The sequence below is a fragment of the Bradyrhizobium sp. INPA03-11B genome (genome assembly GCF_040446015.1).
Lineage (GTDB): Bacteria > Pseudomonadota > Alphaproteobacteria > Rhizobiales > Xanthobacteraceae > Bradyrhizobium > Bradyrhizobium macuxiense_A.
Genome location: NZ_JASGSR010000012.1, coordinates 1 through 57,085, shown reverse-complemented (window position 1 = coordinate 57,085; position 57,085 = coordinate 1). Strand labels below are relative to the sequence as shown.

Annotated in this window: 51 protein-coding genes; 17 read left to right on the top strand and 34 right to left on the bottom strand. The window is 65.1% G+C overall.

Annotated elements, in window-relative coordinates:
* Positions 1 to 55: 55 nt before the first annotated feature.
* Positions 56 to 802, bottom strand: coding sequence for an SDR family NAD(P)-dependent oxidoreductase (locus QMZ05_RS07305; protein ID WP_353700178.1), 747 nt, complete (start codon positions 800 to 802; stop codon positions 56 to 58).
* A gap of 99 nt (positions 803 to 901) precedes the next feature.
* Here QMZ05_RS07305 and QMZ05_RS07300 point away from each other — a divergent pair, with 99 nt between their 5' ends.
* From QMZ05_RS07300 to QMZ05_RS07275, 6 genes are all read left to right on the top strand, one after another.
* Positions 902 to 1,534, top strand: a complete 633-nt coding sequence (locus tag QMZ05_RS07300) for a TetR/AcrR family transcriptional regulator (protein ID WP_353700177.1) — start codon at positions 902 to 904, stop codon at positions 1,532 to 1,534.
* 232 nt (positions 1,535 to 1,766) lie between these two features.
* Positions 1,767 to 1,973, top strand: coding sequence for a ferredoxin (locus tag QMZ05_RS07295; RefSeq protein ID WP_038387982.1), 207 nt, complete (start codon positions 1,767 to 1,769; stop codon positions 1,971 to 1,973).
* Between the two features lie 73 nt (positions 1,974 to 2,046).
* Positions 2,047 to 3,273, top strand: a complete 1,227-nt coding sequence (locus QMZ05_RS07290; protein WP_353700176.1) for a cytochrome P450 — start codon at positions 2,047 to 2,049, stop codon at positions 3,271 to 3,273.
* 84 nt (positions 3,274 to 3,357) lie between these two features.
* A complete protein-coding gene (locus QMZ05_RS07285) occupies positions 3,358 to 4,680 on the top strand; it encodes an MFS transporter (protein WP_353700175.1) in 1,323 nt (440 codons plus the stop codon).
* A 13-nt stretch (positions 4,681 to 4,693) separates the two neighbouring features.
* Positions 4,694 to 5,356, top strand: a complete 663-nt coding sequence (locus tag QMZ05_RS07280; protein WP_353700174.1) for a sulfite oxidase-like oxidoreductase — start codon at positions 4,694 to 4,696, stop codon at positions 5,354 to 5,356.
* A 28-nt stretch (positions 5,357 to 5,384) separates the two neighbouring features.
* Positions 5,385 to 6,605, top strand: a complete 1,221-nt coding sequence (locus QMZ05_RS07275; RefSeq protein ID WP_353700173.1) for a bifunctional alpha/beta hydrolase/OsmC family protein — start codon at positions 5,385 to 5,387, stop codon at positions 6,603 to 6,605.
* Between the two features lie 349 nt (positions 6,606 to 6,954).
* Here the strand turns inward: QMZ05_RS07275 and QMZ05_RS07270 are convergent, their stop codons facing one another.
* On the bottom strand, positions 6,955 to 8,406 hold the full coding sequence (locus QMZ05_RS07270; RefSeq protein WP_353700172.1) for a PLP-dependent aminotransferase family protein: 1,452 nt from the start codon (positions 8,404 to 8,406) through the stop codon (positions 6,955 to 6,957).
* Positions 8,407 to 8,495: 89 nt separating this feature from the next.
* Between QMZ05_RS07270 and QMZ05_RS07265 the strand changes: the two genes are divergently transcribed.
* The gene (locus tag QMZ05_RS07265) at positions 8,496 to 9,395 is read left to right on the top strand and encodes a DMT family transporter (protein ID WP_353700171.1); all 900 of its coding nucleotides are present in this window, start codon (positions 8,496 to 8,498) and stop codon (positions 9,393 to 9,395) included.
* Between the two features lie 287 nt (positions 9,396 to 9,682).
* Positions 9,683 to 13,036 carry an AAA family ATPase gene (locus QMZ05_RS07260; RefSeq protein ID WP_353700170.1) on the top strand — a complete coding sequence of 1,118 codons (3,354 nt, stop codon included), beginning with the start codon at positions 9,683 to 9,685 and terminating at the stop codon, positions 13,034 to 13,036.
* A gap of 242 nt (positions 13,037 to 13,278) precedes the next feature.
* Here the strand turns inward: QMZ05_RS07260 and QMZ05_RS07255 are convergent, their stop codons facing one another.
* The 17 genes from QMZ05_RS07255 to QMZ05_RS07175 all read right to left on the bottom strand — a co-directional run bounded on the left by QMZ05_RS07255 (position 13,279) and on the right by QMZ05_RS07175 (position 29,314).
* Positions 13,279 to 14,334, bottom strand: coding sequence for a YeeE/YedE family protein (locus tag QMZ05_RS07255; RefSeq protein WP_353700169.1), 1,056 nt, complete (start codon positions 14,332 to 14,334; stop codon positions 13,279 to 13,281).
* Between the two features lie 117 nt (positions 14,335 to 14,451).
* Positions 14,452 to 15,465 (bottom strand): zinc-binding alcohol dehydrogenase family protein, encoded by a 1,014-nt coding sequence (locus QMZ05_RS07250; RefSeq protein WP_353700168.1) that lies wholly within the window; start codon positions 15,463 to 15,465, stop codon positions 14,452 to 14,454.
* 123 nt (positions 15,466 to 15,588) lie between these two features.
* Positions 15,589 to 17,019, bottom strand: coding sequence for an indoleacetamide hydrolase (gene iaaH / locus QMZ05_RS07245; protein WP_353700167.1), 1,431 nt, complete (start codon positions 17,017 to 17,019; stop codon positions 15,589 to 15,591).
* A gap of 36 nt (positions 17,020 to 17,055) precedes the next feature.
* Positions 17,056 to 18,387 carry a phenylacetate--CoA ligase PaaK gene (paaK, locus tag QMZ05_RS07240; protein WP_353700166.1) on the bottom strand — a complete coding sequence of 444 codons (1,332 nt, stop codon included), beginning with the start codon at positions 18,385 to 18,387 and terminating at the stop codon, positions 17,056 to 17,058.
* A gap of 18 nt (positions 18,388 to 18,405) precedes the next feature.
* Positions 18,406 to 18,876 carry a hydroxyphenylacetyl-CoA thioesterase PaaI gene (gene paaI, locus QMZ05_RS07235; protein WP_353700165.1) on the bottom strand — a complete coding sequence of 157 codons (471 nt, stop codon included), beginning with the start codon at positions 18,874 to 18,876 and terminating at the stop codon, positions 18,406 to 18,408.
* Between the two features lie 89 nt (positions 18,877 to 18,965).
* A complete protein-coding gene (gene paaE / locus QMZ05_RS07230) occupies positions 18,966 to 20,048 on the bottom strand; it encodes a 1,2-phenylacetyl-CoA epoxidase subunit PaaE (protein ID WP_353700164.1) in 1,083 nt (360 codons plus the stop codon).
* Between the two features lie 124 nt (positions 20,049 to 20,172).
* On the bottom strand, positions 20,173 to 20,676 hold the full coding sequence (gene paaD, locus QMZ05_RS07225) for a 1,2-phenylacetyl-CoA epoxidase subunit PaaD (protein WP_353700163.1): 504 nt from the start codon (positions 20,674 to 20,676) through the stop codon (positions 20,173 to 20,175).
* A complete protein-coding gene (gene paaC, locus QMZ05_RS07220) occupies positions 20,670 to 21,446 on the bottom strand; it encodes a 1,2-phenylacetyl-CoA epoxidase subunit PaaC (protein WP_353700162.1) in 777 nt (258 codons plus the stop codon). The genes paaD and paaC overlap by 7 nt, the downstream gene beginning before the upstream one ends.
* Before the next feature lie 126 nt (positions 21,447 to 21,572).
* Entirely contained in the window at positions 21,573 to 21,860 is a 288-nt protein-coding gene (gene paaB, locus QMZ05_RS07215; protein WP_353700161.1) for a 1,2-phenylacetyl-CoA epoxidase subunit PaaB, read from the bottom strand.
* A gap of 12 nt (positions 21,861 to 21,872) precedes the next feature.
* Positions 21,873 to 22,865 (bottom strand): 1,2-phenylacetyl-CoA epoxidase subunit PaaA, encoded by a 993-nt coding sequence (gene paaA / locus QMZ05_RS07210; RefSeq protein ID WP_076862499.1) that lies wholly within the window; start codon positions 22,863 to 22,865, stop codon positions 21,873 to 21,875.
* 76 nt (positions 22,866 to 22,941) lie between these two features.
* Entirely contained in the window at positions 22,942 to 23,811 is an 870-nt protein-coding gene (gene paaX, locus QMZ05_RS07205) for a phenylacetic acid degradation operon negative regulatory protein PaaX (RefSeq protein ID WP_353700160.1), read from the bottom strand.
* Between the two features lie 209 nt (positions 23,812 to 24,020).
* On the bottom strand, positions 24,021 to 24,791 hold the full coding sequence (locus QMZ05_RS07200; RefSeq protein ID WP_353700159.1) for an alpha/beta hydrolase: 771 nt from the start codon (positions 24,789 to 24,791) through the stop codon (positions 24,021 to 24,023).
* Between the two features lie 203 nt (positions 24,792 to 24,994).
* A complete protein-coding gene (locus tag QMZ05_RS07195; RefSeq protein ID WP_353700158.1) occupies positions 24,995 to 26,278 on the bottom strand; it encodes a DUF445 family protein in 1,284 nt (427 codons plus the stop codon).
* Positions 26,279 to 26,600: 322 nt separating this feature from the next.
* Positions 26,601 to 27,077, bottom strand: a complete 477-nt coding sequence (locus tag QMZ05_RS07190; RefSeq protein ID WP_074130326.1) for a phasin — start codon at positions 27,075 to 27,077, stop codon at positions 26,601 to 26,603.
* Between the two features lie 181 nt (positions 27,078 to 27,258).
* Complete coding sequence (locus QMZ05_RS07185; protein ID WP_074130324.1) at positions 27,259 to 27,855, bottom strand: GNAT family N-acetyltransferase; 597 nt, start codon at positions 27,853 to 27,855, stop codon at positions 27,259 to 27,261.
* A complete protein-coding gene (locus tag QMZ05_RS07180; protein ID WP_353700157.1) occupies positions 27,852 to 28,934 on the bottom strand; it encodes an alpha/beta fold hydrolase in 1,083 nt (360 codons plus the stop codon). The genes QMZ05_RS07185 and QMZ05_RS07180 overlap by 4 nt, the downstream gene beginning before the upstream one ends.
* Positions 28,931 to 29,314: a hypothetical protein gene (locus tag QMZ05_RS07175; protein WP_353700156.1), complete on the bottom strand. Its 384-nt coding sequence runs from the start codon at positions 29,312 to 29,314 to the stop codon at positions 28,931 to 28,933. Before QMZ05_RS07175 ends, QMZ05_RS07180 begins: the two co-directional genes overlap by 4 nt.
* A gap of 181 nt (positions 29,315 to 29,495) precedes the next feature.
* Between QMZ05_RS07175 and QMZ05_RS07170 the strand changes: the two genes are divergently transcribed.
* Together QMZ05_RS07170 and QMZ05_RS07165 are read left to right on the top strand one after the other, a co-directional pair.
* Positions 29,496 to 30,416 carry an alpha/beta hydrolase gene (locus tag QMZ05_RS07170; protein ID WP_353700155.1) on the top strand — a complete coding sequence of 307 codons (921 nt, stop codon included), beginning with the start codon at positions 29,496 to 29,498 and terminating at the stop codon, positions 30,414 to 30,416.
* Between the two features lie 174 nt (positions 30,417 to 30,590).
* Positions 30,591 to 30,986, top strand: a complete 396-nt coding sequence (locus tag QMZ05_RS07165) for a nuclear transport factor 2 family protein (protein ID WP_353700218.1) — start codon at positions 30,591 to 30,593, stop codon at positions 30,984 to 30,986.
* Positions 30,987 to 31,197: 211 nt separating this feature from the next.
* Here QMZ05_RS07165 and QMZ05_RS07160 read toward each other — a convergent pair whose 3' ends face one another.
* From QMZ05_RS07160 to QMZ05_RS07090, 15 genes are all read right to left on the bottom strand, one after another.
* Positions 31,198 to 32,301, bottom strand: coding sequence for a branched-chain amino acid ABC transporter permease (locus QMZ05_RS07160; protein ID WP_353700154.1), 1,104 nt, complete (start codon positions 32,299 to 32,301; stop codon positions 31,198 to 31,200).
* Positions 32,298 to 33,164 (bottom strand): branched-chain amino acid ABC transporter permease, encoded by an 867-nt coding sequence (locus tag QMZ05_RS07155; RefSeq protein ID WP_353700153.1) that lies wholly within the window; start codon positions 33,162 to 33,164, stop codon positions 32,298 to 32,300. The genes QMZ05_RS07160 and QMZ05_RS07155 overlap by 4 nt, the downstream gene beginning before the upstream one ends.
* 7 nt (positions 33,165 to 33,171) lie before the next feature.
* A complete protein-coding gene (locus QMZ05_RS07150; protein WP_353700152.1) occupies positions 33,172 to 33,876 on the bottom strand; it encodes an ABC transporter ATP-binding protein in 705 nt (234 codons plus the stop codon).
* Entirely contained in the window at positions 33,873 to 34,586 is a 714-nt protein-coding gene (locus tag QMZ05_RS07145) for an ABC transporter ATP-binding protein (protein WP_353700151.1), read from the bottom strand. Before QMZ05_RS07145 ends, QMZ05_RS07150 begins: the two co-directional genes overlap by 4 nt.
* A gap of 80 nt (positions 34,587 to 34,666) precedes the next feature.
* A complete protein-coding gene (locus QMZ05_RS07140) occupies positions 34,667 to 35,968 on the bottom strand; it encodes an ABC transporter substrate-binding protein (RefSeq protein WP_353700217.1) in 1,302 nt (433 codons plus the stop codon).
* A 105-nt stretch (positions 35,969 to 36,073) separates the two neighbouring features.
* On the bottom strand, positions 36,074 to 37,858 hold the full coding sequence (locus tag QMZ05_RS07135; RefSeq protein WP_353700150.1) for an FAD-dependent monooxygenase: 1,785 nt from the start codon (positions 37,856 to 37,858) through the stop codon (positions 36,074 to 36,076).
* 35 nt (positions 37,859 to 37,893) lie between these two features.
* Entirely contained in the window at positions 37,894 to 38,796 is a 903-nt protein-coding gene (locus QMZ05_RS07130) for an intradiol ring-cleavage dioxygenase (RefSeq protein ID WP_353700149.1), read from the bottom strand.
* Positions 38,797 to 38,821: 25 nt separating this feature from the next.
* Entirely contained in the window at positions 38,822 to 39,946 is a 1,125-nt protein-coding gene (locus QMZ05_RS07125; RefSeq protein ID WP_353700148.1) for a maleylacetate reductase, read from the bottom strand.
* Positions 39,947 to 40,117: 171 nt separating this feature from the next.
* Positions 40,118 to 41,005, bottom strand: a complete 888-nt coding sequence (locus QMZ05_RS07120; RefSeq protein WP_353700147.1) for an AraC family transcriptional regulator — start codon at positions 41,003 to 41,005, stop codon at positions 40,118 to 40,120.
* A 124-nt stretch (positions 41,006 to 41,129) separates the two neighbouring features.
* Positions 41,130 to 41,804 carry a spermidine synthase gene (locus tag QMZ05_RS07115; protein ID WP_353700146.1) on the bottom strand — a complete coding sequence of 225 codons (675 nt, stop codon included), beginning with the start codon at positions 41,802 to 41,804 and terminating at the stop codon, positions 41,130 to 41,132.
* Between the two features lie 132 nt (positions 41,805 to 41,936).
* Positions 41,937 to 45,170 carry a cytochrome P450 gene (locus QMZ05_RS07110; protein WP_353700216.1) on the bottom strand — a complete coding sequence of 1,078 codons (3,234 nt, stop codon included), beginning with the start codon at positions 45,168 to 45,170 and terminating at the stop codon, positions 41,937 to 41,939.
* A gap of 159 nt (positions 45,171 to 45,329) precedes the next feature.
* Complete coding sequence (locus QMZ05_RS07105) at positions 45,330 to 46,325, bottom strand: alpha/beta hydrolase (protein ID WP_353700145.1); 996 nt, start codon at positions 46,323 to 46,325, stop codon at positions 45,330 to 45,332.
* 11 nt (positions 46,326 to 46,336) lie between these two features.
* Complete coding sequence (locus tag QMZ05_RS07100; RefSeq protein WP_353700144.1) at positions 46,337 to 47,887, bottom strand: wax ester/triacylglycerol synthase family O-acyltransferase; 1,551 nt, start codon at positions 47,885 to 47,887, stop codon at positions 46,337 to 46,339.
* 53 nt (positions 47,888 to 47,940) lie between these two features.
* A complete protein-coding gene (locus tag QMZ05_RS07095; RefSeq protein WP_353700143.1) occupies positions 47,941 to 48,732 on the bottom strand; it encodes an alpha/beta hydrolase in 792 nt (263 codons plus the stop codon).
* An 8-nt stretch (positions 48,733 to 48,740) separates the two neighbouring features.
* Positions 48,741 to 48,989: a DUF6489 family protein gene (locus QMZ05_RS07090; protein WP_146985076.1), complete on the bottom strand. Its 249-nt coding sequence runs from the start codon at positions 48,987 to 48,989 to the stop codon at positions 48,741 to 48,743.
* A gap of 390 nt (positions 48,990 to 49,379) precedes the next feature.
* Between QMZ05_RS07090 and QMZ05_RS07085 the strand changes: the two genes are divergently transcribed.
* From QMZ05_RS07085 to QMZ05_RS07055, 7 genes are all read left to right on the top strand, one after another.
* Positions 49,380 to 50,978 carry an ABC transporter substrate-binding protein gene (locus tag QMZ05_RS07085; protein ID WP_353700142.1) on the top strand — a complete coding sequence of 533 codons (1,599 nt, stop codon included), beginning with the start codon at positions 49,380 to 49,382 and terminating at the stop codon, positions 50,976 to 50,978.
* A gap of 103 nt (positions 50,979 to 51,081) precedes the next feature.
* Entirely contained in the window at positions 51,082 to 52,062 is a 981-nt protein-coding gene (locus tag QMZ05_RS07080; RefSeq protein WP_074130302.1) for an ABC transporter permease, read from the top strand.
* 11 nt (positions 52,063 to 52,073) lie between these two features.
* Positions 52,074 to 53,033: an ABC transporter permease gene (locus QMZ05_RS07075; protein ID WP_353700141.1), complete on the top strand. Its 960-nt coding sequence runs from the start codon at positions 52,074 to 52,076 to the stop codon at positions 53,031 to 53,033.
* Positions 53,030 to 54,013 carry an ABC transporter ATP-binding protein gene (locus QMZ05_RS07070; RefSeq protein WP_353700140.1) on the top strand — a complete coding sequence of 328 codons (984 nt, stop codon included), beginning with the start codon at positions 53,030 to 53,032 and terminating at the stop codon, positions 54,011 to 54,013. Before QMZ05_RS07075 ends, QMZ05_RS07070 begins: the two co-directional genes overlap by 4 nt.
* On the top strand, positions 54,010 to 55,005 hold the full coding sequence (locus QMZ05_RS07065; RefSeq protein ID WP_353700139.1) for an ABC transporter ATP-binding protein: 996 nt from the start codon (positions 54,010 to 54,012) through the stop codon (positions 55,003 to 55,005). Before QMZ05_RS07070 ends, QMZ05_RS07065 begins: the two co-directional genes overlap by 4 nt.
* Before the next feature lie 107 nt (positions 55,006 to 55,112).
* Positions 55,113 to 56,918: a gamma-glutamyltransferase family protein gene (locus tag QMZ05_RS07060; protein ID WP_353700138.1), complete on the top strand. Its 1,806-nt coding sequence runs from the start codon at positions 55,113 to 55,115 to the stop codon at positions 56,916 to 56,918.
* Between the two features lie 9 nt (positions 56,919 to 56,927).
* A partial coding sequence (locus QMZ05_RS07055) for a DUF1028 domain-containing protein (RefSeq protein WP_353700215.1) occupies positions 56,928 to 57,085 on the top strand: 158 nt, incomplete at its 3' end.

Below are 57,085 nucleotides of genomic sequence, written 5' to 3'. Positions count from 1 at the left end.
GTCCGGGCTGGCCTGAGGCAGGGAATGCCGCGTCATGCCGTGGCGGGCAACGTCGTCAGGCGTTGGCGCCGCCGTCGACGGTGAGACCGGCGCCGTTGATCGAGCCGGCTTCGGGACCGGCAACAAACGCGACCAGGGCAGCGACGTCATCGGCCTTGCCGTAGCGCTTGATGGCCATGCGCGCGCGTTGCGCCTCGGCCTGCTCGCCATCGGCCGGGTTCATGTCGGTGTTGGTGGAGCCGGGATGGACAATATTGACCGTGATGCCACGGCCGCCGAGGTCACGGGCAAGGCCCTGGGTCCAGGCAATCAATGCCGACTTGCTCATCGAATAAAGGCTCATGCCGGCATCAGGCACCCGGCTGGCGAGGTTGCTGCCGATGTTGATGATGCGGCCGCCCTCGCTCATATGGGCGACCGCAGCCTGCGATGCGACGACCACGGCCCGCACGTTCACGGCCAGCGTGGCGTCGATATCCTCCAGCGTGACGGCGTCGATCGGTCCGCCGCCACGAAAGATGCCGGCATTGTTGACGAGGATGTCGAGACCGCCGAATGCCTTGGCGGCCGCGTTCACCGCGCCGCGCACGGCGCTCGCGTCCGCGCTATCCGCCTGCAGCGCCAGCGCGCGGCGGCCCTGTTTCCTGATCTCCGCTCCGACGGCTTCGGCGCGATCGGCCGAGTGTTCATAGGTGATGGCGACGTCGGCGCCTTCGGCGGCTAGACGCCTGGCGATGGCTGCACCGATGCCGCGGCTGCCGCCGGTGACGAGGGCGCGTTTTCCTTGCAGGGACTGGGTCATGTTCAACTCATTCGTTGGGACGATATCTGTAACGATCAACACAGAATTAGGAAGCTTGCACCGGAGCGTCAAGTCAATTATTTAGTGATCGACACAGAAATGGACGAACCGATGGCTGAGCGTGGCCGCCCCCGGAATTTCGACAAGGACGCCGCGCTGGCGCGCGCGATGGAGGTGTTCTGGCTGAAAGGCTACGAGGGCGCCTCGATGGCCGACCTCACCTCGGCGATGGGTATCGCCTCGCCCAGCCTGTACGCTGCCTTCGGCAGCAAGGAGGACCTGTTTCGCAAGGCGCTCGACTATTACGTGGCGAGCGAAGGTGGTCTGATCTGGGGTGCAGTGACCGAGACGCACACGGCCCATCAGGCCGTGGAAACCCTCCTCATGCAGACCGCGCGTGTCTTCACCCGCCGCTCACGCCCGCCGGGCTGCCTCGTGGTATTGTCGGCGCTGCATCCGAATGAACATTCCGAAACCGTGCGGCGCGAACTCGTGCAGCGGCGCGCGCAGGCGGTGACGGAGCTGCGCGAGCGGTTGCGCCAGGGCGTCGAGCGCGGCGAGATCTCGCCCGCGGCCGATCTCGACGCGATCGCCAAATACTACATCACGGTGCAGCAGGGCATGTCGATCCAGGCGCGCGACGGTGCCACCCGGAAACAGCTCGAACAGATCGCCGCAGCCGCCCTCGCGGCCTGGGGCCCGCTGACCGCACCAAACCGGACGGCGCATTAGAGGAACCGCCTCTCCCTGGGGGGCATCGGCGATCATGTCGCGCGGCCGTCGCCGGATACCCCGTGACCTACCCCGAATTTTCGCTTGACGGGAAAGCTGGACGATAATGTAATATGCTATAACTTGGTGAGCCGGTATTCGGGCCGGCCGCCCAAGCAAGCTAGAACTTGCATCATGAAAAACGAGGAACCCGGCGCGTTTCGGCGCGCCTGAGCCGAGGGAGAGTGCTTGCATGTCCAAGCTCAAGATCCGCGTCGACCAGGACAAATGCCAGGGTCACGCCCGCTGCAAATCGCTCGCCCCCGAACTGTTCGAGCTCGACGAATACGGCAACGCCCATGAGGTCGGCGACGGGACCGTTCCGGCCGGGCTCGAGGACAAGGCCTGGCTCGCGCAGACCAACTGCCCGGAAATCGCGATCGAAGTCACCGAGGAATAGCGGCCGGCAGGGATGGCCGCGCGCCTCCCGCTCCGCCAACCAGCGTCTGATCGAACGAGAAGGAAACGAGCTGATGTCCGATTCCCCGTCCGCAAGCTATCTGCCCGAACATCCCCCGGTGACCGACTGGGTCCACGATTTCGACCATACCGATCCGGTCTGGACCGACGACCCGTTCCCGATCTGGGAGACGCTGCGCGCGGCCTCGCCGGTCGTCCATACCGAGCGTTTCCTCGGCTGCTACATGCCGACCACCTATCAGGCGGTGAAGGAGATCGCCTACGACACCGAGCATTTCTCCTCGCGCCGCGTCATCGTGCGCGACGTCCGCCCCGAGATCTCCGCCCGCGCACCGCCGATCACCTCCGACCCGCCGGAGCACAAGCCCGCCAAGCAGGTGCTGCTGCCGCCGTTCACGCCGGACGCGATGAAGCGGCTGGAGCCGCGGGTGCGCGCGATCTGCAACGAACTGATCGACGAGTTCATCGCCGATGGCCATTGCGACGCCGCGGCGCGCTACACCAAGCACATCCCGGTGCGCGCCATCGCGCATATGCTGGGCATTCCGGAGAAGGACGGCGACCTCTTCATCAAATGGATCCACCAGATCCTCGAGCTCGGCATCAAGAATGAAGAAGAGCTGATGAACGGTGTGCGCGAGATGACCGGCTATTTCATGGCCCATCTCGAGCAGCGCAAGCTCGAGCCGGGCGACGACCTGATCTCGCAACTGCTGCGGGCCAAGGGCCCCGGCGGCCAGCCGCTCACCGACGAGCACGTGCTCGGCTCGCTGCGGCTGCTCCTGATCGCCGGCATCGACACCACCTGGAGCGCGATCGGCTCCTCGCTCTGGCATCTCGCCAGGACACCGGCCGATCGCGAGCGCCTGATTGCGGAGCCGGCGCTGATCCCGACCGCGATCGAGGAATTCCTGCGCGCCTATTCGCCGGTGACGATGGCGCGCGAGGTGATGAAGGAAACCACGATCTCCGGCTGCCCGGTGAAGGCGGGCAACATGGTGCTGTTGTCCTTCCCGGCGGCCAATCGCGACCCGGCGATGTTCCCCGATGCCGACAAAGTGGTGATCGACCGCAAGGAGAACCGCCACGCCGCCTTCGGCCTCGGCATCCACCGCTGCGTCGGTTCCAATTTGGCGCGGATGGAGATGCAGGTCGCGATCGAGGAATGGCTGAAGCGGATCCCGGATTTCCTCCTCGACCCGGCCGGCAAGGTCACCTGGTCGGAAGGCACGGTGCGCGGCCCGCGTCAACTGCCCGTCCTATTCGGCAAGAACGCCTGAAGAACAGGACGGCAGTTACATCGCACCACGCAAATGAGTTAGGTTGCCCCGGAATCGAGCCAGAGAATCCGGGGAGGCCTGCCAATGTCCGAACAAACCGCTCAACCCGCGAGCGATCATCTCGACATCCATGACGTCGAGCGGCGGGTGAAGGCGATCTTCATCGGCTCGGTCGGCAATCTCGTCGAGTGGTACGATTTCTACGCCTACACCGCGTTCGCGCTGTATTTCGCGCCGGCGTTCTTCCCGCACAGCGATCCGGTGGTGCAGCAGCTCAATGCTGCGGTGCTGTTCGCCGCGACCTTCCTGATGCGCCCGCTCGGCGGCTGGCTGTTCGGCTTCATCGCCGACCGCTACGGCCGGCGGTTGTCATTGACGCTTTCGGTGGTCTGCATGTGCTTCGGCTCGCTGATCATCGCGGTGACGCCGACCTATGCCACCATCGGCTTTGCCGCCCCGGCGATCCTGGCGCTCGCCCGCGTCATCGAGGGCCTCAGCCTCGGCGGCGAATACGGCGCGAGCGCCACCTATCTCAGCGAGGTCGCCGATCCCAGGTATCGCGGCTTCTACTCGAGCTTCCAGTACGTCACGCTGATCGGCGGCCAGCTCACCGCGATCATCGTGCTGCTGTTGCTGCAGAAGGTGTTCCTGACGCCGGATGAGCTGAAGGCTTGGGGCTGGCGGATTCCGTTCGTGATCGGCGCGATGCTCGCGATCTTCGCCGCGGTAATGCGGCGCGGCCTGCACGAGACCGAGGCGTTCGAGGAGGCCAAGAAGGTCTCCAAGCCGACCGGCTCGATCGTCGGCCTGTTGAACTACCCGCGCGAATTGCTGCTGGTGGTCGGCCTCACCGCCGGCGGCACCGCGGCGTTCTACACCTTCACCACCTATATGCAGACCTTCGTGAAGCTGTCGGTCGGCCTCACCGAGGACCAGACCACGTTCGTGATCTTCGGCTCACTGATCTTCGCGACCTTCCTGCAGCCGATCTATGGCGCACTGTCCGACCGCATCGGCCGTAAGCCGCTGCTGATCTTCTTCGGCGTCGTCGGCACGCTGGCGACGATCCCGATCCTGACCGCGCTGAAGGAGACCAAGTCGCCCTTCATCGCTTTCCTGCTGATCTGCGGCGCCTGGATCTTCGTCGCGGGCTACACCTCGATCAATGCGATCGTGAAGGCCGAGCTGTTCCCGACCAATGTCCGCGCGCTCGGCGTCGGCCTGCCCTACGCCATCACGGTGTCGATCTTCGGCGGCACCGCGCCCGCGGTCGCGCTTTATTTCAAGAGCATCGGGCACGAGGACTGGTTCTATTATTATCTCAGCGGCATGATCTTCCTGTCGCTCTTGATCTACTCGACCATGCGCGACACCAAGCACGACTCCGCGATGCATCGCCACGAATGATGGCGCAACGCCGATGACCGACGACACCGAACCGCCCGAGAGCAAACTGACGCGCAGCAAGCAGCGCTGGGCGCGCGAGGGCAAATTCCTGACCGGCAAGGTCACCCGGCCGGAGGAGCAGCGCCTGCCGCCGGGACAGCATCTGACCGCGGACTGGCCGGTGCTCGATCTCGGGATGCTGCCGAACGTCACGCGGGAGCGCTGGCGGCTCGACGTCTACGGCGCGGTCGAGCAGACGCTCTACTGGGACTGGCCGCAATTCATGGCGCAGCCGCAGACGCAGTTCGTCTCCGACATTCACTGCGTCACCACCTGGTCGCGCTACGACAATCAGTGGGAGGGGCTCGCGACCCGCGACCTGCTCGCCGCCTGCCAGCCGCGCGAGGATGCGCGGTTCGTCGTGCTGCATTCGTATGACGGCTATACGACGAACCTGCCGCTCGAGGACTTTGCCGCCGAGGACGCGCTGCTCGCCCATAGCTGGTCCGGCACGCCGCTCGAGCAGGAGCATGGCGGCCCGGTGCGGCTGGTGGTGCCGCATCTGTATTTCTGGAAGAGCGCCAAATGGCTGCAGCGCATCGAATTCCTGGCCGGCGATGCGCCGGGCTTCTGGGAGGTGCGCGGCTATCACAATCGCGGTGATCCCTGGGCCGAACAGCGCTATTCTGGCGACTGACAACCCAACACGATGATGGAGCCTGCCCGTGCCGCACGAACGTTTCCAATTCACCGGTGTGGGCGGCCATCAGCTGGCTGCCGCCCTTGATACGCCCGACGGACCGATCAAGGCCTATGCGCTGTTCGCGCATTGCTTCACCTGCGGCAAGGACGTGCTGGCGGCAAAACGCATCGCGGTCGCACTCGCCGCCAAGGGCATTGCCACGCTGCGGTTCGATTTCACCGGCCTCGGCTCCAGCGAAGGCGATTTTGCCAACTCGACCTTCTCATCCAACGTTGCTGATCTGGTCCGCGCCGCCGACCATCTGCGCGAGACGCGCAAGGCGCCGGCGATCCTGATCGGCCATAGCCTCGGCGGCGCCGCGATCCTCGCGGCAGCCGGACAGATTCCCGAGGCGAAAGCGGTCGTCACCATCGCCGCGCCGTCCGACCCCGTTCATGTCACGCACTTCTTCAAGGACCGGATCGAGGACATCCGCGCGCAGGGTGAAGGCGAGGTGTCGCTCGCCGGCCGCCCGTTCCGCATCAAGCGCGAATTCCTTGACGACGTCGCCGAGCAGAACTTGATGGCGCAGGTCAAGCAGCTGCACAAGGCGCTGCTGATCATGCACTCGCCGACCGACGACACCGTCGGCATCGACAATGCCACCAACATCTTCATCGCAGCCAGGCATCCCAAGAGCTTCGTCTCGCTCGCGGGCGCCGATCATCTCCTGAGCGGCAAGCAGGATGCCACCTATGTCGCCGGTGTGATCGGCGCCTGGGCCGAGCGCTATGTCGATCTCACGCCGCAGCCGGCTGCGGACGCCGGCAGCGCGCCGCGCAACGTCGTGGTGCAGGAGACCCGCAATGGCAAGTTTCAGCAGATCGTCACCACCGGTCCGCACCGGTTGATCGCCGACGAACCGGTCGCCGTCGGCGGCGATGACACCGGCCCCGGACCGTACGATTTCCTGCTCACCGGCCTCGGCGCCTGCACGTCGATGACGATGCGCATGTATGCCGACCGCAAGTCGCTGCCGGTCGATCGCATCACCGTGACGCTTCAGCATAACAAGATCTATGCGAAGGATTGCGAGGAATGCGAGACGCGCGAGGGCATGCTCGACCAGATCGACCGCGTCATCAGGATCGAGGGCGAGCTCGATGCCGACCAGCGCAAGCGGTTGATGGAGATCGCCGACAAGTGCCCGGTGCACAAGACGCTGACATCCGAGGTGCGGATCGTCACCAAGGCGGCGGAGTAGCTATTGGCGTATTGGAACTATGTCGTCTCGTAACGGCATCGGAACTACGTCCCCTCTCGCGCTTGCGGGCCGCCACAGGCGGGCGCCGCCAAAATATCGAAAACAACCCCATGCAAAGGAGCCGGCGGCTGCCGGCGTTCGACTTGGCAACTTGACACGTCGGGCAACTCAGCGATACACTTCTAATATTCCGAAATCGCGCAAACGCCTCACCCTATCCCCGTCATTGCGAGCGAAGCGAAGCAATCCATCGCGCCGCCAGCGGGAAAATGGATTGCTTCGTCGCTTCAGCGCAAAATTGCTTTACAATTTTGTCGCGAGCTCCTCGCAATGACGGCGATGGTCGGGCCTAGCCTGCCCGCTTGCCGGCCAAGCAGTTCGCCATGATCCGCACCGCGGCGCCGATCTCGCTTTCGCGCCAGGCCGCGAAGCCGAGCAACAGGCCGTGGTCGTGCGGCCGCTCCAGCGCGAGGCTTGAGAGCGCGCGCACCTCGACCCCGGCGGCCACCAACCGCGTCACGGCGCTCTGGTCCGCGGCGCCATCGTTGAAGCGGGCAATCAACTGCATGCCGCCCGGCGGGACCTCTGCCGTCAGCACCGGCGCGAGGTGCCGCGTCAGCGCCGCGGCGAGGTGGTCGCGGCGCGCGCGGTAGATCCGCCGCATCCGCCTGACATGCGCCAGGAAATGCCCGTCGGCCATGAAATCGGCCAGCGCCTCCTGGACATGCACGGACGCGATCAGCCCGAGATGGCGCTGCGCGATCTCCATCGTTCGCGCGAGTGACGGCGGCACCACCAGATAGCCGAGGCGGATATCGGCGGTCATCGCCTTTGCAAACGTGCCGAGATAGAGCACGCGTCCCTCACGATCGAGCCCCTGCAAGGCCGGCATCGGTCGGCTGTCATAGTGAAACTCGCCGTCGTAATCGTCCTCGACGATCCAGGTCTTGCCGGGCTCGGCCGCGGCCAGCAGCTCGGTGCGGCGCGCAACCGGCATCACCCGCCCGGTCGGGTGCTGATGCGACGGCGTCGTGAAGATGAGCTTGGGCGCGCGCGCCGCGCGCATCCGCATCATGCCCCATTGATCGAGCCTGACGCCGACGACGTCGGCGCCGGCCGCGCGAAACGCCGCCGCGGCGCCGGGATAACCGGGATCCTCGGTCCACACCGCATCACCGGGCGCGACGACAGTCGCGGCGATCAGCGTCAGTGCCGCCTGCGCGGTCGGCAGGATCAGGATCTGAGCGGCCTCGGCGTGCACGCCGCGGCTGACTTCGAGATAGTCACGCAAGGCTTCGCGCAGGCTCGGCCTATTGATCACGGTCTGGTCGTTGAAGCGGCGGCGCAGCGCGCTGCGGCGCAGGCAGCGCGCCCAGATCTCGTGCGGAAATTCACGCGCATCCGCCAGCCCGGAACGGAGCGGCCGGAAATTCGCCTGGTAGGACAGCGGCCAATCCGTGTCGGACAGCTGCAAGGCCCAAGGCGACAGTAACGGTCTGCGGGCAGCATCACGGCGCGGCGCCGGCGCGGCCTTTGCGAACTTCGCCTCGATATCGTCTGTCACCACCGGCCGCCGCCGCGCGGCGACGCGCAGATAGCCCTCGGCCGCGAGCTGCTCATAGGCATGGGTCACCGTGTTGCGCGACACCTCGAGCTCGGCCGAGAGCATGCGGCTCGACGGCAGCACCGCTCCACTTCTGATCCGGCCGCTCGCCATCAGCGCGCGCAGCTGCTGGGTCAGCTGCGCGGCGAGCCCGGCATCGTCGGACCGCTTCAGGTCGAGCAATTCGGCGAAGATCAATCTGGCTCCTTCGTTCTATCCGATCTGGCCCTTTCGATAGAGCCAGAGCAATCCTATTCACAAGCGGTATCGCCCGCAAGGATGCCGCCGTGAATCAATCGCTATCCCCGGCCAAGGCCGCCGCCCTGTTCATCGTCGTGGTGCTGGCTTGGGGCATCAACTGGTCGGTGACGAAATCGCTGGTCGAGGCGGTGCCGCCGCTGTGGACCGCATCGATCCGAAGCTGGGTCGCCCTGGTCGCGCTGCTGGTGATCCTGCGCGCCAGCGGCAATCTGATCGTTCCGCGGATTGCCGATGTCCCGGTCGTGCTCAGCGTGGCGCTGCTGCACATGACGTTCTTCTCGACCCTGGTTGCCGCCGGCCTGCGCTATCTGCCGGCCAGCAAGGGCATCGTGCTGGGCTACACCACGCCGCTCTGGGTCGCACTCGCCGCCGGCGCCGCGCGAACCGAACGGCTTGGCGCGCTCAAGCTCGTCGGGGTCGCATCGGGGCTCGCCGGCCTCTGCGTGATCCTCAACCCGGCGTCGCTGGACTGGAGCAATTTGCACGTGATCGCCGGCGCCGGCATGATCATCCTCGCTGCGATCTGCTGGGCCGCCAACATCATCTACATCCGCTCGCACCGCTGGATCGCGACCCCACTACAGCTCCTGCTGTGGCAGGTCCTGGTCGCGACGCTGGTGCTGACCACGACGGCGCTGGTCACCGAGGGCGTGCCAGAGCTGACCTGGTCGCCGCACCTCGTGCTGCTGTTCCTCTATTCCGGCTTCATCGGCACGGCGCTGGCCTATTGGGCGATGTCGATGGTCAACAAGAGCCTGCCCGCGCTGACCACCTCGCTCGGCACGACGGGGACGCCGATCGTCGGCATCCTGAGTGCGGCGCTGCTACTCGGCGAGCCGATCGACCTCTCGCTGGCGATTGCCGCGGCCCTGATCGTCGGCGGGATCGCGCTGAGCTCGCTCGCAGACGCGCCGGCGCGGGCCTAGAGCAGGATGAAGTTAAGTTGAAACGGTTTGACCGCGGATTCGGTCCACCTCTCCCGACGCGGAGAGGTGAACATCCGTCACGACTTTAGCTCAGCTCAATCTAGGCGGTACCCATAAATCAGGGATGCCGCCTTCGAGGGTAAAGCCGACATGCGCCCCCTTAGGACGCTGGCTTGTGACCCTGAACGGACATATGACCCTTGTGTGGGCGCTGCAATATCTCGCGGCGTGTGGTAGACTTTCTGTTTTCCCGGTCCGGAACAGATAGCGTTAATCCGGGGGCCGCCATGCAGCAGATTGCGGACTGGCTCAAAAAACTTGGTTTGTCCGAGCATGCGCAGCTTTTTGCCGAAAACCACATCGATTTTTCAGTACTTCCCGAACTAACCGATCAGGACCTGAAAGACCTCGGCATTGTTCTGGGTGATCGACGCAAATTGTTGCGCGCGATAGCCGACCTGAGCGGGACAGAGAAAATTCAATCCAAACCGACGGAGGCGCTGACTACGACCGTGGTCCCACAATCACAGGACAGCGCAGAGCGTCGCCAAGTCTCTGTGATGTTCGCGGATTTGGTCGGTTCAACTGCGTTATCCGCGCGAATGGACCCGGAGGACTTGCGCGAGATTATTTCGGCCTATCAGAGATGCGTCACCGAGACCGTCCGTGGCCTTGGCGGGTTCGTCGCGAAGTACATGGGCGACGGGGTCCTAGTGTACTTCGGGTATCCCCAAGCACATGAGGACGACGCAGAGCGGGCGGTACGAGCCGGACTTGAACTGATCGCGGCGGTCTGCGCGCTGAAGGCTCCTGTCTCATTGCAAACTCGTGTAGGCATAGCCACTGGGCTGGTCGTGGTCGGCGACCTGATCGGCTCGGGTGAAGCGCAGGAGCGCGGCGTCGTCGGCGAGACGCCAAACCTCGCGGCTCGACTGCAAGGGATCGCCGAGCCGAACACGGTGGTCATCGCCGAAAGCTCACGGAAACTGCTTGGCAACCTCTTCGAGCTTGCGGACCTCGGGGCGCACGATTTGAAGGGCTTCGCGGGGCAGGTGCGGGCCTGGACAGCGCTGCGGGCGAGTTCAGTGGCAAGCCGCTTCGAGGCGCAGCACGAGACCAAGCTAACCCCTTTAGTGGGCCGGGACGAAGAATTGGAGCTGCTGCTTCGCCGCTGGCGGCAGGTGGTTAGCGGAGAAGGTCGTGTGGTGTTGCTGTCGGGCGAACCGGGGATCGGCAAGTCGCGACTGATCGTGGCGCTCGAGGACCAGCTTCAAACGGAGCAGTACACGCCGCTGCGATATTTTTGCTCACCTTTACATACCGACAGCACTCTGTATCCGATCATATCGCAACTCGAACGAGCGGCGGGCTTTAACCGCAACGATGCGATGGAAGCCAAACTCGATAAGCTATCATCGCTGCTCGGTGCGTCGTCCAATCATGGCAATGATGTTCAGCTCCTTGCGGAATTACTCACAATCCCAACAAATGATCGTTACGCGCCGTTGGATTTGAGTGCGAGCCAGAAGAAGCAGAAAACCATGCAGGCACTGGTCCGCCAGCTTGAGCTATTGGGCCGACAACGGCCGGTGCTGATGATCTTCGAGGACGCGCACTGGATCGACCCCAGCTCGCGCGAATTGTTGGACACGACCATCGAGCGCGTAGCTCGCTTGCCGGTTTTGCTGGTCATCACCTTCCGACCCGAATTTCATCCGCCATGGACCGGCCAAGCGCATGTGACCACGCTGAACCTCAGTCGACTTGGTCGTCGGGAAGGTGCCAGTCTGGCGGGATCGGTGGCACGAAACAACGTGTTACCCGTGGAGATTATTGACGAGATCATTGAACGGACGGACGGCATCCCGCTTTTTGTCGAGGAATTGACCAAGGCCGTTGTAGAAGCGAGAGTTCGCGACGGTGACGAGGCAAGCACACTGAACCGCGTCCCTCCTTCCGCGCTTGCTATTCCGGCTACTTTGCACGCTTCGTTGACGGCACGCCTTGATCGCCTCGGAGCCGCTGCGAGGGAGGTGGCGCAGATCGGTGCCGCCATAGGACGAGAGTTCTCTTACGAAGTTCTAGCGCCAATCGCGCAGAAGACTGATATGGAGGTGCAAACGGCGCTCAGCCACCTCACCGATGCCGAGCTGGTCTTTTGCCGGGGCACCCCGCCGCAAGCAACGTACCTGTTCAAACACGCGCTCGTGCGTGACGTGGCCTACGGAAGCCTATTGCGTGGCCAGCGCCGACATCTCCATGGCCGCATTGCCGAGGTGTTGGCCGAACACTTTCCGACGACGGTCGAGGCGGAGCCCGAAGTGCTGGCCCATCATTATCGTGAGGCCGGCATGGCCGACGCGGCGAGCACATACCTCGAGCGCGCTGGCGACCGCGCTGCCGCTCGCTCCGCCTATATCGAGGCGACGGCGCATTTCAGGGCAGCGATTGAGCAAGCGGATCGCCTACCTCAGAAGGAGCAGCGCGCCCCACGCGCTTTAACTTTGCTGCTCAAGCTCGGACCAGCTATTGCCGTGACCATCGGTGAATGGAAGCCCGAGGTTGAAGCGGTTTATCGGCGCGCCCGTGACCTTGGACGCGAGGTCGGGGATGGGCCCCAGCTATTTCGGGCGACCTGGGGACTTTGGCTCTGCGCCAGCCGCACGGATAACAAGCAATCCCGGAAGTGGACCGAAGAACTGACTTCCCTTGCACAACGGCTCGGCGACGAAAGCTTTCTTCTAGAAGCGCTACACTGTCAGTGGGGTGATGAGTATTTCGCTGGCAACGTACCGCAGCTTCTGGAGACTACAGAGGAGGGCATACGGCGCTACGATCCTAAGCGGCACGCCCAACTTGCAGAAGCCTTTGCCGGGCATGATCCAGGTGTCTGCGCACTGGTCTGTCACGCCGTAGGGCTTTCGCTGCGCGGCCTCCCGGATCAGGCACGCCGCACGGTGGAGAGGGCCTTACTGCTTGCCGAATCCCTGGTGCATCCACCGAGCAATGCGTTCGCCCACGCAGTAGCAGGACGGACCTTCATGATAATTCGCGACCGCCACGGCGGCGAGCGGACCGGCGCACGGACGGTGGCGCTTGCGGAGAAGTTCGACCTTCCGTTCTTCCGCTGGTACGGCCGCTATGTCGGGGGCCGGGCGAAGGCGCAAGGGCCTACCTTGTTGGAGGGTCTCGCTTCGATGGAAGAGGCTTTTCCTTTTGTAGTGAATGAGCTGCAGTATAAGTTCTTTGCTGCCGCCTTGGCTGAGGCGCGGTTCGACGCGGGCCGAGTGACGGACGCTCTCGCGCTCGTAGATCACGCCGTCAACACTGGAGATGGCCCGGGGAGCGGACTATACGTGCCAGAAATCCACCGGCTCCGGGGCGTGTTTTTAAAAAGTCTTGGGTCCCCGGCCGAGGAGGTTGAGAGCGCGCTTCGTACCGGACTGAAGCTTGCGGAGGAGCAGGGCGCGTTCCTGCTGAAACTTCGCGCCGCCACCAGCCTCGCGCGGCTCTGGCGCGACCAGGGCAAGGTGCAGCAAGCGCGCGAACTGCTGGCTCCGGTCTACGGCTGGTTCACCGAAGGGTTCGACACCCTTGATCTCCAAGAGGCAAAGGCGCTGCTCGACGAGTTAACGTCATAACCGAGTTCGTGATCGACACCGGCTGGAATGTTGGCCCTTAGCGGACATTCACTTAGGCATCTTCAATGTCAGCTTTTGACGGCAATCCGGAATCTCGCAATCCCCGCACGCGGGTACCCGATTCAGATTTATGCGTACACCCTAATCCCGTCATGTTCCAAAGCATGATCCGGAAAAGCGAAGCGGTTTTCCCTCGCGGCAAACGCGAACGCGTTTGCGCGGAGACCATCGCTCTTTTAGCTTCAGGCCGTCGCGAGCGGCCTGACCCGGAGCGCGCCGCGCAGGCCGGCGCCGGTGCCGAGCATGATGCCGGCGATCGCGATGAAGGACGACAGCGACAGCGTCGACAGTCCGGTCAGCCCCTGCCCGACCGAGCAGCCGAACGCCATCACGCCGCCCGCGCCCATCAGCGCCGCGCCGCCGGCCGAGCGCAGCATGTGCTGCGGCGATCGATAGCCTTCGAGCTCGAAGCGTCCGGTGGCAATCGCCGTGATCAGGCTGCCGGCGAACACGCCGAACACGGTGACGATGCCGAAATTGAGCGTCGAGCCGGTCGACAGCATGATGTATTGCAGCGCGTCGGCGATCGGGGCGATGAAGGTCAATGACGTCACCGGCACCGGATTGAAATCATCGGCACCGAGATAGCCGGTCGCGTACCAGCCGCCTGCGACCAGCAGGCCGACGATCAAGCCGGCCGCGATCTGACCCGGCGACTTGCGGAACGGGGCATGGGCAAAGGCGAAGATGATCAGGATGGCAGCGAGCACCGAGGCCGCGACCATCCGCGCCGGCGCCGCGCCGAAGCCGATGTTCGCGAGCAGCGCCGGCACCGAATTGGCTGATACCGTGGCCTGCGAGGCCTGCACCATCGCGATCCGGGCCGGGGCGATCAGGCCCTTCAGCGTCATCTCGGCGAAGATGCCGAGCACGATCACGACCACGAAAGAACGCAGGTTGCCGCGCCCGAGCAGCACCAGCGCCCGCGAGCCGCAGCCGTTCGACAGCACCATGCCGTAGCCGAACAAGAGCCCGCCGAGGAACATCACCGGCGCCGAGAAGGATGCTTGCAGATAGATCGACTTGCCGAGATCGACGAGGCCGGCGGCTGCCAGCAGTTGGGAGGCCGCGATCGCAACCCCCATCGCCAGCGCATAGGTGCGCGCCAGCCGGCCATCGCCCTCCGCCCACCAGCCGCGCAGCCCGCTCATCATGCAGAACCCGCTGACGAGCCCGACCGAGCCATAGATCAGGCCGATGATCAGGGCAGCGAAGATGACAATGGTGGCGGGGTCCATGCTATTTCCTCAAGAGTTCTCGTCATTGCGAGAAGCGAAGCGACGAAGCAATCCATTCCGTAGCATCCGCGCGCGAGGAACGATGGATTGCTTCGCTTCGCTCGCAATGACGGCATGTCATGGTCGTAGGATCACGCGGTCGCGCGACGAGCCTGCCACGGCAACAAACGCCGCCTCGGCCTGTTCCAGCGGATAAATCGCGCTTGGCTTGATCGGAAACGGCTTCAGATGTCCGCCGGCAAAACCCGGCGCGAGCTCGCGCAACACGTCGCCGGTCGCGACCGACGACAGCGCGAGTGTGTCGATGCCGACATAGGTGTGCTGGCCCCGATAGAACTCGAGGATGTTGAACTGCACGATGCGGTCGACCGCCGCGATCAGGATCTGGCGGCCGCGCAACGCCAGCGACTTGTGCGCGGCCTGGAAATAGGGATCGCCGACCGTGTTGTAGACAATGTCGGCGCCCTTGCCGCCGGTCAGCTCGCGCACCCGGGTCGCAACATCGACCGCGGAAGCATCGATCACCTCGACCGGCGAATTGCTGTGACCCTCATAGGGCTCGCCCTTGCGCACCACGCCGATCACGCGTGCACCGTGCCAGCTCGCGATCTGCACCGCGGCTTGCCCGACCTTGCCGTTGACGCCCATCACAAGCACGGTCTCGCCTGCCTTCGGAACGCCGGCGCGGCGCAGGCCTTCCATCGCGGTGACAAAGGGCACGCCGATCCCGGCGGCTTCGTCCCAGGAAATGCCGGCGGGCTTGTCCACCACGGCGCCAGCCTCAACAACCAGATGCGTTGCGTGGGTGCCGTCGCGGCGGATGCCGAGGTCGCCGGATGAGCCGAACACTTCGCGCCCGATCAGGCCGGACGGACCGTCGATTACGACGCCGGCATAGTCCCGGCCGGAGGTGCGCGGGAATACGGCATAGGGCATCAGCCCGGTCGCGGCCTTGACGTCGGACGGATTGACCGCCGCCGCCTTGACCTCGATCAGGACGTCGTTGTCGCCGCGCGAGAGGACGTGCTTCTCGACCACCGGCGCCACCGCCGCCGCGTCCTCTGCCTTCGCCAGCAGGCGGACGCAGCGGGCGTCGACAGGATGACGGTTTGCTTGCGGGGCCGGCGGCATGAATATTCCAGTCCTGGTCGTGAAGCGCGCCGCAAAGCGCGCGGATCGTGGCGGCCAAGCGGCCTCACGTCATGACTAATCGACTGACCGATCAATTCAAGGGGCTTGTTGAGGCCGAAGAAATCAGAGCTTCGGCGGCGGGGCCGTGGCCAGCAGCGTCTCGATCGACAGGCCAAGCCCGAGCAGCCTGGCATCGCTGCCGACGGGACCGTCGAGCTCGAGCCCAACCGGCAGGCCATCAGGCGTCATGCCGGCATAGAGCGACAGCCCGGGAAGTCCGGCATTGCTGCCGGGATCGGTGTTGCGGATCATGGTGCCGAAGGTCGGCACCGGCTCGCCGCCATTGACCGACATCTCGCCGGACCCGGTCTTTTCGTCGATGAGCGGCGCCGGCGCGATCGTGGTCGGAAACAGGATGGCGTCCAGTTTGTTGTCGCTGAGATAGGCGGCATAGATCGCCTGCAGCGCCGGCCGCTGCACCTTGATCGCATCGTCATAGGCCGCGCCGAACGCGTCCGCAGTAATCGCACCAAAGGCGCCGACGACGTCGGGACTGGCGACACCGGCCGCGATGTCGGACAGCGTGATCCCTTCGATCCCGGAGGCGGCGAGCCAGGCCGGGATGTCGGCGATCGGTTCGTGCAGCGCGACCACGAACGACACCTTGCCGTTCTGCTCGAACAGGTCGGGCATATCGACATCGACCAGCACCGCTCCATCAGCCGTGAGCCGGGCACAGGCTGCGCGGGCAACGGTCTCGACATCGCGATCGAGGCCGCTCCAGAAACAGGCGGGAATACCGAGACGCACGCCGCGCAGCGGAATGGCTGCGGCCTGCGGCGTGCCTGTGATCACGGCATCGAGCAGCGCGACGTCGGCGACGGTGCGTCCCATCGGGCCGACCGTGTCGCGGGTATGGCTGATCGGAACCACCTGGTTGTCGTCGTGGTAGCGCCGCTGCGCGCCGCCGTTGCCGACTGAAGGCCGCAGCCCCACGGTCCCGGTCAGCGCCGCCGGCACGCGGGTCGAGCCGCCGGTGTCAGATCCAAGGCCGCAGGTGGCGATACGCGCGGCGATCGCCGCCGACGTTCCGCCCGATGAGCCGCCGGGGATCCGGCTGATGTCGTAGGGATTCCGCACCGGTCCCGCGAACGGCGCGAGATTGGTGCTGGTGATGCCGAAAGCGAGCTCATGCAGATTGGTCTTGCCGATGACGACGGCGCCGGCGTCGAGCAGCTTCTGCAGCGACGGCGCATTGCGCGCAGGCCGCGCGTGTTGCAGCGCCGGCGTGCCACCCGATGTCGGCAGGTCAGACGTGTTGATGTTGTCCTTGACGACGATGGGAAGGCCGGCCAGTGCGCCGGTGCGCTTTCCGGCATCGACCTCACGCGCCGCAGCCAGCGCGCCGTCGCGGTTGAGCACGATGAAGGCGTTGAGGTGCTTGAGCCGCTCGGCGCGATCGAGCGCCGCCTCGACGACGCTGACCGCCGTTACTTTCTTGTCGCGGATACCAGCCACGATTTCCGCAGCCGTTGCTTCGTTGGTATCGGCCATGGAAACCCCGCGCCCTCTTCGGTTGCGGGCGAGAGGCTATTCTTTCGGCCGCTTGTCGTAAACCCGTTTTGCCTTGCCGAGCGAACGCTCAAGCGTCTCGGGCGCGACGACGCGGACGCGGGTGGAGATGCCGATCGTGTTCTTGATGAAGGCGGATACCTTCTCGGCATGCGCCGTGAGCCCTTCGCCGTCCCAGCTCTCGGGCCGGGCTTCGGCGAGCACCGTCATCTCGTCCATGCGGCCCTCCCGCGTCAGCTCGATGACGAAGTGGCCGCCGCACCAGTCGGTCGCCAGCAGCGCTTCCTCGATCTGGGTCGGGAATACGTTGACGCCGCGCAGGATGATCATGTCGTCGGAGCGGCCGGTCACCTTCTCCATCCGCCGCATGCTGGGCCGCGCCGTGCCCGGCAACAGCCGCGTCAGGTCGCGGGTGCGGTAGCGGATGATCGGGAAGCCTTCCTTGGTGAGCGAGGTGAACACCAGTTCGCCCTTCTCGCCATCGCCAAGCACCTTGCCGGTCAGGGGATCGATCACCTCGGGATAGAAGTGATCCTCCCAGATGTGCAGGCCGTCCTTGGTTTCCACGCATTCCTGCGCCACGCCCGGGCCGATCACCTCGGACAGGCCGTAGATGTCGGTGGCGTCCATGTCGAAGGCCTGCTCGATCTCGACGCGCATCGCGTTGGTCCAGGGCTCAGCGCCGAAGATGCCGAACTTCAGCGACGATTTGCGCGGGTCGAGGCCCTGCCGCTTGAACTCGTCGAGGATCGCCAGCATGTAGCTCGGCGTCACCGTGATGATGTCCGGCCGGAAATCGTTGATCAGCTGCACCTGCCGCTCGGTCATGCCGCCGGAGATCGGGATCACCGTGCAGCCGAGCCGCTCGGCGCCGTAATGCGCGCCGAGGCCGCCGGTGAACAGGCCGTAGCCATAGGCATTGTGCATCAGCATGCCCTTGCGGCCGCCGGCGGCGCGGATCGAGCGCGCCATCACATCGGCCCAGGTGTCGATGTCGGCCCTGGTGTAGCCGACCACGATCGGCTTGCCTGTTGTGCCCGAGGAGGCATGGACCCGCACCAGCTGCTCGCGCGGCACCGCGAACATGTTGAAGGGATAGTTGTCGCGCAGATCGGTCTTCACCGTGAAGGGAAACTTGGCGAGATCGGAAAGCTGCTTGAAGTCTGTCGGATGCACGCCGGCGGCGTCGAAGCTTTTCTTGTAGTGCGCGACATTGTCATAGGCATGCTTGAGCGACCAGGCGAGCCGCCTGGTCTGCAACGCCATGATCTCGTCGCGCGAGGCGCGTTCAGCCGCATCAAGCTCGGCGCGATAGCCGCTGTCACTAACCCTGAGCTTTGCCGTTGCCATCGACGTTTCCTCTGAGACTTATGCCTTGATGTCCAGCTCGGGCAGCCAGCTGCCCGGTATCACGCGCGAATGTCCGCGGAATTCAGCGATCACGCTGTCGCCGGCGGTGACGCGCACGTCGTAAATTCCCGAGCGGCCGCTGCGCGAAATCTCGCGCGCGGTCGCGACCAGGCGATCGCCGAGCTTGCCGGGCCGGATGAACGTGACGTTGCCCTGCGCCGCGACCGCGCGATCGTTATGGCTGTTGCAGGCAAAGGCGAAGGCGGAATCGGCGAGCGTGAAGATGTAGCCGCCATGGCAGATGCGCTGGCCGTTGACCATGTGCGGCTGCACGGTCATCGCCATCGTCGCGTGCCCCGGCTTGATCTCGACAAGCTCCATTCCGAGACCCTTGCTGGCGTCGTCTTCCTTCCACATCGCATCCGCGCAGGCGCGGGCCAGATCTTCCGGCGTCAAGTCCTCAGGCGATAGCGTGGCCTTCACGTTCACATCGAACTCCCTGTGCACGGACCCGTTGCAACGGGCCTCTTGGTGTCAGTGTTGGGCGCGACACCTTGGGTGTCAACGCGCGCGTAGAATTAGACGTGGTCGTAGTCGACCACGACCTTCTCCGAGCACGGCTTGGCCTGGCAGGTGAGGATGAACCCCGCCTTCAGCTCCCACGGCTCCAGCGAATAATTCAAATCCATCGGCGCCTCGCCTTCGACGAGCTTGGCGCGGCAGGTCGAGCACATGCCGCCCTTGCAGGCGAACGGCAGATCCATGCCGGCGCGCAGCGCGGCGTCGAGGATCGACTCGCCGTCGGCCACCGGCACCTCACGGCGCTTGCCGTCGATGATCAGCCCGGCGATCGCCTTCGGCGGCGCGCCTGCGGGAACGACGACCTTCGGACGCGGCTTGCCGCCGAATTCCGACACGAAGCGTTCGACATGGATGCGCTCGTCGGCGATGCCGATCTCGCGGCAGGTCGCCTCGATGGTCTCGCTCATCGCGGCCGGGCCGCAGACGAAAACATGATCGACGGTTGCGGCCGGCACCAGCGAGCGCAGCAGCACCCGCACCTTCTCGCCGTCGAGCCGGCCGTGCAGGATCGGAATGTCCTGCTCTTCGCCGGAGATGACGTGGAAGACCGACAGCCGCTGCATGAAGCGGTCCTTCAGCTCCTCCAGCGCCTCGCGGAACATGACGCCTTCGGTAGAGCGGTTGCCGTAGAACAGGAAGAAGCGGCTGTCCGGCTCGCGCGCGAGCACGCCCTTGATGATCGAGTGGATCGGCGTGATGCCGCTGCCGGCGGCGAACCCGGCATAGGTCCGCGCCACGTCAGGCGCGTGGGCAACGCCAAAGCGTCCGGTCGGCGTCATCACGTCGAGCTCGTCGCCGGCCTTCAGTTCGTCGGCGGCCCAGTTCGAGAACGCACCGCCATCGACCTTCTTCACCGCGATGCGCAGCTCGCCGTCGTCGGGACCGGAGCAGATCGAATAGGATCGACGAACTTCCTCGCCGTCCATCGTGGTGCGCAGCGTCAGGTACTGGCCGGGCGTGAAACGGTAGTCGGCTTGCAGATCGTCGGGGATCGCAAAGGTCATCGAGATGGCGTCAGACGCCTCGCGGCGCAGATCGCTGACGGACAGACGGTGGAATCGTGGTGTAAGTGACATCATCTATCTCCGCCGTCATTGCGAGGAGCGAAGCGACGAAGCAATCCATCGGTCCGCGAGCGCGGAAGCATGGATTGCTTCGCTTCGCTCGCAATGACGGAGTGCTTGTTGACGGCCTCGGGCATGGTCAATGACACTTGAAGTAATCGAAGGGTTCACGGCAGCTCTTGCAACGCCACAGCGCCTTGCAGGAAGTCGAGCCGAATTCGGACAGCAGTTCGGTGGCGCCTGACCCGCATTGCGGGCACGTCACCTGTTGCTCGCCGAACAGCGCGCGGCGCGAGGAGCCCGGCAGCGGCGGCGCGATGCCGTATTCCCTGAGCTTGCGGCGGCCGTCCTCGCTCATCCAGTCGGTGGTCCAGGCCGGCGACAGCACGGTGCGGACTTTCGGCCGATGAATGCCTTCGCGCTCCAGCGCCAGCTCGATCTCGAGCGCGATCATGTTCATCGCGGGGCAGCCGGAATAGGTCGGCGTGATCGCGACCTCGACATGGCCGTCGCGGACCGCGACATCGCGCAGCACGCCGAGATCGGCGATGGTGAGAACCGGGATTTCGGGATCCACCACTTGCGCAGCCGCGCTCCAGGCGCGCCGGCGCAAATCGGCATCGCTGAGGGCGACGGTCACCATGTTGCCCCCGGGAAGGTTCGCTGCAGGGACTGCAATTCGCTGAGGAGATGACCAAGATGCTCGCTATGGCTGCCGATGCGGCCGCCCTGCTGCATCCAGTCGCTGTTCGGCAACGCCAGCGTCGCCTCGTTGACGATACCGGTCACGGTCTTCAGCCAGCGCGACTTCAGCGTCGCCGGGTCGATCGCGATGCCGGCGTCGATCAGGCCGCGTTCACCGTCGTCGACCGCGAACATCTCGCCGGTATAGGCCCAGAGGTCGTCGACCGCATTCTGCGCGCGGCGATGGCTTTCCTCGGTGCCGTCGCCGAGACGAACGATCCATTCCGACGAGTGCCGCAGATGGTACGCGCTCTCCTTCTCCGACTTCGCCGCGATCGCGGCAAAGGTCGGATCGGAGGAAGCCATCATCGCGCGCCAGTAGAGATCGGCGAACGCCGCGTAGAAGAACTGCCGCACCATGGTGCGGGCGAAATCGCCGTTCGGCTGCTCGACCAGCAAGAGATTGCGGTACTGCCTGACATCGCGCAGATAGGCGAACTTGTCCTCGTCGTTGCCGCGGCCTTCGACCTTGGCGGCGTAGGTGTAGAGCTCGCGGGCCTGGCCGAGCAGGTCGAGCCCCATATTGGCGAGCGCCATGTCCTCTTCCATCGCCGGCGCATGGCCGCACCATTCGGACAGCCGATGGCCGAGGATCAGCGCATCGTCGGCACGGCGCAGTGCATAGAGCACCAGCGGCGTTTCGGAGACTTCGATATTGGCGACGGCCATTTGATCAACTCGCTAGTATTTTTCGTCATTGCGAGGAGCGGAGCGACGAAGCAATCCATACTTGCTTCTTGCTTTGCGGTCCGATGGATTGCTTCGCTTCGCTCGCAATGACGAGCGGAGACAAAATCACATATGCCCGACTTCGTCGGGAACGTCGTAGAAGGTCGGGTGGCGATAGATCTTGGATTCCGCCGGCTCGAACATCATGCCCTTCTCTGTGGGATCGGACGCGGTGATCGCGTTGGAGGGCACCACCCAGATCGAGAGCCCCTCGCCGCGGCGGGTGTAGATGTCGCGCGCGGCCTGCAGTGCGAGCGTCGCGTCCGCCGCGTGCAGCGAGCCGACGTGCTTATGCGCAAGGCCGTTGCGGCTGCGGATGAAGACTTCCCAGAGCGGAACGTTCGGCGTGGTCATCTCTAGCCTCCCTTATTCTGCAGCTTGCGCGAGCTGGCGGCTCTTGCGCTTCTCGGCATAGGCCGCGGCCGCCTCGCGCACCCAGGCGCCCTCCTCATGCGCCTTGCGGCGCGCGGCGAGGCGATCGCGGTTGCAGGGACCGTTGCCGGCCAGCACCTGCTTGAACTCGTCCCAGTCGATCGGGCTGTGCACCCAATTGCCGTTCTCGTTCTGCTTCATGCCGGGATCGGGAATCGTCAGCCCGAGGAACTCGGCCTGCGGCACGGTGGCGTCGATGAATTTCTGGCGCAGCTCGTCGTTAGAGAAGCGCTTGATCTTCCACTTGGTCGAGGTGTCGCTGTGCTGGCTGACCTGATCCGGGGGGCCGAACATCATCAGCACCGGCCACCACCAGCGATCGAGCGCGTTCTGCGCCATCGCCTTCTGCTCCGCGGTGCCGCGGCACAGCGTCACCATGATCTCGAAACCCTGGCGCTGGTGGAACGACTCTTCCTTGCAGACGCGGATCATCGCGCGCGCATAGGGGCCGTAGGAGCAGCGGCACAGCGGGATCTGGTTCATGATCGCCGCGCCGTCGACCAGCCAGCCGATGGTGCCGATGTCGGCCCAGGTCAGGGTCGGGTAATTGAAGATCGAGGAATACTTCGCCTTGCCCGAGAGCATCGCGTCGACCAGCTCCTCACGCGAGGTACCGAGCGTCTCGGCGGCGGCGTAAAGATAGAGCCCGTGGCCGCATTCGTCCTGCACCTTGGCGAGCAGCGCGGCCTTGCGGCGCAGCGACGGGGCGCGGGTAATCCAGTTGCCCTCGGGCAGCATGCCGACGATTTCGGAATGGGCGTGCTGGGAAATCTGCCGGGTCAGCGTCTTGCGGTAGGCGGCGGGCATCCAGTCGTTCGGCTCGATGCGCTCATCGGCATCGATGCGGGCCTGGAACTGACTGGCACGGGCAACATCCTCGACGCCGCGATCGTCGCCGTCGGATGAGTTGAGCGCCTGCGTATACATGGCCGACCTCCCGGTGTGTTGTTAGGCGAGAATATATAACATAATTTTCAAAATGCAAGATGTTTTTGTAATATGTTCAGATGCCCTCGAAACGCCGCGCCACGGCCCCGTTGGGCTTCGGCAGCGGCCCGTCCTCGTTGGTTGCGTGGTCGTCAAGCCATTGTTCCGACAGCGAAAGCAGGCCGCGATAGATCTCGCCGCAGAGTTTGCGCGCGGCCCTGCCCGGCCAATCCTTCGGCAATAGCTGATACGGTAGCAGCGGATCGCGCAGCACGACCCGGCGGTAATGGTGGATCAGCAGAATGCGCGCGGTGAACGCGTCGGCGTCGCTGAGCTTCTCGCCGCGCACGATCCAGCCGTGCAGCGGCTCGAAGGTCTTCATGAACTTCAGATAGGCATCCGCGGTGCGATCGAGCGGCCAGCTCTCGCTGAGCAGCCGGCGCCCGCTGTCGTCCTCCGCCGAGACTTCAAGGCGGATCGCGCGCGCAGCTTCATCGGGGATCGGCGCGCCCGACGGTGCGACCCACACGCCGGGCAGCGGGCTGCCGAAGCCGGCATTCTTCAGCGCCTCGCGCGCGGCGTCGCGATCCTCGGCATTGCCGATCAACAGCAGTTCGAAGCGGCCGGTCCAGTCCGACGGCGGCGGATCGTAGATGTGCCTGGTCGCAGTGTCGAAGGTCTGGCGGCCCTTGGCGTTCAGCCGATAGAAGCTGTTACGGCCGACCTTGCTGCGCTCCAGCCAGCCGTCGGCGGCGAGCCGCGACATCGCGGTGCGCACCACATTGCCATCGATGTCGAGCGACTTGAAGAATTCGAGCAGCGTGCCGAGCCACACCGCGCCGCCGCGCGGCACGATGGAGTCGCCGAACACGGTGATGATGATCGAGCCGGTGCGCGACGGCTCGCGCTTCAGCTGATCGACGATGCGGGCAAGCGGCTGTGGCATGCCTCAACGCATAGCGCGTTTTGTCGATTCACGACAATGCGGGGTGCCGACCTGCTCCCTCGCCCCGCTCTTCGCGGGGAGAGGGCTGGGGTGAGGGGCGCCTCCGCAAAAACGGTGAGAGGCGACCCGTGGATACCCGGATCGCATCTGCGATGCGATCCGACCTCTCCCCGCAAGCGGGGCGAGGTGAAGAGAGACCTTCGCAAGATCTATCGATTGGGATTCGGATAGACGAGGCTGCGCCAGCCGCTGCGATCGAACGGTGCCCACTCGCCTTCCTTCTGGGCGAGACGATCGGCAACCGCATAGACCACCGCCGGATGATGGCCCATGCCGCAATGGCTGCTCTCGACCTCGATGCTGTCGGTCATCGACGAGCTCTCTTCGCGGCAGCCCTGCCAGGCGCAGACGCCGTCGGTGCGGCTGAAGATCGCGGTGGTCGGCACCGGCGGCGCGCTGGCGAGCGAACCGCCGAAACGCGAATCCTCCTCGTCGGCGCGGCGGCCGCTGGCCATCTCATAGACGCGCCAGGCGTTGGTCGATTTCGGGCCTGCAGCGAACGGGCTGCCGAGCGTGATCACCTGGCGCACGCGATCCGGCATCATCTTGGCGAGCTGGCGCGCATAGAGGCCGCCGAGGCTCCAGCCGATCAGCGAGACCTTGCGGCCGCTGGTCTCATTCATCTCCTGCAGCAGATCGACCATCCCGTCCTGCACGCCTGAGCGCAGCCCGAGGTTACGGCCCTGGCGCCAGCCGCTGACGGCGTAGCCCTTGCTCTTGAGGAAGTCGCGCAGCGGACGCGTGGACATGTCGGAGGCGATCAGCCCGGGCAGCACGAGTACCGGATGCCCGTCGCCGCGCGGCGCGAGGCTCAACAGCGGCAATGCACCAAGGAAGGCACCGAGCTCATGAATGGCGCGGCCTTCCAGGAACATCAGCGTCCTGGACGGCGGGCGTAGCGTCTGCGCAGCAACCGACATTTCAACTCCTCTTCGGACGGCCCCTGACGTCTCGGCGGCCGGCAATGGAATCAACGGGAATAGGTCAACGGAGTTGACGCAAACCCGGCGGAATCGTTCCGCAACGCAACAATCAGTCTTGAAAAGCTAGGGAACCGGATACTTTGGTGCAAGCGGTCCAGGTCACACTTGTCACAACTATTGTGATGTCCGTGCCCAATCGGTCACAGCAGCCGCAGCACGTATTCCAGCGTGTAAAGCGCGAGCCCGGCAAGCCCGCCGATCAGCGAGCCGTTGAAGCGGATGTATTGCAGGTCCTTGCCGACATTGACCTCGATTAGCGAAATCAACTGCTCCATATCCCAGCTCTTCATCTGGTCGGCGATGAAGCTCGAGACGCCGCTCTTCTGCTCGGCGACGACGGTGCGCAGGATCGCGACCAGGCCCTGGTTGATCTCGCCGCGCAACTCGGCGTCGCCGTGGAGCGCATCGCCGGCCTCGACGAACATTCGGGCCAGCTGATGCTGCAGCACCTGCGACTCGCCCGAGGCGCTGCGCTCGATGAAGTCCTTGACGTTGGCCCAGATGGTGCGCCCGAGATTGGCAAGCTCCGGCCGCGCCATGAGATCACGCTTCAGACCGTCGATGCGGTCGGCGAACGCCTTGTCGCTGCCGAGCCGATCGACGAACGACAGCAGCATGCGGTCGAACTCGCCGCGGAACGGATGCTGCGGATCGTTGCGCACTTCCTCGAAGAATTTCGTGGCCGAGGCGATGATCCGGTTCACCACGAACTTGTCGGCACGATAAAGTCTCAGCAGCGTCGGCATCTCCGCGCGGACCTTGTCGCGAATCACGGTCATGGTCTCCTGCTGCGTCAGCGTCTGGTGCAGCACGCGCAGGATGTCGTCGAGCAGGCCGCCATGCTTGCCCTCCTGCACGAAGCCGCGCAGCGCGCCGGCCGCGAGCGGGGCGAGATCGATCGCGAGCACCTGCGTCGTGATGCGGCGGCTGATGAACTGCATCAACCCCGAGTTCTCGGTCGCCGCGAACGCTTCGGGCAGCATCCGCAGCACGAAGCGGGCGAGATCCTCGGAGCGCTTGCGGTCGCGCAGCCAGTCGGCGATGAACGAACCGAAATCGATCTCGCGGAGCTTGGCCTCGACCGGCCCGGATTCCAGAAAATTGTTCTCGATGAATTCGCCGAGCTTCTCGGCGATGCGTTCCTGATTGCTTTGGATGATCGCGGTGTGCGGGATCGGCAAGCCCAGCGGCCGCTTGAACAGCGCGACGACGGCATACCAGTCGGCAAGCCCGCCGATGGTCGCGGCTTCGGCAAAGGCCGCGATGAAGCCGAATACGGGATGCACCGGCAGCAGCGCTTTCGAGACGACGAAGATGATGAGGGTTGCCGCCAGCACCCCGGTCGCCAGCCACTTCACGCGGCGCAGTTCGGCTGCGCGTTCGGCATCGACGGGCGTTGCGATGAGGGCGGCGGGAAGGGTCATGGGCGCTTCGAATGTACGCTAGTTTGCCTCCGCTCGCACCTCCAGCGACAAAGGCGAAGCCTTTGCGCGGCGGTGACGGAATTGGCTTACTCAGCTTGCTCAGTGTCATCACCCGCGCATGCGGGTGATCCAGTATTCCAGAGACAGCAGTGCTTGAGCCGATAGGCCGCGGCGTACTGGGTCGCCCGGTCGAGCCGGGCGACGACAATAGTGGATGAGGACAGAGTCTTCACATCCTCTCAGGATGATGACCGTGAGGCAAAAAAGAAGGCCCGCGAAATGGCGGGCCTTCGAAAAGGGCAGTTGGTCAGTGCAAGCGCGATCAGGCGGTCTTGCCGTAGACCTTGGCGAAGTTGTCCTGCGCGGTCTTCGCACCGTCGGTGACGAGCTTGCCGAGATACTCGGTCGTGGCCTTCGCCCGCGAGACGAACAGTTCGCCACGCGCACGGACCATGTCCGACTGGATCTGGGCAGCTTCGCTCAGCGACTTGGCGGAAGCGAGCTTGTCGATGCCGGCGAAGAACGCCTCGGCGTCCTGGTAAATCGCCTGCTGGATGTTGCGGCTGATCTTGGCGGCTTCGGTCACCGAACCGGCAACAGCGGTCTCGATCACGTTGGTCACCTTCTCGGAGCCGGCATACGCATCGGCAGCGCGGGTCTTGGCGGCCTCGGCCTGCTTCTTCACGAACTCACGGGCGGCTTCCGGAACTTCCAGGTTCTGGAGCTTGGTGAACGCCTCGGTGACGGGCGCGAAGGCTTCCTTGACGCTGTTCAGCACGGAATTGGTTTCGGTGGTCATTGGGGTCTCTCCATCCTCAGGTTTGAGCTATGGGCTCACCCCGTCCGGATTGGCCCGGGGCAAAAGTGTTATGTCACAATCCATGGTGCGCCGCAACATTGATGTTGCATCGCGATATCACGAACTCGTGAATAGCATGAATAACCGGCAAATTGCCCGCGGAACCGGCAGCTAGCGGTATTTAACCACCACCCACCGCCCCAGGTAGCCCGTAGGCCTCCATCTGCGCCCGGACCTGCGCCACATTGTGCCCAAGTACGACGATGTCGTGGGTCTTGCCTTCGACATCCCGAACGTGGTCGCGCAGCAGGGCCTCTGCCTTGAAGCCGAGGCTTTCGAACAGCGCGATCGCCGCACGCTGGTCGACGGTCATCTGCACCGAGAACTTCTCCAGCCCGGCGCCAAGGGCAATAGCGAACGTCTCCTGCGACAGCGCCCGACCGACGCCCTGCCCGCGCACGTCGAGCGACACCACCATCCGGATCTCGCCGACATGCGGCGACCAGGAGTGCGGATCGCGCACCAGGGTGCCGCAACCGACCACCGTGCCGTCCTTGACCGCGAGCAGGCTCGTGATGTCGCCGCGCTCGATCTCGTTGATCCAGGCCGACAGCACCTTCGGCTGGCTGATGTTGCGCGGCAGGAACAGCAGATCATGCGTCGGCAGTTTCTGTGCGAAGGCCAGCACCGCGGCCTCGTCGGCCCGCTTCATCAGCCGGAACTCGATGTCGCCGGCCTCGGTCTTGACGTGGCGCGGATAGGAGCGTTGTTCGGTCATGTCGATCTCTTGCCCAACCAGGAGTCCAGTTTCGGCCACAGCCGCTTGATTGCATTGGCGCCGGCGACCAGCGAGACGTGACCGCCTTTCAGCATCACCTCCTCCTTGTCCGCCGAGCCGATCTTGGTGATGAGGTGCTTTGCCGCGTCATACGGCACGATGTGGTCGTGCTCGGCGACCGCATGCAGGATCGGCACCTTGATGTTGGCAAGCTTGGCCTCGCGGCCGCCCACCGTCATGGTGTCGTTGTAGAGCTTGTTGTCCCACATCAGGTCTTTGGTGATGGCGCGGAAATACTCGCCGGCGAGCGGCAGCGTGTCGGTCGCCCAGCGGTCGAACATCCGGTACGATTTGACGAACTCGTCGTTCCAGATGTTGTCCCAGAGCTGAATCTGGCCGACGACGCGCGCGGCCGGCCGCAGCATGTCGAACGATTGCAGGATCAGCTCGGGCGGCATATTGCCGGTGCTGTCGATCAGGCGATCGACATCGAAGTAGCGGCGGTCGGCGAAATTCGAGAACAGCTTCATCTCGCGGAAATCGATCGGCGTGGTGAAGCAGATCAGGTTCTTCATCGGCCCATCGTTGAAGATCGAGCCGTAGAGCAGCGACAATACGCCGCCGAAGCAATAGCCGATCACCGAGACGTCCTTTTCGCCGGAATCCTGCTGCACCCGGCGGACTGACTCCGGAATGAAGTCGAGGACGTAGTCCTCCATGCGCAGCGATTTTTCCTCGGGCTTCGGCGCGGTCCAGTCCAGCATGTAGACGTCGAAGCCGCGCTTGAGCAGGAATTCGATGAAGCTCTGCCCCGGCACCAGGTCGAGGATGTAGCCGCGGTTGGTGGTCGCCATCACGATCAGCACCGGCACGCGATAGACTTCGTCGGACAGCGGGCGGTAGTGATAGAGGTTCATGGTGCCGCGTGAATACAGCACGTCCTTCGGTGTCTCGCCGAGCGAGGGACCGGAGCTCGAGAAGTACTCGACGCCCTTGATGCTGCGCTGGATCGCGCGCTGCACCTCGGACTGGACCCGCTCGGAGATCGAGGCGAAATCAAACGGGGTGGGAGCATTCATTTGCTGTCTCCCTCCGACGGCGGGCGCCTGGTGCGCGGCGGCCGTGGCGACGCGCCGTGACCGTCGTCCGGCGCCAGCGAATTGTGATGCACCTGCTGCAGCAGCGTCTTGATCTCGTTGAGCTGGTTCTCCATCGACTGCAGCCGCTCCGCCATGCCGACGAGCTGGGCGCGGCTCGGCAGGTTCATCGCCAGCAGATATTTCTCCATCAGCTCGCCGAGCTGCTTCTGCGCGCCCGCCGCAACGCCGCCGGCTTGATTCATCACCTTCGAGAATTCAGGCGAGCTCATCAGCTGGTTGCCGAAGGAGTTGAACCCCTTCTCCATCTCGCCAATCATCGTCTGCCAGATCACGGCAGGGTCGTTGCCCTTGTCGGCCATGTGGCCCTCCTCCACAGCAATCTCGAGCGCTTGTCGCGCTTCGGTTTGTTTGTGTCATACGACACTGTTGCCATTGATCGGTCAACTGCGCGGCGCGCCCAGCGACGTCGAAGCTCTTCTGCGCTGCGTCAATCCATGGCAGCATGCAGGTTCCTGACCGCGAATCCAGGAGAGGACGCCTGTGACCACGCTCGCCCATCAGTTGCCGCAATTAACCCGCGCGAACGGCATAGACATCTGCTACGAGATATTTGGCGATGCGAATGCGGAGCCGCTGCTTCTCATCATGGGCCTCGGCGCCCAGATGATCCATTGGGACGACGAATTCTGTCGCCGGCTTGCCGCGCGCGGTTTTCGCGTGATCCGCTTCGACAACAGGGACATCGGCAAGTCCTCCCGCATGAGCGGCGGCAAGCGGCTGACTGCACTCGAGCTCATCAAGCTACGCTTTCTGAAGATTCCTGTGGCAGCGCCCTACCGGCTGGCCGACATGGCGCGGGACACGATCGGATTGATGGACGCGCTTGGCATCCGCACCGCGCATCTGGTCGGCGCCTCGATGGGCGGAATGATCGCGCAGGAGGTTGCGATCACCTTCCCCGAGCGCGTCCGCTCGTTGACCTCGATCATGTCGACCACGGGCAATCCGAAGATACCGGGACCGACCCGCGAGGCGACAGCGGTGCTGATGGCGCCGCCGCCGAAGAGCAAGGAGGAGTATTTCACCCGCTACGGCCAGACCTGGAAGGTGTTGCGCAACGGCTCGTTCCCTGAAGACGAGGCGCTGGATCCGGAGCGCGCGCGGCGCACCTTTGAGCGTGGCCTCAATCCGGAGGGCGTCGGCCGCCAGCTCCGCGCCATCCTCGCCTCCGGCAGCCGCAAGGAGCGGCTGCGCAGCGTCAAGGCGCCGACGCTGGTGATCCACGGCACCATCGATCCGCTGGTGCATCCCGAAGGCGGCAAGGACACCGCGGCCTCGATCCCGGGCGCAAAGCTCCTGATGGTCGAGGGCATGGGCCATGCACTGCCGATCCCGATGTGGCCAGAGATCATCGACGCGATCGACAAGCACGCGCACGGGGCGGCGGCAAAGGCGGCGTGAAGCCGGTATCTGCGGGTAACCATGTGAGCCACGAGTGCGTTCTTCCGGGCGCGGCATGGACACTGTAGAGAGCGCTATCCATCGCTCAGCCTCGGGAGCTACCAGATGAAGACCCCTCTCCGGCCACGGACAGCCGTCGCCGCTCTCTTCCTCGCGCTTGCGTCTTCCACCGCGATGGCGGCCACCAGCGAGGCGCAGCAGGAAGCCAACCGCAAGGCGGTGCTGGCCTTCTACGACAAGGGGCTGAATCAGAAGGACGCTGATGCTGCGCTCGCCTATGTCGGCAACCGCTATGTGCAGCACAATCCCGGCGCGGCCGACGGCCCCGACGGCTTCCGCAAATTCATCGGCTTCCTGCGCGAGAAGTTTCCGAACTCGCACAGCGAGATCAAGCGTTCGTTCGTCGACGGCGACTACGTGATCCTGCACGTCCACGCCGTGCGCGAGCCCGGCACCCGCGGCAACGCGATCGTCGACATCTTCAAGCTCGAGGACGGCAAGATCGTCGAGCATTGGGACGTGGTGCAGCCGATTCCGGAAAGTCCGGCGAACAACAACACGATGTTCTAATCGGTTGCTGCCGGATCTGAATCGGTCTTGCGCGGTCTCGGTTCACCTCTCCCCTTCGGGGAGAGGTCGGATTGCGAAGCAATCCGGGTGAGGGCTCTTGCTCTCTCGATACACCGGGACCCCTCACCCGATTTGCTGCGCAAATCGACCTCTCCCAAAGGGAGAGGTGAACTTTCGACGCCGTTCCGGCTCAGCCTAATCTCATCAGGCTTTAGCTCGTGCCAGAAGTTCGGCCGAGCCAGCGCTGGGTCGGGAACAGCTGCCATTGCCAGCGGCGGGCCGCTGCGCCCCACACGCCTCGCGGCATGAACAGCATGATCAGGATGGCGAGCGTGCCGAGCACGACGAGATAGAGGCTGCCGTACTGGGCGAGATATGTGACGAGCCCCCAGAGCAGGAGCACGCCGACCATCGGGCCTTCGATGGTGCGCACGCCGCCGATCACGACGATGAAGATCACATAGGCGGTCCAGTCGGTGACGCTGAAGGCAGCGTCGGGCGAGATGCGCGCCTTCTGCAGGTAGACCACCGCGCCGACCATGCCGGTGGCGAAGGCGACCGCGATCCACAGCAGATGGCGGATCCGCGCGGTGCGGACGCCGACGCTGCGCGCCGCCGCCGCATTGTCACGGCTGGCCGCCAGCGCAAGACCGTGGCGCGAACGGATGAAAGTGTAGATGCCGAGCGTGACCAGCACGGCGAGCAGCAGCGCCAGCCAGTAGACGAGCACATCGCGCGCCGCCGCCGGGCGCAAGCCGAGCAGCGCCTGCACCGCCTTCAGCCCGAACATCTGCGACAACTCGCCGGGCGAGATCGACATCCCGGTGCCGCCGCCGAGCGACTTGAACTGGGCGCAGATCAGCCGCAACGCTTCGGCGGCGACCCAGCTGCCGATCGCGAAATACGGCCCCTCCAGCCGGAACAGCAGCGGCCCGAGCAGTGCCGCGATCAGTGCCGCGAACAACCCGGCCAGCGGGATCGCCGCAACGGGATCGAGCCCGGCCATCACGATGCCGGCGAACAGCGCATAGGCGCCGAGCCCGACAAACGCCTGCTGCCCCACCGACACCAGCCCGCCCCACCCGGCCAGCACGTTCCAGAGCTGCGCCAGCGTCAGCATGGTGAGGACGAAGATCAGGTCCTGGATCAGATTGCGCGATGCGATCGCGGGCAGCGCGGCAAGCACCACCACCAGCACGATGCCGGCCACGGCCGCGATGCGCGATAGGCGCGTGCCGACCCGGATTTGCCACACCGGCAGATCCGCCGGGCACTGCTCCCGGCTTGCCGGGACCGCGATGCTCTCGACGCTCATGTCCGCCTCGCCGGAAAGAGACCGCGCGGCCGCACCATCAGCACGGCAAGAAAGGTGAGATGACCGGCGAGGATCTGCCACTCCGGATTGATCCGGCCGCCGATCGCCTGCGCGAGCCCGAGCACGATGCCGCCGGCCAGCGTGCCCCACAGGCTGCCGAGGCCGCCGATGATCACGGCCTCGAACGCATAGAGCAGCCGCGCCGGGCCGATCGACGGATCGAAGCTGGCGCGGATGCCGAACACGATTGCGGCGATCACCGAGACCGCGAGCGACAGCCCGACCGCGATGGCGTAGACGTTGCGCTCGTTGACGCCCATCAATTGCGCGATAGCGGGATTATCGGCGGTGGCGCGGAAGGCGCGGCCGAGCGAGGTGCGATAGAAGATGAGCTGAAGCAGCGCGACCGCGGCGATCGCCGTCACCAGCGCGGTCAGCGGCGCGAGGCCAACGCTGAGGCCAGGTGCCAGCGTCACCGACGAGGATTCGAAGGCGCCGGCCTGCAACCGTCGGCTGTCCGCGCCATAGCCGAGCAGCAGCCCGTTCTGGATCACGATCGACAGGCCGAAGGTGACGAGCAGCGGCGGCAGGATGTCGTCGCCGAGCACGCGCTCCAGCACCAGCCGTTGCAGCACGAAGCCGAGCACGAACATCGCAGCGACGACCAGCAGGGATGCGGCCGCGAACGGCAGGCCAAGCGCGGTGGTGGCGCTGAGCACGAGATAGGCGGCGAGCAGGATCAGATCGCCATGCGCCAGATTGACCAGGCGCATGATGCCGAAGATCAGCGACAGGCCGAGCGCGAACAGCGCATAGACGCCGCCGAGCAGCACGCCTTCGATGATGGTGTCGAATCCGCTCATCGGTCCCTCATGCTCCGAAATAGGCCGCGCGGATCGTGTCCTGATCCACGTCCTTGGGTCGTCCGCTCAGCGTCACGCGACCTTCCTGCAAACAGTAGAAGCGGTCGGCGGCCCGCAACGCGCGGGCGATGTCCTGCTCGACCAGCACGACTGCGGTGCCGCCTGAACGAATCTGCGGCAGCATGCGGTAGATGTCCTCCACCACGATCGGCGCGAGGCCGAGGCTGATCTCGTCGCACAGCAGGACCTGTGGGTTGGACATCAGCGCGCGGCCGATCGCCACCATCTGTTGCTGGCCGCCCGACAGCGCCGTCACGGCACCGCGCCGACGCTCCCTGAGTACCGGAAACATCCGGTACACCGCGGCGAGATCCCACGGCGCGCTGCGCTCGCCGCCATAGGCGCCGATCAGGAGGTTCTCCTCGACGCTGAGCGACGGGAATAGCTGGCGGCCCTCCGGGACCAGCGCGAGGCCGAGCCGCACGATGCTGGCGGCGGACGCATCGCCGATCGCCCGTCCGCCGAGACGGATGGCATCGGAGCGGTTCTTCACGAGACCCGCGAGCGATTTCAGCATGGTCGACTTGCCGGCGCCATTGGCGCCAATCACCGCGACCGCCTCGCCCTCCGCCAATTCGAAATCGATCCCGAACAGCGCCTGGAAGTCGCCATAGAACGCGTCGAGCGCGGTGACGTTGAGCAGCGCGGTCATGCCGGCACTCCCATGTAGATGGTCTCGACCTCGCGCGAGCGCATCACCTCGGCGGGTGGCCCCTGGGCGACGACCTTGCCGAAGTTCAGCACGACCAGCCGTTGCACCACGGCGAGCAACGCGTGCACCACGTGCTCGATCCAGATGATGGCAACACCTTCGGCGTGGATGGTTCTGATCGTCTCGACCAGCTGATGGCATTCGGCATCGGTGAGGCCGCCCGCGATCTCGTCCAGCAGCAGTGTGCGTGGCCTGGTGGCGAGCGCCCGCGCCAGCTCGAGCCGCTTGCGATCGAGCAACGGCAGGCTGCCGGCAAGCCGATTGGCCTTGGCTTCGAGGCCGGTCAGGTCGAGCATGCGGCCGCAATGCTGCACGGCGTCAGCCTCCGACAATCCACCACCGAACTGAGCTGCGACCGCAAGGTTCTCGAACACCGAGAGATGATCGAACGGTTGCGGGATCTGGAACGAGCGCCCGATGCCCGCGCGGCAGCGCGCCTCGGGCGAGAGACCCGTGATGTCGACACCATCGAGGACGACGCGGCCGGCATCCGGCCGCAGCAACCCGGTAATCAGGTTGAACAGCGTCGACTTGCCGGCGCCGTTCGGCCCGATCACGCCGAGCGCCTCGCCGGACGAAAGGGTCAGGGCGATGGCATCGGCGACGACGATGGCGCCGAACTTCTTCGAGACGGAATGGAGTTCGAGCATATCAGCTCACCGCGTGAATTCGCTGGGAGATGATGCGCGGACATGCCGCGCATCATCAATCGACAATTGCGACGTGCTCGCTAGCTCAACGCCTGCATGTCGCCGCCGAGCGGGATCTGCGGCGCCAGTCTGTTGTCCGTGATCACCATGTCGTATCTGTCGCCGTTGAGCCGCCATTGGCCGCCGACCAGCGGCGTCTTGGCGATGTTCTTCGCCGCGAACGGCGGCACCGCGCTGGAGCCGAACGCGACCTGGCCGACGATCGTGTCGAGCTTGGTGGCGCCGATCGCTTTTGCGAGTGCCGCGCCGTCGCTCGGATCGCCGGAGCGCTTGATCGCGTCGATCGCGACCTCGAACAGCGAATGCACGAAGCCGATCGGCTGGGTCCATTGCTTGCCGGAGGCCTGCGCATAGCCCTTGGCGAGATCGGCGGCGCTGACGCCGCTGAGGCTCGACTTGTAGGGATGCGTCGGCGTCCACCACACCTCGGTCGAGATGTTGTTGCCGCCCTTGCCGAGCGCCTGCACCGACGCCGGAAACAGCAGCGCCTTGGCGACCGACACGACTTTCGGCTTCAGCCCCTTCTGCCGCGACTGGTTCCAGAACGTGGTGAAATCGGGCGGGATGATCACGCCGGTGATGATCTCGGCATCGGCACCGCGAAATGCGGCGATCTGCGAGCTGAAGTCGTCGGTGAGGTTCTGGAAACGGCCGGGATCGGTGAGCTTGAAGCCCTGCTTGGCCATGACAGGCGGGAAGCCGATCGTGGTGTCGCCCCAGGCATTGCCGTCGGCATCGTTCGGAAACAGCGCGCCGACCGATTTGTTGGTCGCGACCTGGCTCCACATGCTGGTGAAGACGCCGATCACATCCTCCAGGCCCCAGAAATAGTGGAACGTGTAGTCGAACGGCTTCCAGCTCTTGGGGTCGCCGGGGTTGGCCTGCCGGCCGATGAAGTTGGTCTGCCACGGCGCCACGGAGGAGATGCACGGCACCTGCTCGAGCTCGCACTGCGTCGCCACCGGATTGTTGGTCTCGGGTGTGGCGCCGACCACGATCAGGCTGACATTGTCGCGGGTGATCAGCTCCTTGGCGACTTCTGCGGCACGGTTCGGGTTCGACTGACTGTCTTTCGTCACCACCTCGACCGGATAGGTCTGCGATCCGACCTTGACGCCGTCCTTGATGAATTTTCGGAATTCACCGAGCACGAAATCGTCGGCTTCGGCGAAGGCCGCGAGCGGCCCGCTCTTCGGCGAGACATAGCCGATCTTGATCGGCTTGTTGGCCGCGCGCGCGGCCGGTGCGAACAACGTCGCGCTGCCTGCGGCGGCGAAGCCTCCGGCGAGGCCCTGCAAGACGCGGCGGCGATCGAAAGACATTGCGTTCAATTGATACTTGCTCATTTTCCCCTCCCTTGGCAGGCCGGCTGTTCACCGGCTGCCGTTCATTTCGTTCTGAAAAAGGATTGCCGACGTCGCGCCGCATCACGCGGCGGCGACGGCCTTCGCTTGCGCGTTGCGGCCGAGGATCTGGCCGAACACCTCGAGCAGCACATCGCTGGCATTGGCCGACGCCTCCTTGGCGCGCCAGGCGACATACATGTCGGGACGCACCAGCACGCAGCCGTCCTCGTCGACCTCGCTCTGGCGATACCAGTCGGCATAGATGTCGAGCGCATCGCAGCCCTGCGGCCCGATCGTCACCACATCGACCGGCAGGCCATAAGCCTTCTCGACCGCGGCGGCGGCCGTCTTCCAGCCGTCGCCGCCGATTCCGGTGAGCAGCGTGAAGCGACCCTTGCCGGTGAGATCGAGCGTCGACTTGCGCTCGCCCTGATGCTCGACCCAGATATGCGGCAGATGCGCGCCGGGCCAGGTGGTGGCCTGATAATACAGCTCGTGATCCCTGGCGAACGCCGGCATCGGCGTGCCGTCGGAGACCACGGCGGTCGAGGCGTAGCGCTGGTTCAGTTCGACGCCGTGGCAGTTGAACTCGTAGCTCTTGTTGGCGATCGCCTCATAGAGCTTCTTGCGGCGCGCCTTGCCTTCGGCGGTCGGCGCCTTGCGCGCGGCGATCGCCTTGCGCGCTTCGGCCGGATCGGTCGAGGCGACGAGGCCCACGGCCTCGAAGATCGGCGGGAAGTCGCCGATGCTCTGGTTGGCGCGGGTCACGATCTGCTTGCCGACCGGCTGGCGTTCGGCCGAATAGGTCTCGAGCAGCGACGGCGCCGCATGGCCCTCGAGCACCAGCTTGAGCTTCCAGCAGAGATTATAGGCATCCTGGATCGAGGTGTTGGAGCCGAGGCCGTTGGTCGGCGGGTGGCGATGCACGGCATCGCCGACGCAGAACACGCGGCCGGACGAATAGTGGCCGGCATACATCTCGTTCACGGTCCAGGTCGAGGTCGAGCGGACCTTGACCTCGAGCGTCTCGTCGCCGACGAGGTTGCGCACGATCGAGATCGCCTCGTCGTTGGAGAGCTTGCGCTCGCCCTGCTCGATGTCGTAGCCCCAGATGATCAACCATTCGTTCCACGGCCGCACCATGCGGATCAGGCCGGCGCCGATGCCGCCGATCTCGGCGCCCGGCTGCAGCACCCAGTACAGCACGCTCGGCCGGTGCGCGACGTATTTGCTCAAATCCGCCTGCACGATGATGTTCATGCTGCCGGCGCGGCCCATCTGGCCCTCCATCGGCAGCCCGATCACTTCGGCGACCCGGCTGCGGCCGCCATCGGCGCCGATCAGATACTTCGCGCGGATCTGATAGGTCTCGCCGGACAGGCGGTCCTTCACCGTCGCGGTGACGCCGTCGGCATCCTGCAGCAGATCGACGAACTCGGTGTTGAAGCACAGCGATGTGCCGCGCTGGCCGGCGGCCTCGATCAGGATCGGCTCGAGGAAATTCTGCGGCAGGTCGCAGATGCGCGCGGGACTGGCGAGGTCGTAATCCGCCTTGCGCGAAGGATGGTTGCCCCAGGAATACAGCCGGCCGAACTCCTCGCCGGCGAGACTTTCGCAGAACACATTGTTGGCCATCAGATGCTGCGGCACCGCCTGCGCGACCGCCTTCTCCTCGAGCCCGAGATCGCGCAGCACCTCCATCGCGCGCTGGTTGGTGATGTGGGCGCGCGGCGTGTCGGCCAGCCAGCCATATTTGGTCACCAGGATGTGCTTGACGTCATACATGCCGAGCAGCGCCGCCGCCGTCGCGCCGGCCGGGCCACTGCCGACGACAAGCACGTCGGTCTCAACAGGTTTGCTGGTCATGGTCCTCTCCTTGGTCGTGTTGTTGGTTGTGATCGTTATTCCGCGGCCATCATCGGCTGCGGCACCAGGCCTGCGCCGGGCTTCATCTGGAAGTCGTAGGTCATCAGGTGCCACGGGCCGGAGACCCGCTCGCCGTTCGGCAGCACCGGCTCGCTCTTCGGCTCGACGCGGGCGATCAGCTCGTCCTTGACGCCGAACACCACGTCGCTGCGCAGATACTCGTCGCCATCGAGGAAGACGTGGGTGATCAGCGGCTCGTAGCCCTCGGCCTTGACCAGGAAGTGCACATGCGCCGGCCGCATCGGATGACGTTTCGTGGCGGTGATGAGATCTCCGACCGGGCCATCGGTCGGGATCGGATAGCTGCACGGCAGGATGGTGCGGAACGAGAAGCGGCCGTCGGCATCGGTGACGAAGCGCGCGCGCAGCGATGGACCGTGCGCCGCGTAATCCGCCTTCTGCGAATCGTAGAAACCGTCATCGTCGGCGTGCCAGACGTCGATCTCGGCGGCGGCGAGCGGCTTGCCGGCAAGGTCGGTGACGCGGCTCTGCACGAACATCGGCTCGCCGTCGATGCCTTCGGAGATGTTCGCGCCGTGCGGCGTGACGCGGTGCTCGCCGACATAGAACGGCCCGAGCACCGTGGTCTCGGTGGCGCCCTCGCGCTCGCGGTGATTGACCGCATCGACCAGCATCGAGACGCCGAGCACGTCGGACAGCAGGATGAATTCCTGGCGCAGCGGCGTGCAGGTCTGGCCGGTGCGGGTCAGGAATTCGATCGCCTGATTCCATTCCTCGAAGGTGAGCTCGGTGCGACGCACCAGATCGTGCAGCGACTTGACCGTCTCCTCGATGAGAAACTTCAGCCGCTTGTTCGGCGTGTTGGCGAAGCTGCGGATCACCTCGTCGGTGAGATCATGCTCGTTGAAATTGGCCATCGTGTTGTCCCTTGATCTTGAGATGTCAGTGCTGCGCGGGCGCGTCGCCGCGCCAGGCCGCCGCGATCAGGTCCTGGATCGCGACGCGCTCCACAGGTCTTGGATTGGCATAGGGGCTGCGCACCGCCATCTCGGCGGCGCGCGCGATGCCGTCCTCGGACATGCCGATGTCGGCCAGCCGGCGCGGCAGGGCGAGCCGCTGCGCGAGATCGAACAGCCCTTGCGGCGCATCCGTCGTGCGCAATGCGCGCGCAACTCGCGTCATCGCGTCAGGCGCGGCGGCGGCATTGTAAGCGGCCGCATGCGGCAGCACGATCGCGTGGGTTTCGGCGTGCGGAAGGTTGAACATGCCGCCCAGCACGTGGCAAAGCTTGTGGTGCAGCGACATCCCGACCGCGCCGAGGCATACGCCGCACAGCCAGGCGCCGTAGAGTGCATCGCGCCTCGCCCCGGGATCGGCAGGCTCAGTCATGATGCGCGGCAGTGCGCGGGCAAGCGCGGCGATGCCTTCCTCCGCCATCAGCGAGGTCAATGGATTGGCGTCGGGTGCATACAGCGCTTCGACCGCATGGGCGATCGCGTTCAGGCCGCTGGCGGCGGAGATGTGAGCGGGCAGGCTGACGGTGAGATCGACATCGTAGATGACAGTGTCGGGCACCAGATCCTGGGACTGCTGCGTGGTCTTGATGCCGTTCGTGGTTTCGCCGAGGATTGGCGTCATCTCCGATCCGGCATAGGTAGTCGGGACAGCGATGTGCGGCAGCCCGGTGCGCAGCGACAGCGCCTTGCCGAGCCCGACCGTCGAGCCGCCCCCGATCGCAACCAAACCGTCGATGTCGCGGGATTCAACGATGCGAAGCGCTTCGTTCGTGACCTCGACCGGCGTGTGCATGCGCGCGCCGGCAAACGTTCCTGCGAGCCTGTCACCGAGGCCCGCACCAAGCCGGCGTCCGAGATCCTGCTGCTCGGGCGTGGTCAGCACCAGCGCCCGCTTGATGCCGAGGCGCTCGGTCTCCTCGCCAAGCCGCGCCGAGGTGCCGGCGCCGAACACCACGCGATATTGCTGCGAGCAATAGGCAAAGGCGCCCTGACCGGTATCACCGGCCCCCACGATCGGCGGGCATACGGCATCGGACGCTGCGATGCTCATGGCATTTCTCCCAGCCGGCGGACCGGCAAATTTCACCTTGTTGGGAGAAAGCTAGCGGCAGGCGGCGGTCGCGGGCCTGCACGAAACCGGAGAGAATCTGCACAAAACCGGAAAAATCGTCAGCCCGGATGCGGCGGGCAGCGCCCCTCGCCTGCCCCCGTCCGCCACGCGCTAATGGCTGCGCCGGTATCGCCCGGGCGTCACGCCGGTGAAGCGGCGGAACATGCGCGTAAAATGCTCCTGGTGGGAGAAGCCGCAGGCCAGCGCGATGTCGGCGAGGCTCTGCGTCTCGTCGGCAAGCAGCGCCCTGGCGCGCTCGATGCGCAGATTGAGCACGTATTGGTAGGGCGAGACGCCGCTGGTCGCCTTGAACAGGCGCACGAAATATTCGGTGCTGCGGCCGCACAGCTCCGCCAGCTGGTCGAGCCGGATGTCGGTATCGAGATTGGCGTCGACGAATTCGCGGATCCGCGCCATCTGCCTGTTGCTGAGCAGGTTCGGATGCTTGCCGGCCTCCACGCTCGGCTTGTGGAAATTGATCGCGACAAAGCGGTTGGCGATCGCCTGCGCGATCGGATCGACGAACAGCGACGAGGCCGGCAGGCCGCCGGTGATGGTCTCGCCGATCGCCGCGGCGAGATGCTCCAGCACGGCGTCCTGATCGCCGAGCATCGGCGCCAGCCCGCTGATCAGGCTGGACGCCCCGTCCTGCCCCGCGAACAGGTCGGACCGCAGATAGATGTGGGTGGATTCCAGCGCCTCACGCAAAACCACGTTGCAGGTGTGCCCCGCCGGCAGGAAGAACACACCGCCGCGCGGGATCTGCCGGGCGACCGACTTGCCGTCCATCACATAGGTGATGTCGACCGGACCGCCGCGATGCAGCACCATCAGATTGTCCGACAGCGCGTGGAAATGCCCGTCAAACGGCCGTTCGCGCTGGACCGAGGCAAACGCCGACGACCAGCCGAGCCCTTCGCTCGAGCCGCGGAAATCGGCCTGAAAGCGGTTCAGGATCCCGTGCGTCTCCTGCACCCCAAAATTCGACGTCGCCTGCATCCGGCAGTCCAAGGGCTCGAGGCTTCACGTGCCGTTTAAGTGAAACCCAACAGCCATGGATTTTCAACACAATCGAACCGGCGGCTCCCCGCGGCGACCTTGCTGCGTCGCAATAGCTGGGCTTCTATTCCTTGACCGCAAGCCAGATCACGTGCCGTACACCGCGGCCGCGACCCGCGGCACGGACGGCAATCTCGTTGACCGCGAACCCGGCCCGGGACAGCGATTTCGGGAACCTGGCATTCGGACCTGACGACCAGACGGCAAGCACGCCGCCGCGCCGCAACGCGGCGTTTGCGACCTGGAGGCCGGAGACGTCGTACAGCGCGTCATTGGCCTTACGTGTCAGCCCCTCCGGCCCGTTATCGACATCGAGCAGGATGGCATCGAAGCTGCGCGGATGGCGCGCGATCACGTCAGCAACATCCGCCTCCTCGATTCGCACGCGCGGATCGTTCAGGCTGTCGCCGAAGATCTCGGCCATCGGGCCTCTCGCCCAGGCGACCACGGCCGGCACCAGTTCGGCCACCACGATCCGCGCATCCGCTCCGAGCACGGCGAGCGCAGCCCGCAGCGTAAAGCCCATGCCGAGGCCGCCGATGAGAAAATGCGGCCGTGCGACCTTGTCGATCCTCTTCGCGGCAAGCGTCGCCAGCGCCTCTTCCGAGCCCGACAGGCGGCTGTTCATCAGCTCGTTGGTGCCGAGCATGATCGAGAATTCGCGGCCGCGCCGCATCAGACGCAATTCACCCTCGGTGCCGGGAATGCGCGCAGTATCGATCTTTTCCCACGGAATCATGCGGCGGCTTGTAGCATGGCCGGCACCATGGCCGTAGCCCGGATGGAGCGCAGCGCAATCCGGGACAGCCTCATATTCGGATCGATCGTCCCGGATTTCGCTTCGCTCCATCCGGGCTACGAAGGCGCAAGGCTAACCACCGGCCCAGACGTCGAGCACGTAGCGATTCCCTGTGCCCATCTCCTCGATCCAGCGCGCGGCTGCATCGGCGTCGACGCCGGTGCGTTCGCGGTAGATCGACATCAGGGTCGCCTTGACGTCGGGCTCCATCTTGCCGCCGTCGCCGCAGACATAGACGATCGCGCCCTTCTGGATCAGCTCCCAGACCCGGTCCTTCTGCGCGGCGACGAGGTGCTGCACATAGGTCTTCGGGCCGTCGGCGCGCGAGAACGCGGTGAAGAGCTCACTGACGCCATCGGCCGCGAACGCCTTCAGCTCATCCGCATAGATGAAGTCCTGCTCCGGATGGCGGCAGCCGAAGAACAGCATCGCGGGGCCCAAGGTCGCGCCCCGTGCCTTGCGCGCGGCGCGCTCCTGCAGGAAGCCGCGGAACGGCGCGAGCCCGGTGCCCGGCCCGATCATGATGATCGGCACGGTGTCGTCGTCCGGCAGGCGGAAGCCGGCCTTGGTCTCCTTGATGGTGGCGTGGACGGTGTCGCCGGCTCTGCGGCGCGCCAGATAGTTGGAGCAGATACCCTTATAGATGCCGCGACCGGAGCTTGCCGGCGCCTCGACGACGCCAACGGTGACGCTGCAGCGCTGCGCCTCGCCGGCCGGAGACGACGAGATCGAGTAGTAGCGCGGCGCCAGCAGCGACAGCATTTCGAGGTAAAGGTGGAACGGCAGCTCGCAGGCCGGATATTCCTCGAGCAGGTCGAACACCGATTTGCGCTTCGCCAGCACCTCGGTGCGATAGCGCTCGGCCGAGGCGTCGTCGTCGCCGACATAGGCCATCAGCTTCGGCTTGGTCACCGGGCAGCGGGTGTGCTCGGACATGATCTGGATTTGCTTGCGGGTCGCGACCTGCTGCAGCTCGACGAACTCGGTGAGCAGCCGCCCGACCGACACGGCGTTGCCGACCGGCAATTGCGCGCGGCGGCCTTCCGAGACCTGCAGGCGGATCTGGTCGGCGGGCAGGAAGCCGAACCGGCGGGCGACGGAATCGACCAGGGTCGGATCGTTGCGCGGCACCACGCTGAGATGATCGCCGACGCGATACTTCAGGCTGGACGGCAGCTCGACCTCGATGTGCCGCGTCGAGCGCTCCGACGGACGGGCGCCTTCCTTGGTCTGCAGCTCGCTGTTGACGAGCACCCTCATCGGCACCGCGCCGCCTTGCGTCACGATGGTGTTGACCGCGCCCTGCGCCACCGGCTCGATCGCATAAAGCGGTTCGTCCTCGGCGGTGCGGGTGAAATTCCAGTCGATGCCGAATTCCTTGGTCGCGACCTTCGCGGCCTCCGGAAACCATTTCTGGAACTGGCCGTCGAGATCGCTGCGCGCATCGCCCTCGCCGCGCGGATAGACCGCGCGCGCGCCATGCTTGGTCAGTTGCTCGTCGATGAAGCGCGGCACCGATTGATAGGTCGCCGCCCAATCGCTGTTGCCGCAGCCGAACACCGCGTAGCGAACCTTGGCGAAGGCGTCCTTCGGCAGGTCGCTCTCCAGCCATTTGACGAACTGCGTCGCATTGTCGGGCGCCGCGCCATTGTAGGAGGCGCAGATGATCAGCACGCCGCCCTCCTCCGGCAGCTTGCCGACATAATCGTCCAGCGGACCGAGCCGGGTGCCAAAACCGTTGATCTCCGAGAGATCCGCCATGCGGGTCGCCAGTTCCTCGGCCGAGCCGAGGTTGGAGCCGTAGAGCACGAGCATCGGCGTGTTGTGGCCGGGCCGCGTGGTCGGCGCGCGCTGCGGCTTCGGTGCGGCCGCAACGGCGCCCGCGCTGCCGGCGAACGCGCCGCGATCCTTGTCGTCGCGCGGCCGCACCTTGATCCTGAAGCCGTCGGGCTTGACGGTCAGCGTCTCCTTCAGATGCATCTGGTAGCGATGCACGTCGAGCAGCTTGAAGCGCTGCAGAATCATTCCGATCGCAAGCGCCGCCTCGTGCATGGCGAAGCCGCGGCCGATGCAGGCGCGCTGGCCGTTGCCGAACGGCTTCCAGGCGTTGATCGGGCGCTTGGCTTCGGCCTCGCGGCTGAAATTCTCCGGATCGAACACGTCGGGGTTCGGCCCCCAGACGCTGGGGTCGCGGTGCAGCGCCATCACCAGGATGGTGATGAAGGTGTTTTTCTTCAGCTTGTATTTACCGCCGATCATCTCATCGTTGAGCGGCGCGATGCCGTAGGCCGGCGCCGGCGGCCACAGCCGCAGCGCCTCCTTCAGGCATTGGGTGATGTAGACGAGCTGCGTCACCTGCTGATAGGTCGGCCGCGCGTTGACGTCGGGGCCGAGGACGCGATCGACCTCCTGATAGGCCTTCTTCAGCACCTCGGGATGCTTCAACAGCGCATAGATCGTGCACGACAGCAGGCCGCTGGTGGTTTCGTGCCCGGCGATCAGGAACGTGTTGATCTGGTAGCGGATGTTGACGTCGTCGAGCTGCTCGCCGGTGGCGCGGTCGACGCCGGTCATCATCGCGGCCAGCATGTCCTTCTTGTCGTCGGTCACGTCGGTGTTGCCGCGTCGCTCGGCGATGATCTCGTCGACCATCTTGTTCATGAAGGCGACGTCGTCGGTCAGCGTCTTGCGCCGCTTCTGCATCCACAGACCCTCGAGCGGCAGGCCGCGGGTCATCATGATGGTCTCGAGCGAGCGCACCAGCGATTCCACGAAAGGGTGGTAGTCGCGGCGGTAGAACGAATTGAAGCGATAGTCGAAGCCGCAGAGCCCGATGGTATCAAGGGTCAGCGCCGTCATGTCGTGGACGACCTCGATCTCCTCGTCGGCGTTGAGACGCTCCCACTTCTTGACGAGCTGCTCGGCGATATCGACCATGCTCGGGTGGTACGACTGCATGGCGCGGTTGCCGAACGGCTGCATCAGGATGTTGTGCGCCTTGCTCCAGTTCGGCTCCCGGGTGTCGGCGGTGAACAATCCGTCGCCGCCGACCGCGCGCACCCGGCGCAGCGAGCCGCGCACCGCCTTGTCGAAGCGCTTCTCGTCGGAAAGCTCGTCGACCAGATCGTGGCCGGACACGATCACGAGCGGCGCGCCCATCATGTCGAGCCAGAAGATCGGTCCGAGCTCCTTGGAGAGCTTGACGAGATGCTGCACCGGCGCGGTCGAATCCAGCGACAGCATGTTGCCGACCACCGGCTTCGTCGGCGGATGCGGGATCGGACTCAGTCTGTTGCCGGACGCCATGTCGAGATTGCCCCCTACCTTGTCTCTCAACCGTTATTGCGAGCCACCCGGTCGGCGCGAAGCGCCGCCGGATGACAGGCTCCGCGAAGCAATCCATCTCGCCTCAAGGGGAGTGAATGGATTGCTTCGTCGCTTCGCTCCTCGCAATGACGGCAAAGATTATCCAAACCGCTTTCTACGCCACTCGATCAGCTTGGCGCTGACCTCGTCCGGCTTTTCCTGCTGCGTCCAATGGCCGCTGTCCTTGACCAGGTACTTTTCGAGGTCCGGCACCAGCTTCTCCATGCCGTCGGCCGCCGAGGGTGGCAGCACCGCGTCGTTCTCGGCCATGATCATCAGCGACGGCACCCGCACATTGTGATCCAGCCCGGCCGAACGCTCCCAGTTGCGGGTGAAGTTGCGATACCAGTTGATGCCGCCGGTGAAGCCGGTCCTGGTGAAGGTGTCGACGAACACCTTCTTCTCCTCCGCCGAGAGGATCGGCGTCCGCGGATCGTGCTTGGCGTCGTAGTTCGCAATCATCTGCGGGAACGCCAGGTTCAGCCGCGCCGAGGCACCGACGCCGGCGATCGGCTGTTCGGGTGGCGCATCCGCAGGACGCGGCGCCGGCTTGCGCATGAAGGCGTCGAAGGTCTGTTCGACCCGGCTGCCAAAAATCCGGTCAGGCTCGCGCGCCGGATCCTGGAACTGGACGATGTACATGTGGTCGCCGAAGCGCTGGCGGAACAGCGCGATCGGGTCCATCGGCGCACGGTCCCAATGCGGCGTGTTGACGCCGACGACGCCGGCGACCCGCGACGGGTGCCTGAGCGGCATCTGCCAGACGACAAAGCCGCCCCAGTCGTGACCGACGAAGATCGCCTTGTCGATCTTGAGGTGATCGAGCAGGCCGACCAGATCGCCGGTCAGGTGCTCCATGTCGTAGGCTTCGACCGGCTCCGGCCGGTCGGTGGCGCCATAGCCGCGCTGATCCGGCGCGATCACCCGGATCCCGGCCTCGCCCAGCGCCTTGATCTGATGACGCCAGGAGAACGCCAGTTCAGGCCAACCATGGCACAGCACCACGGGCGGCGCGTCGGTCTTGGGGCCAGCTTCGTAGAACCCCATGCGGATGCCGTTCGTCTCGGCGAACTGCAGCGGTGGCATATCGATCATTGAAGCAATTCCTATTCGGCCGCGCCCTTGATGTCCGCAGGCGGGGGAGCGAACGCCGCCTCGAGTGCATCGAACTCGAGCGGCAGCATGTCACACATCACCTGCACGTGGGGAATGATGTTGGCACCCACGATGAAGCCGAAATCGAGCTGATCGCGGTAGCTCTGCACGGTGATGTTGAGCGCAACGCCGTGGGTCGAGATCGAAACCGGGAAGATGTGCAGCAGCTCGGCGCCCGCCGCGTACAGCGTCTGCCGCGGCCCCGGCACGTTCGAGACCGTGATGTTGGTCGCCGGCGGCAGCACGTTGGAGAGGTCGGAGCGGCTGTACAGCAGCGCCATGATCTGCACCAGGATGGGCGCGCCCAGCAGCGAGATGTTGGAGACCTGCGGCACCAGGGCGCGCAGCGGGTGCGACATCTCCTTGGACTTGGTGGACTGCGCGATGATGGTTTCCAGCCGCTTCTTGGGATCCTCGATGTCGGTCGCGATCGAGCAGATCATGCCGAACACCTGGTTGTTGGACTCGGCATTACCCTCCTCGCGCAGCGAGATCGGCACGCCGGCGGTCAGCGACTTGTTCGGCAGCGCGCCCTGGCTGATCAGATAGCGCCGCACCACGCCGGAGGCGAGCGCCAGCACGACGTCGTTGAGCTTGCCGCCGGATGCCTTCGCAAGCGCCTTGGCGCGCGACAGCGAGATCGAGGTGCCGGCAAAGCTGCGCTCCGACGAGATCGCCTTGTTGAGGATGGTCGGCGGCGAGGCCATCGCCTGCAGGCTCTCGCGCGACCGGGGATCGGCGACCTTGGCGACGACGTCGGACAGGCTCTTCATGACGGTCGGCATCGAGCCCGCGAACTTCACCGCGCTCTCGATCTGGAACATGGCGTTGTCGAACAGGATCGAGCCGAGGTCGCTCTTGCCGGAGCGAGGCAGCTCCAGGTTCTTCTGCGCGGCAGCGGCCGCCTCGAACGGCTGGGTCCACAGCTGCTGATAGGCGTCGATCAGATTGGCCGCGATGTCGCGCGGCTCCTGCGCGACCTCTTTTGCGCCCGGCGGTTCGATCTCGCGCGGCACCGGCGTCAGGTCGTAGATCATGCTGGTCAGCGCCGCACCGGCGCCGCCGTCGATGCAGGCGTGGTGCATCTTGGAATAGAGCCCGATCTCGTTGTCCTTCATGCCCTCGAAGACATAGAACTCCCAGAGCGGACGGGCGCGGTTCAAGAGCTTGGCGTGCATCCAGCCGACGATACGCTCCAGCGTGGCGCGATCGCGCGGCGCAGGCAGGCTGGCGCGGAAGATGTGACGGTCGATGTCGAACTGGTCGTCCTCGACCCAGGACGGATGGTCGATGTCGAGCGGCGCCTTCTGCAGGCGCGCCTTGAGGATCGGCGCGATGTGCAGCCGCGAGGCGATCATCGCCTTGAACTCCTCGAAGAAGTCGCCCTTGTAGCCGTCGGGCAGCCGGAAGATCGCCATGCTGCCGACATGCATCGGCATTTCCGGCGTTTCCAGATACAGAAACGATGCGTCCAGCGAGGACAGCTTCTTGGCGTCGCTCATGTTCTCCTCCCGAGAGCCAACTCACGCGGGCGCCTTGGCGGCGCTTCTCGTCGTTAGGATAGTGCCTGTTCTGCCGGCCCGTAGGCAATGGCAAAGGGGCCCGACCGGTCAAAATGCCGGAACTCGCCTTCCGGCTGTGCCAGCCGGTCCGCGATCGCCCACAAAGCTGCGGGGTTGACGCCGAGGCCGATGTGGCTCGCGAGATGCACCTCGATGTTTTCGGCGCTCTCCGACGGGCGAACCCGCGAGGTCCGCCAGTTCACGATGCCGTCGGTGCGGGAATAGATCGAGGTGGTCGGCACCGGCATGTCGCCGGCAATCGCGGCGCGGATTTCGGGAATGTCGTCCACCGCCTCGCCGGACAGCAGCTCATAGAGCCGTGTCGCGTTGGTGGCGCGGATGTCGTCGGCGAACGGACTGCCCAGCGTGATGATGGACCGCACCAGCTCCGGCATCTGCGACGCCAGGTCGCGCGCATAGACGCCGCCGAGGCTCCAGCCGATGATCGAGACCCTGCGCCCCGACGCCTCATGGACCCGCTTCAGCAGGTCGCGCAGCGCAGCCCGCCTGCTGGAAATCCCGCCGAAATTGCGGCCCATATTCCAGGCATAGGCGTCGTAGCCGAGCTCCTTCAGATAACGCCGCATCGGCGCCATCGAAAGGTCGCTGGCGAGGAAGCCCGGCAGCGCCAGCACCGGATGACCGTCGCCCTTCGGCGCCTGCATCAGCAAGGGCGACAGCAAGAGGCTCGAATTCAACTCGAGCACGCCGCGCGCTTCCGCCAGCATCAGGAACAGGCTGGGTGGGCGCAACCGGCGTTCGGTCCGGTCAATGCTCCTGTCCATACCCGCCACTATTTCTTCTTGCTCGTGCCGCCGAAGCCAGCCATCGCCACGAACATGTCCTGGAAGCGCTCGGCGAGCTTGGGATCGAAGGTGAACCAGCTCTGCATCAGCGATTCCGGCGAAATCTTCTCGATGTTGGACAACATCTGCTGTTGCAGCTTGTCCATCACAGCGGTCTGCATCGGCGCCACGTCGGGCAGGCCGAAGAACTGCCGCGCTTCGAGGGGCGTGCAATCTATCTCGACGTTGACTTTCATATCCGCCTCCTCAAATGCGCCTTGGCCGAGCTCTGCTTGGCCCAGCTCAGTATCGCCGGGACGGGGTCCGTCGCGCAAGCGAGCCATACCCGCCCCAATGGATAGTCGGCCTCAATCATCCGTTATGGTCAACCGAACCGTTTCGAGCGGCCGGCGCAAACGGGCTCGCCGGCGCTCATTCCGGGACCTGCAAGCGGCACTCCGAAAGTCGAATGTCACGCGCCCGCACCGACCGCCTACGCTCATCTCGCATTCATTGCGCTGCACCCGCGCGAGGCGATTAACCCTTTGGGAAATCGCGCTTGCGCGGCCGGTAAACTCTGGCAACATGTATCAATAATACCAGCCGGACAAAGCAACTGGCGGACAAAAACGGGGACGCGGGATCACATGTCGGTACGTTGGAGTTTGTTTGCGGCGACGGCCGTCGCGCTCATCGCCTTTGCCTTGCCGGCATCGGCCCAGACGCTGAAATATGCCAATCAGGGCGAGCTGAAGTCGCTGGACCCCTACACGCTGAAGGAAACCACGACGATCGCGCACCACGCGCATGTCTATGAAGGCCTCACCGCGCGCGACAAGGACCTCAAGATCATTCCGGCACTGGCGGAAAGCTGGGAGACGCTGACCCCGACCAAATGGCGCTTCCATCTGCGCAAAGGCGTGAAATTCCACAATGGCGATCCCTTCACCGCCGACGACGTGCTGTTCTCCGCCGACCGCGTCCGCGCCAAGGGCTCCAATTTCCTCAGCAACGTCCCGGCCGACGCCAAGTTCACCAAGGTCGACGACTACACCGTCGATGTGACGCTGGATTCGCCCAATCCCATTCTGACCTCGCAATGGGATAGCTGGTACATCATGGACAAGAAGTGGTGCGAGGAGAACAACTCGGTCGCACCGACGCCGGCCTCCGCGACCACGCCGAGCTACGCGGCGCTGCACGAGAACGGCACCGGTCCGTTCACGATCGAGAGCCATCAGCCCGGCGTGAAGACCGTGTTCAAGGCGTTTCCAGGCTATTGGCGCAAGCCCGAGCATAATCTCCAGGAGATCATCTTCACCCCGATCGGCTCCGACGCCACCCGCGTTGCCGCGCTGCTCTCGGGCGAGGTCGATGTCATCGAACCGGTTCCGCTCCAGGACATCCAGCGCGTCAATTCCAGCGGCATCGCCACCGTGATGACCGCGCCGGAGATCCGCACCATCTTCATCGGCATGGACATGGCGCGCGACGAGCTGCTGTACTCCAACGTCAAGGGCAAGAATCCCTTCAAGGACATCCGCGTCCGCGAAGCCTTCTACAAGACGATCGACGTCGATCTGATCAAGACCCGCGTGATGCGCGGCATGTCGACGCCCTCGACGCTGATGATCGCGCCCGAGCTCTATCCGCTGTCGAAGGAATTCACCCGGCCGAAACTCGATCCTGATGGCGCCAAGAAGCTGTTGGCCGATGCCGGCTATCCGAGCGGCTTCGAAGTCACGATGGATTGCCCGAACGACCGCTACGTCAACGACGCCGCGATCTGCCAGGCCGTGGTCGGCATGCTGGCCCGCATCGGCGTCAAGGTGAACCTGCTGGCGCAGCCGAAGGCGCAGTATTTCGCCAAGGTGCTGAAGCCCGGCGGCTACCAGACCTCGTTCTTCATGCTGGGCTGGACGCCCGCGACATCAGACTCGCACAACGTGCTGCACGACATCCTCGGCTGCCGCGACGATCCGAAGGATGCGACGCGTGGCGAGGCCAATCTCGGCGGCTATTGCAACAAGGAAGTCGACACGCTCACCGACAAGGTCCTGGTCGAGAGCGACACGGCCAAGCGCGACCAGTTGATCAAGCAGGCCTATGAGATCGTCATCAAGGATTACGGCTACATTCCGCTGCATCAGCAACCGTTGGTGTGGGGTGTGTCGAAGAAGGTCAAATTGACCCAGCGCGCGGACAACCAGGTGCTGCTCTACTGGGCGACCAAGCAGGGTGAATAGTGGTTTCGGCGAATTCGGTCCCGGAAGCGCAGGCTTCCGGGACCTCGCGTTTTCAGGCCGCGCAAAGCCGCGCGGCAAATGTCAAAAGCAGTGAAAGGTAGAGATGCTCGCTTTCACTCTTCGCCGCCTCCTGCAGGCGATCGGCGTGATGCTCGCCGTAGGCGTCATTGCGTTCGCGATGTTCCGCTTCGCCGGCGATCCGGTGAACCAGATGGTCTCGATCGACACCTCGGCGGCGCAGCGCGCTGAAATCCGGCACTCGCTCGGCCTCGACGATCCCGTGCTGGTGCAGTTCGGCCGCTACTTCATCAATGCGCTGCAGTTCAAGTTCGGCGTGTCCTACCAGTTCCGCCTGCCGGTCTCATCGCTGCTGGCGGAGCGGCTGCCGGCGACGCTGGAGCTTGCGATCTGCGCGACGCTGCTCGCGATGGTCGCCGGCATCCTGATGGGGGTCTATTCGGCGCTCCGCCGCGACACCATCCTCGCCAGATTATTCCAGGCGATATCGCTGATCGGCATTTCGCTGCCGACCTTCCTGATCGGCATTCTGCTGATCTATCTGTTCGCGGTGACCTTGGGCTGGCTGCCCTCCTTCGGCCGCGGCGAGGTGGTGAAGCTCGGCTGGTGGTCGACCGGGCTGCTCACCGTCTCCGGCTGGAAGGCGATCATCATGCCGGCGATCACGCTCGGACTGTTCCAGATGACCCTGATCATGCGGCTGGTGCGCGCCGAAATGCTGGAAGTGCTGCGGACCGACTATATCCGCTTCGCCCGCGCCCGCGGCCTGACCACGCGCGCGATCCATTTCGGCCACGCGCTGAAGAACACGCTGGTTCCGGTGATCACGGTGGCCGGGCTGCAGTTTGGCTCGGTTATTGCTTTCTCGATCATCACTGAAACCGTGTTCCAGTGGCCGGGCATGGGGCTTCTGTTCGTGCAGGCCGTGCAAAACGTCGATATCCCGATCATGGCCGCGTATCTCCTGATGGTCTCGCTGATCTTCGTCACCATCAATCTGGTCGTCGACATCCTCTACACCGTGGTCGATCCGCGCTTGCGCTCGACCGTCAGCCGCGCGACGTGAGGGACCAACCGATGTCCGACGCCGTCGCCCCCCATCGCTCGCAAGACCATCAGGCACCCGCCGGCTGGTTCAAGCGGGCGCTCGACAGCGACATCTTCTATTCGTTCCGCCGCTCCCGGCTGACGATGGTCGCGGCCGCAATCACGCTGCTGTTCTTCCTGCTGGCGATCTTTGCGTCATGGCTTGCGGTGCAGAACCCGTTCGATCCGGCGCAGCTGCAGCTGATCAACTCGCGGATCGCGCCGCTGTGGACCGCCGACGGCCAGAGCCCGTTCCTGCTCGGCACCGACGAGCAGGGCCGCGACGTCCTCTCGGCGATCCTTTTCGGGCTGCGCATCTCGCTTGCGGTGGGCCTGGCGGGCGTCGTCTTCGCCGGCGCGCTCGGCATCGCTCTTGGGCTGGTCGCCGGCTATTTCGGCGGTGCGGTGGACAGCGTGATCATGCGGATCGCCGACGTGCAGCTCACCTTCCCCGCAATCCTGATCGCGCTCCTGGTCAACGGCGTCGCCAAATCGCTGCTCGGCAACCGGCTCGACGAGATGAGTACGCTCGGCGTGCTGATCATCGCGATCGGCCTCAGTTTCTGGGTGCAATATGCCCGCACCGTGCGCGGCTCGGTGATGGTCGAGAAGAACAAGGACTATGTGGCGGCGGCACAGCTGATCGGCCTGCCGGCGCCGAAGATCTTGCTGCGGCACGTACTGCCGAACACGATGGGCCCGATCCTCGTCATCGCCACCATCAACCTCGCGCTTGCGATCATCACCGAGGCGACGCTGTCGTTCCTCGGCGCCGGCATGCCCGACACCATGCCCTCGCTCGGCACCCTGATCCGGATCGGCAACAACTATCTGTTTGCCGGCGAATGGTGGATCGTCGCCTTCCCGGGCATCGCCTTGGCCGGCCTGATCCTTTCCATCAACCTGCTCGGCGACTGGCTGCGCGACGCACTGAACCCGAAGCTCCGATGACCCAGCCTGTTCTTTCCGTGCGCAATCTCGAGGTGGAATTCGTCACCCGCCGCGCCACCTTGCGCGCCATCAACGGCGTGTCGTTCGACATCGCCAAGGGCGAGGTGCTCGGCGTGGTCGGCGAGTCCGGCGCCGGCAAGTCGGTCACCGGCCTTGCCGTGATCGGGCTGATCGATCCGCCCGGCCGCATCTCGGCCGGCGAGATCGAATTGTCGGGCACGCGGATCGACCATCTTCCGCTCGAGGAGATCCGCCGCGTCAGGGGCAAGCGGATCGGCATGATCTTCCAGGATCCGCTGACCAGCCTCAATCCGCTCTACCGGATCGGCGACCAGATCATTGAGACCATCCGCACCCACACCAGCTTAAGCGAAAGCGCCGCGCGCAGGCGCGCCATCGACCTGTTGGCCGAGGTCGGCATCCCCGCGCCGGAAAAGCGCATCGACGGCTACCCGCACGAATTCTCCGGCGGCATGCGCCAGCGCGTCGTCATCGCGCTCGCGATCTGCGCCGAGCCGGAGCTGATCATCGCCGACGAGCCGACCACCGCACTCGACGTCTCGGTGCAGGCGCAGATCATCGCGCTGATCAAGCGGCTCGGCCGCGACCACGGCACGGCGGTGATGCTGGTGACCCACGACATGGGCGTGATCGCCGAGACCTGCGACCGCGTCGCGGTGATGTATTCGGGGCGCATCGCCGAGATCGGCCCGGTGCAGGAGGTGGTGCGCAACCCGCTGCATCCCTACGCCCGTGGCCTGATGGGCGCGATCCCGACGCTTGCAGGCGAAGACAAGCGCCTGGTGCAGATTCCCGGCTCGATGCCGCGGCTGTCGGCGATCCCGCCGGGCTGCCCGTTCAACCCGCGCTGTGCGTTTGCCTTCGATCGCTGCCGCGTCGAACGCCCCGAGCCGATCCGGCAAGGCACGCAATCCGTCGCCTGCCACCTGTTCGATCCCGCGAAGGAGACCGCGGCATGAGCGGGACATTGATCGAGGTCAAGAATTTGCGCCGTGTCTTCGACGTCTCGAAGCCGTGGCTCAACCGCGTGATCGAGGGCGGCCATCCCGAGTTCCTCAAAGCCGTCGACGGCGTCAGCTTCGACATCAAGCGCGGCGAGACCTTTGCGCTGGTCGGCGAATCCGGCTCCGGCAAGACCACGGTCGCGCGCATGGTCGTCGGCCTGTTGCCGCCGAGCTCGGGCGAAGTCGTCATCGACGGCGTCTCGATGACCGATCCGCGGCAGGGCCAGGCGCGCCGCCGGCTGCGCCGGCGCATCCAGATGGTCTTCCAGGACCCCTATGCGAGCCTCAACCCGCGCTACCGGGTCTCAGCCATCGTCGCCGAGCCGATCCGCGCCTTCGACCTGATCCAGGGCGAACGCGACATCAAGGCCCGGGTCGGCGAATTGCTCTCGCTGGTCGGCCTGCACCCCGACGACGGCCAGAAATTCCCGCACGAATTTTCCGGCGGCCAGCGCCAGCGCATCGCGATCGCCCGCGCACTGGCTTCCGAGGCCGAGTTCATCGTCTGCGACGAGCCGACCTCGGCGCTCGACGTCTCGGTGCAGGCGCAGATCCTCAACCTGATGCGCGACCTGCAGGACAAGTTCGGCCTGACCTATCTCTTCATCAGCCACAATCTCGCGGTCGTCCGCCACATGGCGAGCCGGATCGGCGTGATGTATCTCGGCCGCATCGTCGAGATCGCCGAGGGCCGAAGATTGTTCGAGAACCCGCGGATGCCCTACACCAAGATGCTGCTCGGCGCGGTTCCGGATCTTGCGATGTCCGGCCGCCAGCGCATCCCGGTCAAGGGCGAGATTCCCAATCCGATCGATCCGCCGCGGGGCTGCTCGTTCAATCCGCGCTGTCCCCTCGCCTTCGATCTCTGCCGCGAGAAGACGCCGGAACTGATCGACGGCGTCGCCTGCCACGCCGTCAACAGCCCTGCCGCCGCCGTTCCGGCATGATCACGCGGATGGGAGCGGCCATGTCCACCAAGCGGTTGGCATACCAGCCCGGCTGTGATCAAGTGCGCGCGCAAACAGCCCAACAAGCCGCCTAACGGTGAATAGCCATGAGCAACGTCAACCCCGATCCATTCACCACAAGGCCGGAGATCGAAGGCACCTTCGGCGTCGTCACCTCGACGCACTGGATCGCCACCGCGGTCGGCATGGCGACGCTGGAGAAAGGCGGCAACGCGTTTGATGCGGGCGTGGCGGCTGCCTTCACCCTGCAGGTGGTCGAGCCGCATCTGAACGGCCCCGGCGGCGACGTCCCGATCATCGTGCACGACGTCAAGCGCGGCAAAACCGAAGTGATCTGCGGCCAGGGCCCGGCGCCGGCGAAGGCCACGATCGCGCATTATCGCAGCGAAGGCCTCGAGATGGTGCCCGGCACCGGCCTGCTCGCCGCCTGCGTGCCCGGCACATTCGAAACCTGGATGCTGCTGCTGCGCGACTACGGCACATTGAAGTTGCGTGACGTGCTGGAGCCCGCGATCGGCTATGCCCGTGACGGCCATCCGCTGGTCGAGCGCGCCTCCGCCACCATCAAGACCGTCGAGCAACTGTTCCGGAAATACTGGACCACATCGGCCGACGTCTATCTGCCCCATGGCGAGGTGCCGAAGCCCGGCACCCTCTTCACCAACAAGAGGCTCGCGGAGACTTACGCGCGCATCCTGGCCGAGGCGGAGAGCGTAGGCCCAGACCGCGTCGCGCAGATCGAGCGCGCGCGGCAGGCCTGGTCGAAGGGCTTCGTTGCGGAAGCGATCGACAAGTTCTGCCGCACCCAGGAGGTGATGGACGTCTCCGGCTCGCCGCATCGCGGCGTGCTGTCGGCCGACGACATGGCGCGCTGGCAACCGACCGTCGAGCCGCCGCTCATTTACGACTACGGCCGCTACACCGTGCAGAAGTGCGGCGTCTGGAGCCAGGGTCCGGTGATGTTGCAGCAGCTCGCGCTGCTGAAAGGCTTTGAGCTCGACGGGCTCGATCCCGCAGGCCCCGACTTCATCCATCTGCAGATCGAAGCCGCCAAGCTCGCTTATGCCGATCGCGAGACGTTCTACGGCGATCCGAAGTTCACCGACATCCCGATCGAGACGCTGCTGTCCGATGCCTACAACAACGAACGGCGCAAGCTGATCTCGAAGGACAAGGCCTCGCTCGACTTCCGCCCTGGCTCAGTCGAAGGTTTCGGCGGCGTCGTCAAGCTGCGCCACGCCGAAGGACATCGCGAGGCGGTCGGCGCCATGGGCGCGGGCGAGCCGACGGTCGGCCGGTTCGGCGAGGTGCGCGGCGACACCGTGCATTTCGACATCATCGACAAGGCCGGCAACATGATCTCGGCGACGCCGTCCGGCGGCTGGCTGCAATCCTCGCCGGTGATTCCCGAGCTCGGCTTCTGCCTCGGCAGCCGCGCCCAGATGTTCTGGCTGGAAGAGAACCACCCGGCCTCGCTGGCGCCGGGCAAGCGGCCGCGCACCACGCTTTCACCGACCATGGCGCTGCGCGACGGCGAGCCGTACCTCTCCTGGGGCTCGCCGGGCGGCGACCAGCAGGACCAGTGGATCACGCAGTTCTTCCTGCGCCATGTCCACGCAAAACTCAATTTGCAGGAGGCGATCGACGCGCCGGCCTGGCACTCCGAGCATTTCCCGATCTCGTTCTGGCCGCGCACCTCGCGCCCCGGCGTGCTGGTGCTGGAAAACCGCGTGCCGAAGCCGACCATCGACGAATTGAAGCGTCGCGGCCATGTCGTGGAGATCGGTCCCGATTGGTCGGAAGGCCGCCTCACCGCGGCCTCGAAAGTCGGTCCCCGCCGCCGCGCCGCCGCCAACCCGCGCGGCATGCAGGGCTACGCTGCGGGGCGCTAGGGGTTTCGGATGACCTGGTCGATCATCGCCCGCGACAGCGCCACAGGCCAACTCGGCATCGCAGTCGCGACGCGGTTCTTCGCGGTCGGCGCGCTGGTGCCGCACATCGCATCCGGGATCGGCGCCGTCGCGACGCAGGCGCTGGTCAATCCCTATTACGGCATCGA

What these genes read in the sequence shown, in the direction of transcription:
- QMZ05_RS07115 (WP_353700146.1), bottom strand. Translation starts at nt 41,804, where the DNA reads ATGATTCCGTGGGAAAAGATCGATACTGCGCGCATTCCCGGCACCGAG.
- QMZ05_RS07260 (WP_353700170.1), top strand. Translation starts at nt 9,683, where the DNA reads ATGCAGCAGATTGCGGACTGGCTCAAAAAACTTGGTTTGTCCGAGCAT.
- QMZ05_RS07295 (WP_038387982.1), top strand. Translation starts at nt 1,767, where the DNA reads ATGTCCAAGCTCAAGATCCGCGTCGACCAGGACAAATGCCAGGGTCAC.
- QMZ05_RS07195 (WP_353700158.1), bottom strand. Translation starts at nt 26,278, where the DNA reads ATGACCCTTCCCGCCGCCCTCATCGCAACGCCCGTCGATGCCGAACGC.
- QMZ05_RS07160 (WP_353700154.1), bottom strand. Translation starts at nt 32,301, where the DNA reads ATGAGCGTCGAGAGCATCGCGGTCCCGGCAAGCCGGGAGCAGTGCCCG.
- QMZ05_RS07290 (WP_353700176.1), top strand. Translation starts at nt 2,047, where the DNA reads ATGTCCGATTCCCCGTCCGCAAGCTATCTGCCCGAACATCCCCCGGTG.
- paaD (WP_353700163.1), bottom strand. Translation starts at nt 20,676, where the DNA reads ATGGTGACCGTCGCCCTCAGCGATGCCGATTTGCGCCGGCGCGCCTGG.
- paaX (WP_353700160.1), bottom strand. Translation starts at nt 23,811, where the DNA reads ATGCCACAGCCGCTTGCCCGCATCGTCGATCAGCTGAAGCGCGAGCCG.
- paaK (WP_353700166.1), bottom strand. Translation starts at nt 18,387, where the DNA reads ATGGCAACGGCAAAGCTCAGGGTTAGTGACAGCGGCTATCGCGCCGAG.
- QMZ05_RS07165 (WP_353700218.1), top strand. Translation starts at nt 30,591, where the DNA reads ATGGCGGCCACCAGCGAGGCGCAGCAGGAAGCCAACCGCAAGGCGGTG.
- QMZ05_RS07085 (WP_353700142.1), top strand. Translation starts at nt 49,380, where the DNA reads ATGTCGGTACGTTGGAGTTTGTTTGCGGCGACGGCCGTCGCGCTCATC.
- QMZ05_RS07075 (WP_353700141.1), top strand. Translation starts at nt 52,074, where the DNA reads ATGTCCGACGCCGTCGCCCCCCATCGCTCGCAAGACCATCAGGCACCC.
- QMZ05_RS07095 (WP_353700143.1), bottom strand. Translation starts at nt 48,732, where the DNA reads ATGGACAGGAGCATTGACCGGACCGAACGCCGGTTGCGCCCACCCAGC.
- paaA (WP_076862499.1), bottom strand. Translation starts at nt 22,865, where the DNA reads ATGTATACGCAGGCGCTCAACTCATCCGACGGCGACGATCGCGGCGTC.
- QMZ05_RS07300 (WP_353700177.1), top strand. Translation starts at nt 902, where the DNA reads ATGGACGAACCGATGGCTGAGCGTGGCCGCCCCCGGAATTTCGACAAG.
- QMZ05_RS07090 (WP_146985076.1), bottom strand. Translation starts at nt 48,989, where the DNA reads ATGAAAGTCAACGTCGAGATAGATTGCACGCCCCTCGAAGCGCGGCAG.
- QMZ05_RS07135 (WP_353700150.1), bottom strand. Translation starts at nt 37,858, where the DNA reads ATGACCAGCAAACCTGTTGAGACCGACGTGCTTGTCGTCGGCAGTGGC.
- paaB (WP_353700161.1), bottom strand. Translation starts at nt 21,860, where the DNA reads ATGACCACGCCGAACGTTCCGCTCTGGGAAGTCTTCATCCGCAGCCGC.
- paaE (WP_353700164.1), bottom strand. Translation starts at nt 20,048, where the DNA reads ATGATGTCACTTACACCACGATTCCACCGTCTGTCCGTCAGCGATCTG.
- QMZ05_RS07185 (WP_074130324.1), bottom strand. Translation starts at nt 27,855, where the DNA reads ATGACCGAACAACGCTCCTATCCGCGCCACGTCAAGACCGAGGCCGGC.
- QMZ05_RS07280 (WP_353700174.1), top strand. Translation starts at nt 4,694, where the DNA reads ATGACCGACGACACCGAACCGCCCGAGAGCAAACTGACGCGCAGCAAG.
- QMZ05_RS07175 (WP_353700156.1), bottom strand. Translation starts at nt 29,314, where the DNA reads ATGGCCGACAAGGGCAACGACCCTGCCGTGATCTGGCAGACGATGATT.
- paaC (WP_353700162.1), bottom strand. Translation starts at nt 21,446, where the DNA reads ATGGCCGTCGCCAATATCGAAGTCTCCGAAACGCCGCTGGTGCTCTAT.
- QMZ05_RS07070 (WP_353700140.1), top strand. Translation starts at nt 53,030, where the DNA reads ATGACCCAGCCTGTTCTTTCCGTGCGCAATCTCGAGGTGGAATTCGTC.
- QMZ05_RS07100 (WP_353700144.1), bottom strand. Translation starts at nt 47,887, where the DNA reads ATGAGCGACGCCAAGAAGCTGTCCTCGCTGGACGCATCGTTTCTGTAT.
- QMZ05_RS07255 (WP_353700169.1), bottom strand. Translation starts at nt 14,334, where the DNA reads ATGGACCCCGCCACCATTGTCATCTTCGCTGCCCTGATCATCGGCCTG.
- QMZ05_RS07180 (WP_353700157.1), bottom strand. Translation starts at nt 28,934, where the DNA reads ATGAATGCTCCCACCCCGTTTGATTTCGCCTCGATCTCCGAGCGGGTC.
- QMZ05_RS07140 (WP_353700217.1), bottom strand. Translation starts at nt 35,968, where the DNA reads ATGTCTTTCGATCGCCGCCGCGTCTTGCAGGGCCTCGCCGGAGGCTTC.
- QMZ05_RS07060 (WP_353700138.1), top strand. Translation starts at nt 55,113, where the DNA reads ATGAGCAACGTCAACCCCGATCCATTCACCACAAGGCCGGAGATCGAA.
- QMZ05_RS07155 (WP_353700153.1), bottom strand. Translation starts at nt 33,164, where the DNA reads ATGAGCGGATTCGACACCATCATCGAAGGCGTGCTGCTCGGCGGCGTC.
- QMZ05_RS07125 (WP_353700148.1), bottom strand. Translation starts at nt 39,946, where the DNA reads ATGAGCATCGCAGCGTCCGATGCCGTATGCCCGCCGATCGTGGGGGCC.
- QMZ05_RS07080 (WP_074130302.1), top strand. Translation starts at nt 51,082, where the DNA reads ATGCTCGCTTTCACTCTTCGCCGCCTCCTGCAGGCGATCGGCGTGATG.
- QMZ05_RS07065 (WP_353700139.1), top strand. Translation starts at nt 54,010, where the DNA reads ATGAGCGGGACATTGATCGAGGTCAAGAATTTGCGCCGTGTCTTCGAC.
- QMZ05_RS07250 (WP_353700168.1), bottom strand. Translation starts at nt 15,465, where the DNA reads ATGCCGCCGGCCCCGCAAGCAAACCGTCATCCTGTCGACGCCCGCTGC.
- QMZ05_RS07200 (WP_353700159.1), bottom strand. Translation starts at nt 24,791, where the DNA reads ATGTCGGTTGCTGCGCAGACGCTACGCCCGCCGTCCAGGACGCTGATG.
- QMZ05_RS07120 (WP_353700147.1), bottom strand. Translation starts at nt 41,005, where the DNA reads ATGCAGGCGACGTCGAATTTTGGGGTGCAGGAGACGCACGGGATCCTG.
- QMZ05_RS07305 (WP_353700178.1), bottom strand. Translation starts at nt 802, where the DNA reads ATGACCCAGTCCCTGCAAGGAAAACGCGCCCTCGTCACCGGCGGCAGC.
- QMZ05_RS07105 (WP_353700145.1), bottom strand. Translation starts at nt 46,325, where the DNA reads ATGATCGATATGCCACCGCTGCAGTTCGCCGAGACGAACGGCATCCGC.
- iaaH (WP_353700167.1), bottom strand. Translation starts at nt 17,019, where the DNA reads ATGGCCGATACCAACGAAGCAACGGCTGCGGAAATCGTGGCTGGTATC.
- QMZ05_RS07110 (WP_353700216.1), bottom strand. Translation starts at nt 45,170, where the DNA reads ATGGCGTCCGGCAACAGACTGAGTCCGATCCCGCATCCGCCGACGAAG.
- QMZ05_RS07285 (WP_353700175.1), top strand. Translation starts at nt 3,358, where the DNA reads ATGTCCGAACAAACCGCTCAACCCGCGAGCGATCATCTCGACATCCAT.
- QMZ05_RS07130 (WP_353700149.1), bottom strand. Translation starts at nt 38,796, where the DNA reads ATGGCCAATTTCAACGAGCATGATCTCACCGACGAGGTGATCCGCAGC.
- QMZ05_RS07190 (WP_074130326.1), bottom strand. Translation starts at nt 27,077, where the DNA reads ATGACCACCGAAACCAATTCCGTGCTGAACAGCGTCAAGGAAGCCTTC.
- QMZ05_RS07145 (WP_353700151.1), bottom strand. Translation starts at nt 34,586, where the DNA reads ATGCTCGAACTCCATTCCGTCTCGAAGAAGTTCGGCGCCATCGTCGTC.
- QMZ05_RS07150 (WP_353700152.1), bottom strand. Translation starts at nt 33,876, where the DNA reads ATGACCGCGCTGCTCAACGTCACCGCGCTCGACGCGTTCTATGGCGAC.